Source organism: Mesorhizobium sp. CNPSo 4689, assembly GCF_057784325.1.
Genome location: NZ_JBWLUZ010000037.1, coordinates 1 through 45,635, shown reverse-complemented (window position 1 = coordinate 45,635; position 45,635 = coordinate 1). Strand labels below are relative to the sequence as shown.

Annotated in this window: 51 protein-coding genes and 6 pseudogenes; 37 read left to right on the top strand and 20 right to left on the bottom strand. The window is 64.2% G+C overall.

What is annotated here, in order from left to right; all coding sequences use genetic code 11:
- Nucleotides 1–282: 282 nt before the first annotated feature.
- Together AC04SI_RS28590 and AC04SI_RS28585 are read right to left on the bottom strand one after the other, a co-directional pair.
- Nucleotides 283–606 (bottom strand): annotated as a pseudogene (locus AC04SI_RS28590) (winged helix-turn-helix transcriptional regulator); the annotation flags it as partial.
- Between the two features lie 30 nt (nt 607–636).
- Nucleotides 637–1,107, bottom strand: coding sequence for an Lrp/AsnC family transcriptional regulator (locus AC04SI_RS28585; RefSeq protein WP_404283975.1), 471 nt, complete (start codon nt 1,105–1,107; stop codon nt 637–639).
- Between the two features lie 99 nt (nt 1,108–1,206).
- On the opposite strand from AC04SI_RS28585, the gene AC04SI_RS28580 reads away from it, so the two are divergent.
- Both AC04SI_RS28580 and AC04SI_RS28575 read left to right on the top strand, forming a co-directional pair.
- Entirely contained in the window at nt 1,207–2,403 is a 1,197-nt protein-coding gene (locus AC04SI_RS28580; RefSeq protein ID WP_404283973.1) for a diaminopropionate ammonia-lyase, read from the top strand.
- A 12-nt stretch (nt 2,404–2,415) separates the two neighbouring features.
- Nucleotides 2,416–3,570, top strand: coding sequence for a M20 aminoacylase family protein (locus tag AC04SI_RS28575; protein ID WP_404283971.1), 1,155 nt, complete (start codon nt 2,416–2,418; stop codon nt 3,568–3,570).
- Between the two features lie 231 nt (nt 3,571–3,801).
- On the opposite strand, the gene AC04SI_RS28570 is transcribed toward AC04SI_RS28575, so the two are convergent.
- Nucleotides 3,802–4,470: a GntR family transcriptional regulator gene (locus AC04SI_RS28570; RefSeq protein ID WP_404283969.1), complete on the bottom strand. Its 669-nt coding sequence runs from the start codon at nt 4,468–4,470 to the stop codon at nt 3,802–3,804.
- A 285-nt stretch (nt 4,471–4,755) separates the two neighbouring features.
- Between AC04SI_RS28570 and AC04SI_RS28565 the strand changes: the two genes are divergently transcribed.
- The 8 genes and pseudogenes from AC04SI_RS28565 (at nt 4,756) to AC04SI_RS28530 (ending at nt 13,385) form a co-directional block, all read left to right on the top strand.
- A complete protein-coding gene (locus AC04SI_RS28565; RefSeq protein ID WP_404283967.1) occupies nt 4,756–6,450 on the top strand; it encodes an IlvD/Edd family dehydratase in 1,695 nt (564 codons plus the stop codon).
- Nucleotides 6,447–7,373, top strand: a complete 927-nt coding sequence (locus tag AC04SI_RS28560) for an amidohydrolase family protein (protein WP_404283966.1) — start codon at nt 6,447–6,449, stop codon at nt 7,371–7,373. The genes AC04SI_RS28565 and AC04SI_RS28560 overlap by 4 nt, the downstream gene beginning before the upstream one ends.
- Nucleotides 7,370–8,293 (top strand): dihydrodipicolinate synthase family protein, encoded by a 924-nt coding sequence (locus AC04SI_RS28555; RefSeq protein ID WP_404283964.1) that lies wholly within the window; start codon nt 7,370–7,372, stop codon nt 8,291–8,293. Before AC04SI_RS28560 ends, AC04SI_RS28555 begins: the two co-directional genes overlap by 4 nt.
- A gap of 116 nt (nt 8,294–8,409) precedes the next feature.
- Complete coding sequence (locus AC04SI_RS28550; RefSeq protein ID WP_404283963.1) at nt 8,410–9,375, top strand: substrate-binding domain-containing protein; 966 nt, start codon at nt 8,410–8,412, stop codon at nt 9,373–9,375.
- Between the two features lie 15 nt (nt 9,376–9,390).
- Nucleotides 9,391–9,902 (top strand): annotated as a pseudogene (locus tag AC04SI_RS28545) (ATP-binding cassette domain-containing protein); the annotation flags it as partial.
- A 99-nt stretch (nt 9,903–10,001) separates the two neighbouring features.
- Nucleotides 10,002–11,324, top strand: coding sequence for an ATP-binding cassette domain-containing protein (locus AC04SI_RS28540; RefSeq protein ID WP_488475330.1), 1,323 nt, complete (start codon nt 10,002–10,004; stop codon nt 11,322–11,324).
- Nucleotides 11,325–11,356: 32 nt separating this feature from the next.
- Nucleotides 11,357–12,346: an ABC transporter permease gene (locus AC04SI_RS28535; protein ID WP_404283959.1), complete on the top strand. Its 990-nt coding sequence runs from the start codon at nt 11,357–11,359 to the stop codon at nt 12,344–12,346.
- A gap of 46 nt (nt 12,347–12,392) precedes the next feature.
- A complete protein-coding gene (locus tag AC04SI_RS28530) occupies nt 12,393–13,385 on the top strand; it encodes a Gfo/Idh/MocA family protein (protein WP_404283957.1) in 993 nt (330 codons plus the stop codon).
- A gap of 125 nt (nt 13,386–13,510) precedes the next feature.
- Here AC04SI_RS28530 and AC04SI_RS28525 read toward each other — a convergent pair.
- Together AC04SI_RS28525 and AC04SI_RS28520 are read right to left on the bottom strand one after the other, a co-directional pair.
- Nucleotides 13,511–13,609, bottom strand: a pseudogene (locus AC04SI_RS28525) (ATP-dependent DNA ligase); the annotation flags it as partial.
- Nucleotides 13,610–13,796: 187 nt separating this feature from the next.
- Nucleotides 13,797–14,222 carry a hypothetical protein gene (locus tag AC04SI_RS28520; protein ID WP_404283956.1) on the bottom strand — a complete coding sequence of 142 codons (426 nt, stop codon included), beginning with the start codon at nt 14,220–14,222 and terminating at the stop codon, nt 13,797–13,799.
- Nucleotides 14,223–14,779: 557 nt separating this feature from the next.
- Between AC04SI_RS28520 and AC04SI_RS28515 the strand changes: the two genes are divergently transcribed.
- The 8 genes and pseudogenes from AC04SI_RS28515 to AC04SI_RS28480 form a co-directional block, all read left to right on the top strand.
- Nucleotides 14,780–14,929, top strand: coding sequence for a hypothetical protein (locus AC04SI_RS28515; protein WP_404283954.1), 150 nt, complete (start codon nt 14,780–14,782; stop codon nt 14,927–14,929).
- Between the two features lie 1,017 nt (nt 14,930–15,946).
- On the top strand, nt 15,947–16,195 hold the full coding sequence (locus AC04SI_RS28510) for a hypothetical protein (protein ID WP_404283953.1): 249 nt from the start codon (nt 15,947–15,949) through the stop codon (nt 16,193–16,195).
- A gap of 416 nt (nt 16,196–16,611) precedes the next feature.
- Nucleotides 16,612–16,908, top strand: a complete 297-nt coding sequence (locus AC04SI_RS28505) for a DUF1330 domain-containing protein (RefSeq protein WP_404283951.1) — start codon at nt 16,612–16,614, stop codon at nt 16,906–16,908.
- 184 nt (nt 16,909–17,092) lie between these two features.
- Nucleotides 17,093–19,192, top strand: a complete 2,100-nt coding sequence (locus tag AC04SI_RS28500) for an EAL domain-containing protein (protein ID WP_404283949.1) — start codon at nt 17,093–17,095, stop codon at nt 19,190–19,192.
- Nucleotides 19,193–19,378: 186 nt separating this feature from the next.
- A pseudogene (locus AC04SI_RS28495) lies at nt 19,379–20,247 on the top strand (MBL fold metallo-hydrolase); the annotation flags it as partial.
- A 2-nt stretch (nt 20,248–20,249) separates the two neighbouring features.
- Nucleotides 20,250–20,582, top strand: a complete 333-nt coding sequence (gene bigR, locus AC04SI_RS28490) for a sulfite-sensing transcriptional repressor BigR (RefSeq protein ID WP_192180030.1) — start codon at nt 20,250–20,252, stop codon at nt 20,580–20,582.
- Nucleotides 20,579–20,986, top strand: coding sequence for a YeeE/YedE family protein (locus AC04SI_RS28485; RefSeq protein WP_404283946.1), 408 nt, complete (start codon nt 20,579–20,581; stop codon nt 20,984–20,986). The genes bigR and AC04SI_RS28485 overlap by 4 nt, the downstream gene beginning before the upstream one ends.
- A pseudogene (locus AC04SI_RS28480) lies at nt 20,983–21,401 on the top strand (DUF6691 family protein); the annotation flags it as partial. The gene AC04SI_RS28485 and the pseudogene AC04SI_RS28480, both read left to right, overlap by 4 nt.
- 11 nt (nt 21,402–21,412) lie before the next feature.
- On the opposite strand, the gene AC04SI_RS28475 reads toward AC04SI_RS28480, so the two are convergent.
- The 4 genes and pseudogenes from AC04SI_RS28475 to AC04SI_RS28460 all read right to left on the bottom strand — a co-directional run bounded on the left by AC04SI_RS28475 (nt 21,413) and on the right by AC04SI_RS28460 (nt 22,881).
- Nucleotides 21,413–21,814, bottom strand: coding sequence for a DUF5071 domain-containing protein (locus AC04SI_RS28475; protein WP_404283944.1), 402 nt, complete (start codon nt 21,812–21,814; stop codon nt 21,413–21,415).
- 40 nt (nt 21,815–21,854) lie between these two features.
- Complete coding sequence (locus tag AC04SI_RS28470) at nt 21,855–22,274, bottom strand: helix-turn-helix domain-containing protein (protein WP_488475329.1); 420 nt, start codon at nt 22,272–22,274, stop codon at nt 21,855–21,857.
- A pseudogene (locus AC04SI_RS28465) lies at nt 22,274–22,569 on the bottom strand (type II toxin-antitoxin system HigB family toxin). Before AC04SI_RS28465 ends, AC04SI_RS28470 begins: the two are co-directional and overlap by 1 nt.
- Nucleotides 22,570–22,695: 126 nt before the next feature.
- Entirely contained in the window at nt 22,696–22,881 is a 186-nt protein-coding gene (locus AC04SI_RS28460; RefSeq protein ID WP_404283940.1) for a hypothetical protein, read from the bottom strand.
- Nucleotides 22,882–23,160: 279 nt separating this feature from the next.
- Here AC04SI_RS28460 and AC04SI_RS28455 point away from each other — a divergent pair, with 279 nt between their 5' ends.
- Nucleotides 23,161–23,520 carry an SPW repeat protein gene (locus AC04SI_RS28455; protein ID WP_404283938.1) on the top strand — a complete coding sequence of 120 codons (360 nt, stop codon included), beginning with the start codon at nt 23,161–23,163 and terminating at the stop codon, nt 23,518–23,520.
- A gap of 332 nt (nt 23,521–23,852) precedes the next feature.
- Here AC04SI_RS28455 and AC04SI_RS28450 read toward each other — a convergent pair whose 3' ends face one another.
- Nucleotides 23,853–24,323 carry an Lrp/AsnC family transcriptional regulator gene (locus AC04SI_RS28450; RefSeq protein ID WP_404283936.1) on the bottom strand — a complete coding sequence of 157 codons (471 nt, stop codon included), beginning with the start codon at nt 24,321–24,323 and terminating at the stop codon, nt 23,853–23,855.
- Between the two features lie 149 nt (nt 24,324–24,472).
- On the opposite strand from AC04SI_RS28450, the gene AC04SI_RS28445 reads away from it, so the two are divergent.
- Nucleotides 24,473–25,225, top strand: a complete 753-nt coding sequence (locus AC04SI_RS28445) for a tryptophan 2,3-dioxygenase family protein (protein ID WP_404283934.1) — start codon at nt 24,473–24,475, stop codon at nt 25,223–25,225.
- Nucleotides 25,226–25,518: 293 nt separating this feature from the next.
- The gene (locus AC04SI_RS28440; RefSeq protein WP_404283932.1) at nt 25,519–25,941 is read left to right on the top strand and encodes a DoxX family protein; all 423 of its coding nucleotides are present in this window, start codon (nt 25,519–25,521) and stop codon (nt 25,939–25,941) included.
- A 23-nt stretch (nt 25,942–25,964) separates the two neighbouring features.
- Here the strand turns inward: AC04SI_RS28440 and AC04SI_RS28435 are convergent, their stop codons facing one another.
- Together AC04SI_RS28435 and AC04SI_RS28430 are read right to left on the bottom strand one after the other, a co-directional pair.
- Nucleotides 25,965–26,270: a hypothetical protein gene (locus AC04SI_RS28435; protein ID WP_404283931.1), complete on the bottom strand. Its 306-nt coding sequence runs from the start codon at nt 26,268–26,270 to the stop codon at nt 25,965–25,967.
- A gap of 97 nt (nt 26,271–26,367) precedes the next feature.
- Nucleotides 26,368–26,637, bottom strand: a complete 270-nt coding sequence (locus AC04SI_RS28430; protein ID WP_404283929.1) for a hypothetical protein — start codon at nt 26,635–26,637, stop codon at nt 26,368–26,370.
- Nucleotides 26,638–27,149: 512 nt separating this feature from the next.
- Here AC04SI_RS28430 and AC04SI_RS28425 point away from each other — a divergent pair.
- From AC04SI_RS28425 to AC04SI_RS28405, 5 genes are all read left to right on the top strand, one after another.
- Nucleotides 27,150–27,605, top strand: coding sequence for a hypothetical protein (locus tag AC04SI_RS28425; RefSeq protein ID WP_404283928.1), 456 nt, complete (start codon nt 27,150–27,152; stop codon nt 27,603–27,605).
- Nucleotides 27,598–28,026, top strand: coding sequence for a hypothetical protein (locus tag AC04SI_RS28420; RefSeq protein WP_404283926.1), 429 nt, complete (start codon nt 27,598–27,600; stop codon nt 28,024–28,026). Before AC04SI_RS28425 ends, AC04SI_RS28420 begins: the two co-directional genes overlap by 8 nt.
- Nucleotides 28,027–28,087: 61 nt before the next feature.
- The gene (locus tag AC04SI_RS28415; RefSeq protein WP_488475328.1) at nt 28,088–28,456 is read left to right on the top strand and encodes a terminase large subunit domain-containing protein; all 369 of its coding nucleotides are present in this window, start codon (nt 28,088–28,090) and stop codon (nt 28,454–28,456) included.
- Between the two features lie 285 nt (nt 28,457–28,741).
- Nucleotides 28,742–29,104 (top strand): hypothetical protein, encoded by a 363-nt coding sequence (locus tag AC04SI_RS28410; protein WP_404283923.1) that lies wholly within the window; start codon nt 28,742–28,744, stop codon nt 29,102–29,104.
- 319 nt (nt 29,105–29,423) lie between these two features.
- Nucleotides 29,424–30,179, top strand: coding sequence for a phage terminase large subunit family protein (locus AC04SI_RS28405; RefSeq protein ID WP_404283921.1), 756 nt, complete (start codon nt 29,424–29,426; stop codon nt 30,177–30,179).
- A gap of 85 nt (nt 30,180–30,264) precedes the next feature.
- On the opposite strand, the gene AC04SI_RS28400 is transcribed toward AC04SI_RS28405, so the two are convergent.
- Both AC04SI_RS28400 and AC04SI_RS28395 read right to left on the bottom strand, forming a co-directional pair.
- Complete coding sequence (locus tag AC04SI_RS28400; RefSeq protein WP_404283919.1) at nt 30,265–30,741, bottom strand: hypothetical protein; 477 nt, start codon at nt 30,739–30,741, stop codon at nt 30,265–30,267.
- Between the two features lie 165 nt (nt 30,742–30,906).
- The gene (locus AC04SI_RS28395) at nt 30,907–31,278 is read right to left on the bottom strand and encodes a nuclear transport factor 2 family protein (protein WP_404283917.1); all 372 of its coding nucleotides are present in this window, start codon (nt 31,276–31,278) and stop codon (nt 30,907–30,909) included.
- Between the two features lie 148 nt (nt 31,279–31,426).
- Here AC04SI_RS28395 and AC04SI_RS28390 point away from each other — a divergent pair, with 148 nt between their 5' ends.
- Both AC04SI_RS28390 and AC04SI_RS28385 read left to right on the top strand, forming a co-directional pair.
- Nucleotides 31,427–31,963, top strand: coding sequence for a hypothetical protein (locus tag AC04SI_RS28390; protein WP_404283916.1), 537 nt, complete (start codon nt 31,427–31,429; stop codon nt 31,961–31,963).
- Nucleotides 31,905–32,099 (top strand): hypothetical protein, encoded by a 195-nt coding sequence (locus AC04SI_RS28385; protein WP_404283978.1) that lies wholly within the window; start codon nt 31,905–31,907, stop codon nt 32,097–32,099. The genes AC04SI_RS28390 and AC04SI_RS28385 overlap by 59 nt, the downstream gene beginning before the upstream one ends.
- Before the next feature lie 550 nt (nt 32,100–32,649).
- Here AC04SI_RS28385 and AC04SI_RS28380 read toward each other — a convergent pair.
- On the bottom strand, nt 32,650–33,309 hold the full coding sequence (locus AC04SI_RS28380; protein ID WP_404283914.1) for a methyltransferase domain-containing protein: 660 nt from the start codon (nt 33,307–33,309) through the stop codon (nt 32,650–32,652).
- Nucleotides 33,310–33,373: 64 nt separating this feature from the next.
- On the opposite strand from AC04SI_RS28380, the gene AC04SI_RS28375 reads away from it, so the two are divergent.
- A complete protein-coding gene (locus AC04SI_RS28375; protein ID WP_404283912.1) occupies nt 33,374–35,164 on the top strand; it encodes a portal protein in 1,791 nt (596 codons plus the stop codon).
- Nucleotides 35,161–35,481: a Bbp19 family protein gene (locus AC04SI_RS28370; RefSeq protein ID WP_404283910.1), complete on the top strand. Its 321-nt coding sequence runs from the start codon at nt 35,161–35,163 to the stop codon at nt 35,479–35,481. Before AC04SI_RS28375 ends, AC04SI_RS28370 begins: the two co-directional genes overlap by 4 nt.
- A 25-nt stretch (nt 35,482–35,506) precedes the next feature.
- Here AC04SI_RS28370 and AC04SI_RS28365 read toward each other — a convergent pair whose 3' ends face one another.
- The 4 genes from AC04SI_RS28365 to AC04SI_RS28350 all read right to left on the bottom strand — a co-directional run bounded on the left by AC04SI_RS28365 (nt 35,507) and on the right by AC04SI_RS28350 (nt 37,211).
- Nucleotides 35,507–35,809: an RNA-binding protein gene (locus AC04SI_RS28365; RefSeq protein WP_404283909.1), complete on the bottom strand. Its 303-nt coding sequence runs from the start codon at nt 35,807–35,809 to the stop codon at nt 35,507–35,509.
- A gap of 286 nt (nt 35,810–36,095) precedes the next feature.
- Entirely contained in the window at nt 36,096–36,413 is a 318-nt protein-coding gene (locus tag AC04SI_RS28360) for a YMGG-like glycine zipper-containing protein (protein WP_006200557.1), read from the bottom strand.
- A 203-nt stretch (nt 36,414–36,616) separates the two neighbouring features.
- Nucleotides 36,617–37,018, bottom strand: a complete 402-nt coding sequence (locus AC04SI_RS28355; protein ID WP_404283907.1) for a type II toxin-antitoxin system HicB family antitoxin — start codon at nt 37,016–37,018, stop codon at nt 36,617–36,619.
- A gap of 4 nt (nt 37,019–37,022) precedes the next feature.
- Complete coding sequence (locus AC04SI_RS28350) at nt 37,023–37,211, bottom strand: type II toxin-antitoxin system HicA family toxin (protein ID WP_404283905.1); 189 nt, start codon at nt 37,209–37,211, stop codon at nt 37,023–37,025.
- A gap of 92 nt (nt 37,212–37,303) precedes the next feature.
- On the opposite strand from AC04SI_RS28350, the gene AC04SI_RS28345 reads away from it, so the two are divergent.
- The 7 genes from AC04SI_RS28345 to AC04SI_RS28315 all read left to right on the top strand — a co-directional run bounded on the left by AC04SI_RS28345 (nt 37,304) and on the right by AC04SI_RS28315 (nt 44,246).
- Nucleotides 37,304–37,876: a hypothetical protein gene (locus AC04SI_RS28345; protein WP_488475327.1), complete on the top strand. Its 573-nt coding sequence runs from the start codon at nt 37,304–37,306 to the stop codon at nt 37,874–37,876.
- A gap of 139 nt (nt 37,877–38,015) precedes the next feature.
- Nucleotides 38,016–38,930, top strand: a complete 915-nt coding sequence (locus AC04SI_RS28340; protein WP_488475326.1) for a hypothetical protein — start codon at nt 38,016–38,018, stop codon at nt 38,928–38,930.
- 13 nt (nt 38,931–38,943) lie between these two features.
- Nucleotides 38,944–39,933 carry a Coat protein gene (locus tag AC04SI_RS28335; protein WP_404283900.1) on the top strand — a complete coding sequence of 330 codons (990 nt, stop codon included), beginning with the start codon at nt 38,944–38,946 and terminating at the stop codon, nt 39,931–39,933.
- A gap of 129 nt (nt 39,934–40,062) precedes the next feature.
- On the top strand, nt 40,063–40,362 hold the full coding sequence (locus AC04SI_RS28330) for a hypothetical protein (protein WP_404283898.1): 300 nt from the start codon (nt 40,063–40,065) through the stop codon (nt 40,360–40,362).
- A 436-nt stretch (nt 40,363–40,798) separates the two neighbouring features.
- On the top strand, nt 40,799–40,927 hold the full coding sequence (locus AC04SI_RS28325; protein WP_404283896.1) for a hypothetical protein: 129 nt from the start codon (nt 40,799–40,801) through the stop codon (nt 40,925–40,927).
- Nucleotides 40,928–41,181: 254 nt separating this feature from the next.
- The gene (locus AC04SI_RS28320; RefSeq protein WP_404283895.1) at nt 41,182–41,781 is read left to right on the top strand and encodes a phage connector family protein; all 600 of its coding nucleotides are present in this window, start codon (nt 41,182–41,184) and stop codon (nt 41,779–41,781) included.
- Nucleotides 41,781–44,246, top strand: a complete 2,466-nt coding sequence (locus AC04SI_RS28315) for a phage tail protein (RefSeq protein WP_488475325.1) — start codon at nt 41,781–41,783, stop codon at nt 44,244–44,246. Before AC04SI_RS28320 ends, AC04SI_RS28315 begins: the two co-directional genes overlap by 1 nt.
- Before the next feature lie 966 nt (nt 44,247–45,212).
- Here AC04SI_RS28315 and AC04SI_RS28310 read toward each other — a convergent pair.
- The coding region (locus AC04SI_RS28310) for a GFA family protein (protein WP_488475324.1) at nt 45,213–45,635 on the bottom strand (423 nt) is incomplete at its 5' end.

Below are 45,635 nucleotides of genomic sequence, written 5' to 3'. Positions count from 1 at the left end.
CCAGATCAAGGCCCACGGTGGTAATCTGCATGGCGGATGGCTCCTTAGCTCGGGTTGCCTGACAGCAAACCCACTGTGGCACTGTGATGCCGGGAGCGGGAGCCATCCACCTCATCTGCTTTCAGGAACCGGCAAAAGTTATCTCTACGGACGACATGCGGCGCAAAGCGGCCAACGCGGTGCCGCAGTCGAATGTCTGCTTTCGGGCAACGGTCAGCAACGTCGTTGCGGCCAAGATGGAGGTCGAACCAGTCGTTCGGAATGATTGGGTCTTGACCCACCTTACGCAGCGCGCTTGGGTTCCAACGCGAACGGGCTGAGGCCGAGCCAGGTCTGCATCTTCCTGCCGATGGCCTGGTCGCCGGTCAAGGCGACCTTCGCACCGGCCTTCTCGACCGTCGTCAGCCCCATCCAGATCGCCGTCATCGTGTGCAGGTCGGTCGAGACATAGAGGTCAACCTCGAAGCCCGGATCGTACCAGCACAGGTCGACCTCGCCATGCTTCTCGACGATCAGCCACCACGAGCGTTTGGACGCCGGTAGCTCCTGATACAGAAACTGTATCACGGTCCGTCCCTCGGGCAGGGGCGAGGGGTTCAGATTGCGGGAGATTGGCAGCTCCGACGCGCCGCCACCTCACACCGGCACTTCCAGCCCGACCTTCACCCGGTCCATGGCGACGAAGGTGCGGAAGCGTTTGACGTTGTTGTTCTCGAAGAACAGCCGCCGGGTCAGCGCCTCATAGTCGGCCATCGTCGCGACGGTGATGACGAGGATGAAGTCGGCATCTCCCGTCACATAGTAGCATTGCTGCACCTCGGGCACGGCGATGAAGCTGCGCTTGGCGGCGTCGATCAGCTCGGCCCGTTCGCTCTCCACCTCCACCTCGACGAACAGTGTGATCGGATGGCCGACCTTGGCCGGGTCGACCAGCGCGACATTGGCGCGGATGATGCCGGTTTCCTCCATGCGCTTGATGCGCCTTTGCACGGCCGGCGCCGACAAATTGACCGCTTCGCCGATGACCCGCTGCGGCGTCGTGTTGTCCTTCTGCAGGATGGCGAGGATGGCGCGGTCGAAGCTGTCGAGGCTTTGCGAAGCGGGCATGGCGACATCCAGACGAAACAAACTTGCAATCAGATGGTCGAAACAGAGCGCAATTCTCATCCGCCTTGCAATAGATTTCAGCGCTCAAGGGAATAGACCATGCTGCTGCTCAACCGCCGTCCTGAACATCGCCAGCCGCTGGTGGCGGCCGACGCCTCTGCGCTCGGCCTTGCCGGGGCCACCGAGGCCGAGCGTTTCCTCTGCCTGCGCGAGAACCATGCCGAAACGCCGCTGCATGCGCTGCCGGCGCTGGCCGCCGAACTCGGCGTCGGCTCGCTGCACGTCAAGGATGAAGGTTTGCGGCTCGGGCTCGGCAGCTTCAAGGCGCTGGGCGGCTCCTATGCCGTCATCCGGCTGGTGCTGGAGGAGGCTTCAAAACGGCTCGGCCGGACTGTCGACGTCACTGAGCTGAATGAAGCCGACGTGCGCGCCATTGCCGCCGGCATGACCTTCGTCTGCGCAACCGACGGCAATCACGGCCGCTCGGTGGCGCAGGGTGCCGGCCTGGTCGGTGCCCGCTCGGTGGTCTTCGTCCACTCCGGCGTCAGCGCCGAACGTGTAGCGGCAATCGCGCGCTTCGGCGCCGAGATGGTGCGGGTCGACGGTGGCTATGACCATTCGGTGAGGCAAGCCGCCGAGATCGCCGCCGCGCGCGGCTGGACCGTCGTCTCCGACACATCCTGGCCGGGCTATGAGCGCATTCCCGGCCTGGTCATGCAGGGCTACACGGTGATCGTGCGCGAGGCGCTGCGGCACCTGCCCAAGCCACCCACCCATGTCTTCCTGCAGGCCGGCGTCGGCGGTTTCGCTGCGGCCCTAGCAGGCCATCTCGCCGTCGTGCTCGGCGAGGACAGGCCGACGGTGACGGTGGTCGAGCCCGCGCGGGCGGCCTGCATCTACGCCACCGCCGAGGCCGGTCGTCCGGTGAAAATCCCGCATGATGAGCCGACCGTGATGGCGATGCTCGAATGCTACGAGGCTTCGCCGGTTGCCTGGCGCGTGCTGTCCAGGGTCGGTGATGCCTTCATGACGGTCGAGGAGGACGACGCGGTGGCGGTGATGAACCGGCTGGCGCGGCCCTCTGGGGACGATCCGGCGATCGTCTCCGGCGAGAGCGGCGGGGCAGGGCTCGCCGGGCTTATCCGCGCCGCGGCGTCGCGCGACACGCGGGCAGCCCTCGGCCTCGATGCAGGTTCCCGCGTGCTGGTTATCAACACCGAAGGCGCCACCGATCCCGGCCGCTATGCCGAGCTGGTCGGCATGGCGCCAGAGGATGTCCTGCTGCAGACTGCGTGAAGGCGGATGACCATGGCCGAACTCGATCAGGAAAACCTCCATCGCGACATGACCGCATGGCGGCATGAATTGCACGCCCATCCCGAATTCGGCTTCGAGGAGAAGCGCACCGCGGCCTTCGTCGCGCAAAAGCTGCGCGAGTTCGGGCTGGAGGTCGCCGAGGGGGTCGGCGGCACCGGCGTCGTCGGCACGCTGACCAAGGGCAGCGGCAACCGCGCGATCGCGCTGCGTGCCGACATGGATGCCTTGCGCATCGCCGAACAGGGCACGATGACCTACCGCTCGCAGACCCCTGGTACCATGCATGCCTGCGGCCATGACGGCCACACGTCGATGCTGCTGGGTGCTGCCAAACTGCTGGCCGGCGAAGGCGGCTTCGACGGTACGGTGCGCTTCATCTTCCAGCCGGCCGAGGAGTGGGGCAGGGGCGCGCTCGCCATGCTGGACGATGGCCTCATCGAGCGCTTCCCCTTCGAGGAGATTTTTGGCCTGCACAACATGCCGGGCCTGCCGGTCGGCCATTTCGAGACCCGCGCCGGGCCGATCATGTCGGCGGAGGACAATTTCGAGATCGTGCTGAAAGGCGTCGGCGGCCATGCGGCGCGGCCGCATTCCGGCAGCGAGACACTGGTCGCCGCCTGCGCTTTGGTCACCGCCCTGCAGACCATCGTCTCGCGCCGGCTGAGCCCGGCCGATATCGGCGTCGTCTCGGTGACCGAGCTGATCACCGACGGCACCCGCAACGCGCTGCCCGGGCTGGCCCGCATCCTCGGTGACGCCAGGAGTTTCCGGCCCGAAGTCAGCGCCGCGATCGAGAAGCAGATGCGCAAGATCGCCGAAGGCACCGCGCTGGCGCACAATGTTTCGGCCGCGGTCACCTACACGCGCGAATTCGTGCCGCTGGTCAACGATGCCGCACTGGTCGACGAGGCCTTCGTGGCGGCCAGGAGCGTGCTCGCCGGCGATGCCGTAGGCGTCGCGGCGGAGCCGATGACCGGCTCGGAAGACTTCGCCCGCTTCCTGACCCATGTGCCGGGCTGCTTCGTCTTCCTCGGCAACGGCGATAGCGCGCCGCTGCATAATCCGGCCTACGACTTTAACGACCAGGGACTGCTGCATGGCGCGCGTTTCCACGCGGCGGTGGTTAGGAGGCGGCTGCCGGGGTGAGGTCGTAGCCGGCGAGCCGAGAGGCCGAAATGTCGGCGCTTGAACACCCCCCTCTGTCCTGCCGGACATCTCCCCCTCAAGGGGGGAGATTAGATTTCACTTCGGCTTTCGCCAATCTCAAGCACTGCAGGAAGGCCGGAGCTGCCAATCTCCCCCCTTGAGGGGGAGATGTCCGGCAGGACAGAGGGGGGCGCGAAGGAACGCGACACAGGGTGAGTGGCCCCAAGACTCCTAAATCCCATCGCCCGTCTTCTCGATCTCCTGCAGATAAAAGACCTTGCTCGGCTGCAGATGGTCGACGCAGAGCTGGGCCAGCACCCAATTGTCCTTGCGCTTCATCGCCTCGATCATGAACCAGTGGTGCTGGCGCGAGACTTCGAGCTTGTCGCGATCGGCCAGCGAATTCGCCCGCACCGGCAGGCTGAGCCGCATGTAGTGGTCGATCGACGACACCAGATAGTCATTGCCGCAGGCCGAGAACATGGTCAGGTGGAACCGGTCATTGGCCTCATGGATGCCGCGCAGATAGTGGGCGTCGACATGGGCGCTGTAGACCCGGTGGATCTCCATCAGCTCCGCGATCAAGGCATCGCTGGCCGGCAGCGGGATCATCAGCGCTGCCTGGCGCTGCAACAGTTCGCGCACCTCGTAGATCTGCCGCACCTCGTCCGGCGACAGGCGCCTGACCATCGCGCCCTTGTTGCGCTCGCGGGTGACGACGCCGAGTTTTTCCAGCTGGTAGAGCGCCTGGCGGATTGTGTGGCGCGAGACCGGGAAGCGGGCGAGCAGCACGTCCTCGACCAGCCGCGTGCCGGGCGCCAGCTTTCCGAAGATGATGTCTTCCTCCAGCGCCTTAACGACGTCGGCTTCCTTGCCGCCATAGTCTGCCATGTTGAGCATTGTGTCGTCCTCGCGCCGTCTTGTGGGCCACTCTAGCCGCAGACCGAGCCTTCCCGCAACTTGCAGCAAGGGCTTCACATAATCGATAATATGTGCGCATAGGCAAGGGATATTGCCTGATTTGGCGTATCTGGTAGAAATCGGAAGCAAGGATTATTGACAATAATGGCCGCTTGCCTATGGTGCGACGTCAGCGGTGGCCCTCGCTCCGGCGACGCGGTCCCGATGTCTGCGCAAATTTGAGTCCACAGGTGTCGATTGGTCTATCGCGGCCTCAGAAAGGGAGTGACCAGCTACGGCGACGCGGCCTTTTCGCTGTTTCTGCGCAAGGCCTTCATCAAGGCCGCCGGCTACTCCGACGATGCGCTGGACCGGCCGATCGTCGGCATCGTCAACACCGCCAGCGACTACAATCCCTGCCACGGCAATGCGCCGCAGCTGATCGAGGCGGTCAAGCGCGGCGTCATGCTGTCGGGTGCGCTGCCGATGGTGTTCCCGACCATCTCGATCCACGAATCCTTCGCCCACCCGACCTCGATGGTGCTGCGCAATCTGATGGCGATGGACACCGAGGAGATGATCCGGGCGCAGCCGATGGATGCTGTCGTGGTCGTCGGCGGTTGCGACAAGACCTTGCCGGCGCAGATCATGGGCGCGATCAGCGCCGACCTGCCGACGGTCGTGGTTCCGGTCGGGCCGATGGTGGTCGGCCATCACAAGGGCGAGACGCTCGGCGCCTGCACCGACTGCCGCCGGCTCTGGTCGGGGCATCGCGCCGGCGAGATCGACGCCGCCGAGATCGATCTGGTCAACGGCCGGCTGGCCCCGTCCGTCGGCACCTGCATGGTGATGGGCACCGCCAGCACCATGGCCATCATCGCCGAGACCATCGGCCTCACCGTGTCCTTTGGCGCCTCGATTCCGGCGCCGCTGGCCGAGCGGGTCCGTTCGGCCGAAGCATCGGGCCGGGTCGCCGCCGCGCTTGCCGTCAGCGGCAGGCCGTTTCCCAGCGAACTCGTCACCCCGGCAGCACTGCGCAACGCCATGGTCGTCATGCAGGCTATCGGCGGCTCGACCAACGGCATCATCCATCTCGCCGCGATCGCCGGCCGGGCAGGGTACGCGATCGATCTTGCCGAGTTCGACCGGATCGGCCGCGAGGTTCCAGTGCTGGTCGACCTGAAGCCTTCGGGCGAGCACTACATGGAGCATTTCCACGAGGCGGGCGGCGTGCCGCGCCTGCTCGCCGAACTCACCGGCTTCCTCGATCTCACGGTGCCCGTCATCGGCGGCGGCACGCTTGCCGACAGGGTGATGAAGCGCGAGCACATGCACGACCAGCATGTCATCCGGCCGCTCGGCCGGCCGTTGAAAGCGCAAGGCGCCATGGCCGTGCTGTCGGGCAATCTCTGCCCGCGCGGCGCCGTCATCAAGCATTCGGCGGCGTCGCCCGCGCTGATGCAGCACACCGGCCGCGCCGTGGTTTTCGAATCGGTCGCCGACCTTGCCGAGCGCATCGACGATCCCGATCTCGACGTCGCCGCCGACGATGTGCTGGTGCTGCGCAATGCCGGGCCGAAGGGCGCGCCCGGCATGCCGGAGGCCGGCTACATTCCGATCCCGAAGAAGCTCGCCGCCGAAGGCGTCAAGGACATGGTCCGTCTGTCGGATGCGCGCATGAGCGGCACCGCCTTCGGCACCGTCATCCTGCATGTATCGCCGGAAGCCGCCGCGGGCGGTCCGCTCGCTTTGGTGCGCGACGGCGATCGGATCAAGCTCGATGTCGCCGGGCGGCGCATCGACGTTCTCATCGACGACGCGGAACTGGCCAGGCGCGCCGCCGCGGCACGCCCCGCCGTCGAGCGGCCCGAACGCGGCTATGCCCAGCTCTACCATGACCACGTGCTGCAGGCCGACCAGGGCTGCGACTTCGATTTCCTCGTCGCCAGGCCGGCGCACGGCGAGGGGGCTGACGAATGAACGCGGAACGGCCCGGGATCAGGACGGAACCACGGCTCTGCCTGCCGCCGCTGACGCCGGTGCGGCGCGACGCCAACCGCCTGCCGCCGGGAACCTGCGACACCCACGCCCATGTCTTCGGGCCGGTCGCGCGCTTCCCGCTCGACCCTGGCCGCGGCTACACGCCTTCGCCGGTCACCATCATCGACTACCGCCGGGTCATGGACGCCTATGGCATCGAGCGCGCGGTGCTGGTGCACCCGAGCGTCTACGGCTTCGACAACAGCGTGCTGTTCGAAGCGTTGGAGACCATGCCCGACAGGCTGCGCGGCGTGGCGGTGATTTCGCCCAAGGCGCCCGAAACCTTGTTCGCCTCGGCGCACCGGCTCGGCGTGCGCGGCCTGCGCATCAATCCGCGCAATCCGGCCGGCCTGTCGATGAAGGATTTTCACGCTGTCGCCGAGCGCGTCAAGCCGTTTGGCTGGCACATCCAGCTGCAGGTCGACATCGAGGATTTTTCCGATCTCGGCCACGTCGTCGCCGCTGCGGACGTTCCCGTCATCATCGACCATTTCGGCTTCCCCGAGCTGGCGCGCGGCCCCGATGGCCGTGCCTTTGCCGAGCTGGTCGAACTGGCGGCCGCCGGAAAATGCATCGTCAAGATGTCGGCGCCGTATCGCGTCGCCCCGGATCGCTACGCCGCGCTCAAGCCTTTCGTCGAGCGCCTCGTCGACCGCGCACCGGCCGCGCTGATCTGGGCGCTCGACTGGCCGCACACCGAATGCTTCGAGGCGGTGCCCGACGACGGCGCCATTCTCGACCTCGTCTGGGACTGGCTGCCCTCGGAAGACCTGCGCCGGCAGGTGCTCGTCGACACGCCGCGAAACCTGTTCTGGGCAGACGGCGAGCCCGCTTCAACCAAAGCCTCCGGATCCAAAGCATGAAGACCCTGAAAGGCGTCATTGCCGCCACGCCCACGCCGCTCAATGCCGACCTGTCGATCGACACCGACCGCCTGATCGGCCATTGCCGCTGGCTGCTCGGCGACGGCGGCTGCGACGGCATCAATTTGCTCGGCACCACCGGTGAGGCGACCTCGTTCTCGGTCGAGCAGCGCATCGCCGCGATGCGGGCGGTGGCGCAATCAGGCGTTCCGCTGCAGCGCATGATGGTCGGCACAGGCGCCTCGGCGCTGGCCGACGCGGTGGCGCTGACCAGGGCCGCGCGGGAGCTGGGTTTCGCGGGAGCGCTGCTTCTGCCGCCCTTCTACTACAAGGGCATCGATGCCGAGAGCCTGGCCAATCATGTCGGCGAGGTGATCGCCAATGCCGGCCCGTTCGGCCTGAAGATCTACCTCTACCACATCCCGCAAAACACCGGCGTGCCCTTCGCCGCCGAAGCCATTGCACGGCTGCGCGAGCGCTATCCCGACATCGTCGTTGGCCTCAAGGATTCTTCCGGCGACATCGCCTTTTCGCGCTCCTTGGCCGTGCAGTTTCCGGGCTTCGACGTCTTTCCCAGTTCCGAAGGCAGCCTGACCGAATGGAAGAGCTCGCGCTTTGCCGGCTGCATCTCGGCCACCACCAACGTCACCGGCGCGCTGTCGCAGATCGCCTGGTCGGATCCCGACAGCGAGAAGGGCCGCCAGGCGGCGGCTTCGGCGATGGCCATTCGCGGCGTGCTCGGCGGCTTCCCGCTGATGGCGAGCGTCAAGGCGGCATTGGCCGCAATGACCGGCGATGGCGGCTGGGAGCGGCTGATGCCGCCGCTGCGCCGCCTGTCGCCGGCCGAGCGGGCAGAACTGTTTTCGCGGCTGGGCAAGACCGATTTCGCCGCACAGCACGCGCCGGCCACGACCGGCTGAGACACGGAGTCTACGGAGCAGAAAAGGGAGGTCCGTCGGAGGAGTTCGAAAATCCAGCGCGCCGGCCGGACCTCGGGCGCGCATCGCAGGAAAAACATCAACGGAGGAGAACGGAAATGAAAAGACGTACATTCATCGCACTCGCCGCGGCAGCGGCGGCAGCAACGACCATCAGTGTTTCGCCCGTCTTCGCGCAATCGAAGGAGATCGTCTACCTCGCGCCTGCGCTCGACGTGCCGTTCTGGCGCACCGTGGCCAAGGGCGTCGAGGCCGGCGCCAAGGAAGGCGGCTACTCCTTCCAGGCGCTGGAAGCACAGAACAACGCGCAGAAGCAGCTCACCAATGCGCAGGACGCGATCACCCGCGGCGTCGCCGGCATCGTGATTTCGCCGACCGATTCCTCGACCGCGCCGAGCGTCCTGAAGCTCGCCGCCGCCGCCAAGATCCCGGTCGTCATTTGCGACATCGGCACCACCGAAGGCGAATATGTCTCCTTCATCGCCTCCGACAACACGGCCGGCGCCAAGGGTGTCGGCGAGGCGGTTGCCGCAGCGGCGAAAGCCAAGGGCATGAAGGAAGCGCCCTACGGCATGATCACCATATCGCTCGCCCGCATCAACGGCCAGAAGCGCACCGACGGCTTCCGCTCGGCGATGGAGGCAGGCGGCTACGGCAAGGAGATCGCGCTGCAGCAGATGCAGGCCTACACGGCCGACGAATCCTTCAAGTTCGCGCAGGACATGCTGACCGGCAATCCGAACCTGAAGGCGATGTTCATCGAGGCCGACACGCCGGCCATGGGCGCGCTGCGCGCCATCAAGGCCAGCAACCGCTCCGGCGACATCATCGTCGGCGCCTTTGACGGCATTCCCGAATTCGTCGATCTCCTGAAGAGCGGCGAACTGACGGCGGCCGGCATGCAGCAGCCCTGGCTGATGGGCGAGACCGCCGCCAAGTCGCTGACCGAGCACCTTGCCGGCAAGACGCCGCCGAAGGAGGTCCTGGTGCCGGTGATGATCGCCACCAGCACCAACATCGAAGAGCTGCTTCCCGAAGCCAAGAAGAACGTCTTCGGCGAGTAGCATCGGCAAGTTCCAATGCCGCGCCGGGACGGTCCGGCGCGGCTTTCCAGCGAAGGCAAGATGCAGGCGGCAGCAGCGAAAGAAACCCTGTTCACGGCAAGCGGCGTCGAGAAATCGTTCGGCCGCACCCGTGCGCTCGCCGATGCCTCGATCACGCTGAGGCGCGGTGAAATCCACGCTCTGCTCGGCGCCAACGGCGCCGGTAAGTCGACGCTTTCGCGCGTCATCTGCGGCCAGATCCGCCCGGATGCAGGCGACATCGCCTATAGGGGCAAGCCGTTTTCGATCCGCCGCGCCCGCGACGCCATCGATGCCGGCATTTCGCTGGTGATGCAGGAAACAAGTCTCGCCCCGATTTGTCGGTGGTCGAGAACATTTTTCTCCCCGAGTTGGGCCGGCCCGGCCTGCCCAAGTTCGGCGAGATGCGACGGAAAGCCGAGGACATACTCTCCCGCCTCGGCCAGCGCGCGCAGTTGCCGCTCGACGGCGACGTGCGCGCGCTCTCCGCCGCGCAGCGCCAGCTGGTCGAGATCGCCAAGGCGCTGGCGCTGGAATCCGACCTCATCATCTTCGACGAACCGACGGCGTCGCTCAGCCCCGGCGAGGTCGAGCGGCTGTTCGACATCATGGTCAAGCTGCGCGACGAGGGCAGGGCCCTGGCCTTCGTCTCGCACCGGCTGGAGGAAGTGTTCGCCGTCACCGACAAGGTCACGGTGCTCAGGGAAGGCCGCACCGTCGCCGCCGACGTCGCCACCGCGAAGCTGACCCAGACCGAACTGATCCGCCACATGGTCGGCAGGGAGCTCAGCCAGATCTATAGCGAGCGGGCACCGAGCGCGCATGCCGAAAAGCCCGTCGTGCTCGAAGTCGAGAACCTGAGAAGCGTACCGCTGGTCCGCGACGTCTCCTTCAGCCTGCACCGCGGCGAGATCGTCGGCCTCGGCGGCCTGGTGGGCGCCGGGCGCTCGGAGACGCTGGAGGCAATCTTCGGGCTGAGGAGACGCGACGGCGGCTCGGTGCGCCTCAACGGCAAGCCGTTTGCGCCGCGCAAGCCGGCGCAGTCGATCCGCGCCGGCATCGGCTTCGTGCCGGAGGACCGCCGCCGCCAGAGCATCGTGCCGGACCTGAGCGTGCGGGAAAACCTTCTGCTCGCCCATCTCGGCGCCCATCGCGGCTTCGGGCTCGCCTATCGGCGGCGCGACGAGAAGGTGAGCGAATTGCTCGCCATGCTCGGCCTGCCGGCGGACCGGCTGCTCGACGCCAGCATGCTGAACTTTTCCGGCGGCATGCAGCAGAAGATCATCATAGCCCGCTGGCTGATGCTCGATCCCGAGGTGATCCTGCTCGACGAGCCGACCAAGGGCGTCGACATCGGCACGCGCTCCTCGATCTACGCCATGCTGCGCGCCATCGCCGACCGCGGCGTCGCGGTGCTGATCGTCTCCTCCGACTTCGACGAATTGCTCGGCATCTGCGAGCGCGTCGTCGTCATCAGCGACGGCATGTCGATCGCCGACATGCCGAGTGCTGTGCTGGACGAGGAGAAGCTGACGCTGTTGGCGGCACCCCGCACCTCGATGGAGCGCAACGTGCGCTTCCTGCGCGACCTCGCCGCCACCTATCGCGGCGCCGCCTTCTGGGGGCTGATCGAGGACGAGAAATTGTTTTGCCTGAAGGTCGCCGTCGCCGATCAACGTGCCGCGCCCGGCTTCGGCGACGGCGCTGCAGTGGATTTTGGAGAAACGCGGATTCCGGCGGCACTCGCCGCCGCGAAATCGCAATTCGTCGCCGAGGCCGACGGCGGCCTGAACACCTTGATCGTCGATGTCGCGGGCTCGCGCGGCCATGCCATGGGCGCGGCCGGCCTTGTTCTGCCGCACGACACTGAGCCGCCCGACGCCGGCCAACTGGCTGCCGTCATCAAGGCCCACTACGCCGCCCATGACTGATGCCGCTGATGACTGACAAGGAACGACCCGCAATGGCCGCGAATGAAACGATCGGCACCGCCTATGCGTCGCCACCGCCACGCCAGGCGCTCAAATGGCTGACCGCACGGCTGGAAGTCAGGATGCTGCTGCTCGCCATCCTGATCGCGGTGACGCTGTCGTTCGCCTCGCCCTATTTCCTGACCACCATCAACGTGCTGAACCTGCTCGACCAGTCGGTGGTCGTCGGCATCGTCGCCATCGGCATGACCTTCGTCATCCTCACCGGCGGCATCGATCTTTCCGTCGGTGCGGTGGCGGGGCTCACTGGCATCATCTTCGGCATCGTCGTGCCTGACCTCGGCCTGCCGGTCGGCGCGCTGGTAGGGATCGTCGCCGGCGGCTTGATCGGTCTCGTCTCCGGCGTGCTGATCAGCTATTTCGGCCTCGCCGCCTTCGTCGTCACGCTCGGCATGATGTCGATCGGCCGCAGCCTCTGCTACATCTTTTCCGGCGGCATCTCGATCTCGAACATCCCGGAATCGCTGAGCGACTTCGTCTACACCAAGGTCGCCTTCATCCCGATGAACGTCTTCGTCCTGCTCGTGCTCTACCTGCTGGCCTATCTCTATCTCGGCTACACCAAGGGCGGCCGAACCATCTATGCCATCGGCTCGAATGCCGAGGCCGCGCGCACCGCCGGCCTCAATGTCGTCGGCTACGCCATCCTGCCCTATGTCGTCTCCGGCGCGCTGTCGGCCGTCTCGGCGCTGCTCCTGGCCGGCAAGATCCTGTCGGTCGATCCGCTGGCCGGCAATCTGCTGGAGCTCGATGCGATTGCCGCCGTTGTCATCGGCGGCGCCAGCCTGTTCGGCGGGCGCGGCTCGATCATCGGCACGCTGATCGGCGTCTTCATCATGGTGATGATCCGCAACGGCCTCAATCTGCTGGGCGTCTCGCCGTTCTGGCAGGGCTCGGCGATCGGCGCCATCATCATCGCCGCCGTGCTGGTGGAAAGGCTGGTGAGCCGCCGGGGCGCCTGATGACGTCAGTGCCCTCCAGCGCCGCCTGCATCCGCCAGGAGCCGGCATGACCCTGCGCATTGGCATGATCGGCGCCGGCTGGGTGACGCGCCACCACCTCGATGCATATCGCGCCCTGGCCGGCAGGGCCGTCGTGGTCGCCATCGCCGACCCGTCTGCCGAGGCGCGCAACACCCGCGCGGCCGAGTACGGCATTGCGGGCATCCATGCCGACGCCGCAGCGATGATCGCGGCCGAAAAACTCGATGCCGTCGACATCGCCTCGCCGCGTGAGTTCCATGCCACCCATGTTCGGCTGGCGGCGCGAGCGGGGCTGGCGATCCTTTGCCAGAAGCCGCTGGCGCCGAGCTTTGCCGAAGCGGAAGCGCTGGTGGCCGAGATTGGCGGCCGCGTTCCGTTCATGGTGCATGAGAACTGGCGCTTCCGGCCGCATTACCGGCAGATCAGGCGCTGGCTGGACGAGACCGGCATCGGCCGTCCGGTGCAGGCACAGATGAGCGTGCTGAGCAGTGGCCTGGTGCCGGACGCAGATGGCCAGCTTCCGGCACTGCGGCGCCAGCCGATGCTGGCTGCGCTCGACCAGATGCTGGTCAAGGAAATCCTGATCCACCACATCGACACGCTGCGCTTCCTGTTCGGTGAACTCAGCCTGCGCTCCGCCGCCGTTGGCCGGCTGAGCGATGCGGTGATCGGCGATGACCACGCGCTGCTGTCGATGGTCGCCAGCGATGGAACACCGGTCACCCTGCAAGGCAATCTCCATGCACGCGGCTATCCCGGCGAGGTCTTCGACCGGCTTGAGATCTTCTGCGAACGCGGCCGCATCCTGCTCGAGCGCGACCGGCTGACGCTCGACGGCGAACGATCCGAATCCGTGTCGGTCGATCTGGCAGCGAACTACGCCGCCTCCTATCGCGACACGATCGCCTGCTTTATCGACGGACTGGCGGCGGGCCGCATCCTCGAAAGCAGCCCCGCCGACAATCTCGGCACGCTGCGCCTGGTCGACGAAGCCTATCGCTGGCGGCTCCCGGCCTGAGCCCCCAGCAAGGCGATGACGTGGCGTTACACGCGTCGGTTTCCGTGCCAGGCGCCGTGATGCAACCATGCGCGCCGAGGGCACCTTTGGCCCGCTCGGCGGTGGCAGCGCGACAAAAACCAGCTCTCGTCTCGGAAGTCCCGCAGCGATGCGTGACGCAGGTCTTCCTCGCCCCGCAAACGCTTCACACGGCCTATCAGACCCGGCTTGACCCATTGCGTGACCTCATTCGGAGGTGCGACGACGAGGAAAGCGAGACCACGAAAGCAGCTAGGCACAGTTCCGCGATCACACCATACGTCCAGGCGGTCTATCTGTTGCGGCGGCGGACTTGATTGACCGCCTGGCCGGCGCCTTTACCCCAGAGCCCCCCGCCCAACGGGCGCCGGCCATCTTCCTTGGCAACTTGGCTTATGCAACCTTCAGGTTTATCACCCGCATCACTGCGACCACTGTTCCGTTGTTCGTAGCAGCCTCCTTCGTGCTACCCTTGCCGCAACTCCACACATCGCCTTCCTTGGCCGTGAACTGCATGTCCCCGGCCGTGACCTGCAGTTCGCCTTCAGTGACCGTGCAAACCATGTCGTCCGCCATGACGTCCCCCAGCGGGCTAGTTCCCTTCGGCTGGTAGACGACGTCTTGCATGGCGATGGTCTTGTACCCCTTGATATGGGAGTCCCGTGTTCCCAGTTCGACGAGCCGAACACCGGGGAAAATCTCTTTGCCATCAGTCGGACCGTAGGTCTTGGCCGCTGCCGGAGTCGGTAATGCGACCAATAGCGGGGCCGACAACGAGGTGGCACCAAGGGCGAGAGCACTACGTCGATTCATCTTCATAACATCCTCCCTGAGTTAGTCCGCCCACCCCTGGGCGAACCTGATATTTTACGCGCTCGAGCAGCCAAATAGTCAAAACACAATTGAGCAGGCCCATTCCGCCCCCGACAGCGGGTGGCTGTAGAGGCCACCGCCTCTTGTTCGGCGTCACGGCTTGGCTGGTGAAAGACAGAGTTCGGTCATCGCGGCCCGCCTCTCGACAGGGCTGGCAATGGAACACTTTGATCAGATCCCAGTGTGTGCATCCGTGGTCGTCACCAGGCGACCGGCGAGAGCCGGCAGTCGAGCACTATTTTCTTGCGCGCTCGCCATACGTTTATGGGCGGTTCGACTCTGGCTCATCCGATTGGATGCCTAGGAAGAACCGAACACAGCCGTTTTGCCAAGTTAGCGGTAATGCATGGCCGGACTACAATCTTTCCAGCCGGCGAACCGTTGCTGGTTAGGCCCGGCGGCCGACCCCGAGCCCGCGAGCCCTCCCGGCCGTTGGGCGGCTCGGTCGCCGAGCCTCAAGCCTCGCCAGCGCGCGTTTCGGCGGCCAAAGTGCCGGAGAACGCATGATCGCTATCTGGACCAATGCCGGAACAATCATCGTGTTCGATCCCGAAGTCGGCACTGCATCTGGCCGTTCCGAGCATGAAGCATGGAAAGAGATCGAGCGCCGCAAGGCGATGAAGCAGGAAGGGCGAGCAGTCCTACAGTGCTGAAGCGCAGGTTCAGAGCGCGGACACTACTGGGACGGATGCAGCTTTCATTCAATGGCGCGGGACAGGGCCGGTAAGCTGAGGCCTGATGGCCCGGTCTGCTTCGTTGGGTTGCCACAGAATTTGCAGGCCGGGCCGCGCCCCCCGGCGGTCTCGATAGCCGGAGCCCCGAAAGAAATTGCTCCTTATTCGGCGGTTAGACAAATCACGGTTGATTGCGCCATGGAGAGGGCGGGAAACCCGCGTCTCTCCTTGTACGGGGAGACGCGGGCCAGGTTGCCACCTGTTGCACGTCACCAGCGGTGAAATGCAACCGGACACAACCATTAACCATCGCTAATGTCTAGGCCGGGATTCCGCGATCGAGAAGGAGCAGCGGGGACCGGGTGGGGGCTTGGGGTAGGTCCCCGCTGCCTTGAGCTGCCTTCGCAGGGTGCAGTGGCAGCACAACCAAATAGGTGACTGAGCAATGAAAGAACTAATGACAGGGGAGCCGTTTTGAACGTCCTGTCAGTCCTCTTACACCGGCCAATGCCGGGGCCGGCGTCTCAAGGAGTGCGGCCGGGGGACGGACCTTCAAGACGTTGCGACTTCCGTAACCCCAACCGCACACCCGGCCTGACGTACGTGCCCACCCAATTGACCCCAGCGTCAAGCGACAGATCAATAGTAGCCGATGTAGATCGCCCCCAAATCGGCCGCTCGAGCTAGCGCGGATAGACAATTCGGGTCAGCGAGGTTCGACGAGGAGAAAAAAGAAGGTCGGAATATCCGTGCCGCCGCCAGCGCGCGTCCTTGCCGGCCCTGTAGGCAGCTGACTTCAGTCCCAACTGCACCGCCGAGTGAACTAGGGCACTCAGTCGTAATTGAGTGATTTCTAATATATCTATAAGTTAGTGCGCGCGGGGGGCTTCTTCCTATCCCGCAAATGGCCGGTGCGGTGCGATAGATCTAGCAACGAGCGCCCGACCGCACCGGCCATTTCATTCCTTTGTGCAGAGTGTACCTAGGAGGACAACCATGTCCGGTAAGCCAGCAGTCTTTCCAGCACTCGATCACTTGCCGACCCAAGCTCGAGAGCATGTTCCGCCGGCTCCTTTCGATATCGATACAGCGTTGGCAGCTCTAGCGGCGGCGGCTCCCGATCATCCCGACGGCCCGGACGAGCATTTTGCTCCCCATGCGACCGTTGAGCTACCTGATGCCGGGGGCGCCGGCCTTGAGCATGCGAGCCTGCCAGCTCACATTTCGGATTGGTGGCTCTTCTAAGCAAGCGCCATCTCGCCGCTCAAACGGAGCTGCGGCGAGCGCTTAAACGAATAGTACGGCGGAGGCCTATTCGTGGGCGCGGCTACATTCCTGAGAAATCGACCGCTTGCAGCTAAAATGCAGGATGACCTCGTTAGTTCCAGACAATTTTAACGATTGGGTTGGCAGGCCGAGCTATGCACCGGCACGACGGCGGCGCGATGCGCACTCATTGACCGCGTTGCAAACAATTTTAATAATTTAGCTGTAGCTAATAAAACCCACTATAATGCGCAATCAGCCGGCAACCTTCTACCCCCGTTTGCTGGTTAGGCCTGGCGGCCGATCGAGCCCCCCTCACCCGGCCGCTGGGCCGCCCTGCTTGGCCGGCCTCTGGCGCAGTTCGGAAGACGATTTAGAGAAGGGAGGGCAAGGGGATGGCTGCCTATCTGATTGCAGATGTCGATGTCACCGACGCTGCCACGTTCGATGAATACAAGCGCGAGGTCCCGGCGACCGAAGCGCGCCATGGCGGGCGATATCTCGCGCGCGGCGGCGCAACCCGAGTACTCGAAGGCGATTGGGATCCGCATCGGCTGGTCATCGTCGAATTCCCCGACATGGCCGCGCTCACTGCCTGGTACGATTCTCCGGAGTACGAGCGCCTGAAGGAAATCCGCTTCCGCAGCGCCAGGACACGCATCATAGCGATCGAGGGAATGCCGGCGGCTTAGGGCTTCACCCTGGGTTCCTTGCCCACGCTTGGCGGCGCGCAATCTCCCCTCTTGAGACCTTTTGAGGGGAGATGTCGCCAACTTGGGCAAGACGACCGGCGCAAGGCTCCCGCTAGCGCCCCGGTAACGGATTCTTCTCTGCTTTTGTGCACATTGTCGGCGACAGGGTGGGCAAAAACCGGGCATGGCAGACGACAAGGCACGCAATGATGAGTTCTGGGCGCTGGCGCTCGAGCGCGCCCATCTCGGCGTCTGGGACTGGGATCTCAAGAGTGGCGCCTGCTATTATTCGCCGACCTGGTCGAAGATGCTCGGCTATGACGAGGGCGAGCTTGCCGACGCGGCCGACCTCTGGCTGCAGTTGACGCATCCCGACGATCGCGAGCGCGCGAAGGCCAGCGGCGACCGCCACATTGCCGGCCTGACCCCCTCTATCGAGACCGAATTGCGCCTCAAGCACAAGGACGGCCACTGGGTCTGGGTGCTGGATCGCGGCGGCATTGTCGAGCACGATGCAGACGACCGGCCCGTCAGGTTGATGGGCGTGCAGACCGACATCACCAGGCAGAAGGAGGCGGAAGCCGCGCTCGAGCAGGTCAATGTCCGCTTCCGGCTGGCGCTCGCCGCCAGCGGCACCGGCATCTGGCACCATGATATCGGCACCCACAAGAGCTATTGGGATGCCCGCACCAGGGAGATCTTCGGCCTCGTCGCCGACACCGATGAGGTGACGGCCGACCTCTGGCACACCTATTTGCACCCGGACGACAAGGACGCCACCGAGCGCGCCCACCAGGTGCCTCTCGGCTCGGACACGGTCATTGCTTCGCAATACCGCATCGTCAAGCGTGACGGCGAGATCCGCCATGTGGAATCCTTGGTGCGCTTCATCGCCACCGGTGCGGCGGGCCAGATCCTCGGCACCGTGCGCGACATCACCGAGGACAAGAAGCGCGCGCAGGAACTGGCCTATGCCGCCAACCACGATGCGCTGACCGGGCTCTTGAACCGCGCCGCCTTCGACAGGCTGCTGGCCGGCCATATCGCCACGGCGCGCCGGCTGCCGCTGGCGGTGTTCTATGTCGATCTCGACTACTTCAAGGCGCTCAACGATTACGCCGGCCATGCCGCCGGCGATCTCGCGCTGAAGGGCGTCGCCGGCGGCATCGTCGGCTGCCTGCCGCCATCCGCGCATGCCGCGCGCCTGGGCGGCGACGAGTTCGCGCTGCTGGTGCCGAATTGCGACCAATTGCAGGCCGAGCGGCTGGCCGCCGCCATTCTTGCGGCCGTGCGCGACGCCGACCTTGGAGTGGCGGCGACGTCGCGCAGGCTCGCGGCAAGCGTCGGCATTGCCTTCGTCGCCGACCACAACACCACCGTGGCCGATGCGCTGGCCTGCGCCGACGATGCCTGCTACGCAGCCAAGGCCGCCGGCCGCAACCGTTTCGCGGTGTTTTCGCCGGAGACGGCGTCAGGCTCAGGCGGGCTCAACGCGGCGCGGCTCGCCGCCGACCTGGTCGACGCGATGGAGGACGGCAGGCTGAAGCTGTTCGGCCAGCAGATCCATCTGCTCGGCAAGCCCTGGCAGGAGAGCCGCCATGTCGAGGTGCTGGCGCGGCTGATCGGACGCAACGGCCGGATGATCCCGCCCGGCGAATTCATCCCGGTGGCCGAGCGCTTCGGCCTCGCTTCCAGGCTCGACCGCTGGATCATCAGGACGGCGCTCTCGCAGCACGGTCCGGCAATGCGGTCGGGCGCGATTTCGCTCGGCTTCAACCTGTCGGCGCAGACGCTGAGCGACCCGCTACTGTGGGACTTCGTCGACGCCGCCATCGCCGAGTCCGGCGCACCGCATTCGGGCATCGGCTTCGAGATCACCGAGACCGCCGCCGTCACCAATTTCGACGCCGCCGAACAGTTCGTGCGCAAGGCGCGCGAGCGCCGCTGCCGCGTCAGCCTCGACGATTTCGGCGCCGGCATGAGCTCGTTCGAATATCTCCGGCGCTTTCCCGTCGACGCCATCAAGATCGACGGCTCCTTCATAGAGAACATCGCCCAGAACAATTTTGACCGCGAGATCGTCTCGGCGATATCAGGCATCGCCAGAAGCCTCGGCTGCTCCGTGGTCGCCGAGAAGATCGAGCAGCAAGCCGCGCTCGAAATCCTCGAAGGCATGGGCGTCGCCTACGGCCAGGGCTTTCTGCTGCACCGGCCCGAGCCGCTGGAAACGATTGTTTCTCGAGCGACGGCTCAGGTGGTTCTGCCGGAGCGGCGGCAGGCGTAACCTCCTTTTGTCGGCTTTCTCGAACGTTCCATGGTGCTGACACCGGATGCGCGGTGACGTGCGACGCCTGTTGACTCTCAGTCATTATACAATATATGCAATTGTATATTGAGAAGAGAAAGGGCGGCCATGCAGCCAGTCAGGATCGCCAACAATCTCCCGGTCGTGGGACAGCCACCGCCTGCGCGGCCTACTGTCTGGGGTCTGTTCGATCCGCGCAGCTCGAGCATCCAGTATGTCGTCTCCGACCCGGCGACGAGGCGCTGCGCCATCGTCGATCCGGTTCTCGATTTCGACGAAAAATCCGGCGCGACAGACACCGGCAATGCCGATGCCATCCTTGCCTATGTCGCGGACAATGGCCTGACGGTCGAATGGATCCTCGACACTCACCCCCACGCCGATCATTTCTCGGCCGCCTCCTACCTGAAGGGCAGGACGGGCGCGCCGACCGCGATTGGCGCCCGCGTTGTCGATGTCCAGCGTCTCTGGAAAGGCATCTACAACTGGCCCACGCTGCCGGCCGACGGCTCGCAATGGGACCGGCTGTTTGCCGATGGCGATCGCTTCAAGGTCGGCTCGATCGACGCGCATGTGCTGTTCTCGCCGGGCCATACGCTGGCCTCCATAACCTATGTGATCGGTGACGCGGCCTTCGTGCACGACACGCTGTTCATGCCGGACAGCGGCACGGCGCGGGCGGATTTTCCCGGCGGCAGCGCGAAGGTTCTGTGGGGATCGATCCAACGGATTCTTTCGCTGCCGGACGGGACGCGCCTGTTCACCGCCATGACTACCAGCCGGGCGGCCGCGAGCCGCGTTGGGAAAGCACGGTGGCCGAGCAGAAGCGCTCGAACCCGCATATCGCCGGGATCGACGAGGCGGCCTTCGTTGCGCTTCGCCAGACGCGCGACAAGACACTGCCGATGCCCAAGCTCATCCTGCACGCGCTGCAGGTGAACTTGCGCGGCGGGCGCCTGCCGGAACCGGAAGACAATGGCCGGCGCTACTTGAAATTCCCGCTCGATGCGCTTGCCGGCGCGGCATGGGGCTGATCATGACGATGCCAGCCAAAGCCGCGATGACTCGCGCCGACATGGAAGGCAGGGCAGGGGAGGTCGCCGGCCTGCTGCGGACCCTGTCGCACCCCGCCCGGCTGATGATCGTCTGCACGCTGGTCGAAGGCGAGTACGCCGTCGGCCAGCTCGAAGAGGAACTCGGCATCCACCAGCCGACGCTGTCGCAGCAACTCACCGTGCTGCGCGACGCCGGCATCGTCGAGACGCGGCGCGAGGCCAAGCAGATCTTCTATCGCCTGACGGAAGCCAAGGCCGCGCGCCTCGTCGAGGCTCTTTACACGATCTTCTGCGCCGAAGCGGTGACGCCATGATGCATTATTGGCCTGCGCTTTTCGGCGGCATGCTGATCGGCCTCTCGGCCAGCCTGCTGCTGCTCCTCAATGGCCGCGTCGCCGGCATCAGCGGTATCGTCGGCCGGCTGCTGCTGGCGCGCGCCGCGACGAACGCGGCCTTTGTCATCGGCCTGCTCCTCGGTCCGCTGCTGTTCCTCGCCGGCTTCGGCCACTGGCCGTCGGTGACCATCATCGCCTCGCTGCCGATGATCGCCGCCGCCGGCCTGCTGGTCGGGTTCGGCTCGCGCATGGGCTCCGGCTGCACCAGCGGCCATGGGGTCGCCGGTCTCGCCCGCCTTTCGCCGCGCTCCTTCGTTGCCGTGCTGAGCTTTCTGTCGGCCGGGATCGCGACCGTTACCTTGATGAGGATCGCCGGACTGTGAATCTCCAGACTTTGCGTTTTCTTGCCGCCCTGGTCTCCGGCGGGGTCTTCGGTTTCGGCCTGTCGCTTTCCGGCATGCTCGATCCCGCCCGCGTCCGCGGCTTCCTCGATGTCGCGGGCGACTGGGACCCGAGCCTCGCCTTCGTGCTCGCCGGGGCCGCGCCGTGGCGATTCTGGGCACGTTGCTGTCCAGGCGCATGAAGCGGCCGGTTTTCGACCGGGCATTCCATCTGCCGCCGGATACCGGCATCGATCGGCGGCTGGTCCTCGGCTCGGCCCTGTTCGGCATCGGCTGGGGCATGGCCGGTTTCTGCCCCGGCCCTGCGCTGGCCAGCCTGACGCTCGGGCTCGCGCCTGCTTTCCTGTTTGTCGCCTCTATGGTCGTCGGGATGACTGTCTACGACCGCCTCGTCGCCGACCGCAAGGATCAGGCGGGCTCGCGGAAATTTCCATTGAGGATATCGCGTGCAGCGTTACGAACGCCCTCTTTGGAGGAGCCATTGGCCGCGAGATGCTCAAGCTCATCCGTCAGGCAGTCGGCGAGGGCAGGAGAGTAGGCAACGACGCTGACGAGTATCCAGTATATCCAGATGTCGTCGTTACCACGCAGGATCTCGCGCAGATACGGCGCGAGCGGTGGACCGATGCCGGCCAGAAGCGGCTGCAACGCTTGCGCTACGGGCCAATTGATGTCCTGAAGCCATTCGAGAAGCTGCGGCAGGATCGGCTCGATTGCTGGATAGCCGAGCGCCTTCAGGGCGGAGGCCTTGTCGGTATCGAGCTTGTCGACTGGCACCAGATCCGCCAAGTTTTGTTCAGACGAGTTCACCGGGCAATCCTACCGTCGGCATCGGAGCAAACAGGTCGACCTAACGCCCTCTTGCAGCCGCGCCGGCCTTTTTCGCCTCTCCATCACCTGCAAGATGGTAAGGCTGGATAAGTACCTCCGCGGGGATGCGCCAGTGCTTGTGAATCCGGTGCGCCATGTCCATCGTCAGCAAGCGCTTCCTGTTCAGGATTTCCGAGGCCCGGGACGCCGATCCGATGATCTCGGCGAGGGCCAGTTGCTTGAGCCCCGCCATTTCCATGTGGGCGCGAATGGCCGTAACCGGGTCGAGTGTCTCGATCGGGTAGTGCCTGGCCTCATAGGCCTCGACCAGATCGGCCAGCACGTCGAAGCGATCGCCATCGGGAGAGCCGACCTCGGGCTCGTTCTCGAAGTATTTGGTGATCTCCGCGATGGCCCAATCATAGTCGTCTTCGGTTTTAAGAGGGCGAATGTTTTCCATCACACTGTCTCCGCATCGATCCTGTCGTACTCGGCGTGGGTGCCGACGAATTTGATCAGCACCCGCTTGTAGGTATAGCTGACATGCACGATGACCCGATATTTGTTGCCGGCGATATCGAAGATCGCGCGGTTGTCGCTTACGAAATCCACATTCGCACCGAATTGGGCCTTGATGTCCGCAGGGTCCTCCACTCGACCTTGTCGACCACCTGATACCAGGCAGTCAGCGCCCCTCTCGACTGGGGATGTCTGGTCCAGAAGGCGACAAGGGTCTTTCTGCTGACGATCTGCACGCTTGCCTATAGCAAATTCCCAATATGGGAACAAAGGGGTAAGTTCCCAAAACGGGAAACTGTTGCGGCTTTGGCGGGTGCTATGGGCTTCTGCGGCCCGTCCAGCGCGGGCACCTCGCGCGGAAACTATTTCTTCCGCTGGCCGCCGGACGACGTCGCCATGCTCAGCGGGCTCTGGGCCTCGCGCATCATCTTCAGCGCCTCGTCCCGGGTCAGGCCGCATTTGCGGGCAAAGTAGGTCGCCTCATAGGCTTCCGCCGGCGAAGGGGCGGATAGGCTGGAGACTGCCGTTCTGGGTTTCTTCTTGGCCATCGTACTGCCAATGCTGAATCACTTTAGTCAGCTAATATAGCGTCTTTGTTTGCCAATGCAAAATTCGGAGATTGCGAGGCGCCGGTGGTGGGCGGGGCCATCCGGCGGGCCCGTAGGCGCCCGGCGCCCGGCGCCCTCTGGCACCGCCGGAGCTCCGCTGGATATTGGCGCCGGGGCCGCGCCCTTGAAGGCCCATTGAAGCGTAATTATATCAATGACTAAGCGTGCGGTGCACGCGAAACGTAGTGCCGTTTGTCAAGCTTCTCTATGGAGGTTGTCATGGCAATGAAACTGATGGAAGGAAGAAAGGGCCAGGATTGGATCAATCTGGTCCTTGCGATCTGCCTGTTCATCTCACCCTGGATCATTGGCTTTACCGCTGAAACCACGCCTGCGTGGAATGCCTGGATTGCCGGCTTCGTGCTCGGCGGCCTGGCCCTCGCGACGCTTTCGGCGTTTGCCGAATGGGAAGAGTGGGCGAACCTCGTTATCGGGCTTTGGCTGATCGTTTCGCCTTGGCTGCTTGGCTTCGCGGCCAGCACTAACGTGATGGCGACCCATGTCGTCCTCGGCGTGCTGGTGGCTGCCGCGTCGGCCTGGGCGGTCTGGGACTTCCGCCACCCGCACGCGCATGCGTGACCGGTGACGGCAGGCTAGGCGGGGGCCCGGCGCGGAAGCGGCGGGCTCCTTTGGATTATTGGGCACAGGGCTGGACCGGAGCGGCTTCACGAATTGCTGCAACCGGAAACCGTTTCGTGCATTCTTGGGAATGGCCTCGATGCTCCACTCCGACAACCCGGCAAAATGCTGCTCCTACTGCGGCGGGCGAGACCATGACTACGAGGACTGCCCGAAGCGCAAGGCCGACGCCGAGAAGGAAGCGCCCAAACCGCGGGAGCCGCAGCCGGCCGATGGCAGATCTTCGCGGAACTGAGCACGCAATCCCATGCCGTCGCTGGCCCGCCAGCCACCTACCTCCTCAGCGCATGCCCGACCGCATCGGCGAACGAAATGTCGCCCTTGATCTCGCGCATCGCCATCGAGGTGATCGTGCGGCGCACGCCGGGCAGGCGGCTGAGCTCTTCGCGCAGCATCCTGTCCAGCGCCATCATGTCGACGGTCACGATCTGCAGCAGATAGTCGGCCTCGCCTGTCGTGGCGTGGCAGCGGCGGATCAGCGGATGTCTTTTCACCGCCGCCTCGAAGGCGTCCGACACTTCGAAGTCGATCGACACCTGGATGAAGGCCTCGATGCCGAAGCCGATGCGCGCCGGGTCGATCTGCGTGGTGTAGCCGCGGATGATGCCGGCGTCCTCCAGCGCCTTGACCCGCTTCCAGCACGGCGTCTTGCTTAAGCCCACCTCGTCGGCAAGCACGGCAAAGGAGATTCGCGCATCCCGCTCCAACGCCGCGACGATCCTTCGGTCGAGGGCATCCAGCATCAATCGTTCTCCTAATTTCCAGAACAGACGATCATCGTACTCCATTTCCTCTTATTTGGATAACAGAAAGGAACAATGTTCGAGCCGAAAGCTTCTATCATGGCGACCTGAACCGACCCCGAGCCGGAGGCCGGGCAGGGGAGAACACCATGCACAAGCCCGATTATCACGCCCGCATCGAAGCGCCGGAGATGCGCGACTACGGCGTCTACCTGCAATGCGACAAGCTTCTGCAATGCCAGAAGCCGCTGGCCGAAATGGTCAATGCCGACGAGCTGCAGTTCCAGATCGTGCACCAGGTCGAGGAGCTGTGGATGAAGCTCATCGCCTACACGCTGGTCGATGTCCTCGACTATCTGGAGAAACAGGAAACCCACCGCATCGTCACGCTGATGGGCAGGGTGCACCGTCTCATGCGCATGATGACGGCGCAGCTCGACCTGCTCGAAACCATGTCGCCCAAGGAGTACCAGCAGATCCGCCTGCAGCTCGGCAATGGCAGCGGCCAGGAATCGCCGGGCTTCAAGCTGCTTTTGCGCCTGCCGCCGGACCTCTGGCGGGCCTTCAAGGCTTCATACCTCGACGGCCGCGGGCTGGCGGTCGAGGATGTCTACGATGCCCATTACGACCATGGTGACTCCTACGTCGTCGCCGAGGCGCTGATCGAGTTCGACGAGCTGTTCCAGAAATTCCGCGCCAACCACCTCTACCTCATCCACCGCTCGATCGGGCTCGGCTCGAAATCGCTGAAGGGCCGGCCGGTGGAAATGCTGGAAGGCGGCGCCCGCCACCGCTTCTTCCCTGAGCTCTGGGACATACGCTGCGACATGACCGACCGCTGGGGCGCGGAGTATGGCAGGGTGAGGGACTCAATCAGCCACCCGGAGGCGAAGGCGGGGTAGGGAGTTTTTTTCCTTCTCCCCTTGTGGGAGAAGGTGGATCGGCGCGCAGCGCCGAGACGGATGAGGGGTGTTGGACGGAGTATGGCGGTGCCAAGCTGGAGCACCCCTCATCCGACCTCGCTTCGCGAGGCCACCTTCTCCCACAAGGGGAGAAGGGAAGGCGTAGCGCCAGGCGGCCACCATTCCCGCAAAAGCTTGCCACTCCTCCTGCCGAAACTATTTCACCCGTGATGTCGGAACCGCCGCCCATCGCCCGTCCTTGGGACGGGAACCGCACCAACCCGGAGGACATCATGGAAACCGTTCAAACGCCGTGGCAGACCGCTGCCATTCTCGTCGCCCGCCTGATCTTCGCCGCCATGTTCGCGATGGGGGTGGCCTTCAAGTTCATGGACATGGGCATGACCGCCGGCTACATCGCCGCCGCCGGCTTCCCGTTCCCGCTGTTTCTGGCCTGGTGCGCCGCGATCCTCGAAACGCTGCTGGTGATCGCCTTCCTGACCGGCGCGTTCCTGACCCCGGCAGCGCTGATCGGCGCGGTTTACGTGGTCTTCCTCGGCTTTGCCTTCCACGGCCCGTCGCATTGGGTCGGCAACCAGGCCGAGTTCGGCGCCTTCATGTCCCACTTCCCGTTCGCCGCCGGCCTGCTCTTCGCCGCCGCGCATGGACCGGGCAACGTGCTGGCGCTGCGGCAGGGCTGGCCGGGCAGGGCGTGAGGAGCCCGCATCGGAAAGGGGCCTCACATCTGGTCGTTATAAGGTTCCTTCATCTGGCCGACCATGCGCGCCAGTTTCGAGAAGGACGGCATGTCCGCCTCCGGCTGGCACCGGTTGGCCAGCTCCAGCAGCCGGATCGGGAAGTTGACGGCATCGCGGCTCGACGCCGACATGCCCCCGGAACGTTCCTCTCCGGTTTCACTGGCTTCGGCGCGGCGCAAGGCGATGTCGATCTCCTCGACCGACAGCACGCCTTTGCGGACCAGCACCTGGTTGATCGAAGCGACGGCCATCAGCAGGCCCTCAAGTTGCAGATTGGCGACGTTCATGGCGGTTCCTCTCATTGGTCAGGCTTCAACGCGCGAAGGCCTGATACGATCCGGAGCGGCGCGGATCGGCTGTCTGCCGGCCAATGCGTCTTGCGCCTTACGGCTCCATCCAGCGTTGGCCATATTCGGCCCATAGCGCCCTTATCTCACGGCCGCCCAGCGGCGGCGTCGAGCGGTCGCCATAAGCGATGGCGGCGGCGCTGAGGTCGTACTGGCCGTCGGCCTGGACGATGAAGCGGATCGCCTGGCCGAGCGGCTTCGAGTGGAAGATCGGATCCGCCTGGCCCGTGCCAAGGCTGCGGACGCCCGAAATGGTTGCTGGCTGATGCCGCATCCTGAAGACGGATGCCATGGCAGGTTTGTCCATGCCGCTCTCCCCGAGTCCCCGGCGGAATGATTCCATAAGCGCCGGCTAATGGCCAGACGAGGAGAAAAGCTTGTTGTGAATACCGGGCCGGTGAAGGTTGCGGCGCCGCGGCGAACGCAATGGAGGCGGATAGGAAAAAATACCTTGCCGGGTGACGGCAGCTATGCTACTATCTTGTCCATGGTGCTGATTTGCGCCAACGACCCGCCGCCGAGGCGGGTTTTTGTTTTCTGGTTTCCTTCGAACGAAAGTGCATCTGGCCAGTAATCAACGCTGGCGGGACAGCGCCCCCCTCTGTCCTGCCGGACATCTCCCCCTCAAGGGGGGAGATCGGATGTCGCCTTGGTTTCGCAAATCACCGGCGCTCATCCTCCGGCAAGTGAGATGCGGGCGGCGAAGCTGCCAATCTCCCCCCTTGAGGGGGAGATGTCCGGCAGGACAGAGGGGGGCGCGAAGGAACGCCATCCATCGCCGCTAAGCCGACGACACATTCCACCACCCGCGAGACGCCCATGCCACGCTACGCAACCATCATCACCGACGATGACGGCCAGGAAATCGTCAGCGCCATCGGCGAATTCGAGGCCGCGCCGCAGGCACGCGTCGGCCGTTTCGAGGCCGTTCCCGCCGGCGTGCTGATCGGCATGGTTCGCGGCGGTCCGGTCGATGCTATCGGCGGGTTTGGTTTTCCACCGGGGTCGCAGGGCGCGGGCGACAGGGCCGTCGGCGTCGCCGCGATCCAGAAGGCCAAGGCCGGCCTGGCAAGAGCCGATGCCGTTCAGCCCAAGGCCGCACCGGCGACGACATCGGCCACCGCAAAACCCGAGACGGCCAGGCCCGCGCGCAAACCCGCAAAGGCCAAGGGGCGCCGCAAGCCCGGCAAGGCCAAGGCGGCGCGGGCGAGGCAGGCGAACGCGGTGGAGCAGCCGGCGGGCAGGGCAGGGCTCGACGGGGCGACGCATGGCTGACGCCACGCCGCGTCGGCAGCGCAAGCCGAAAGCAACCGCCGTCTCGTCCCGCCCGAAGCGCCCCAAAAAGACGCTGGGCGATGATTTCGTCGCGGCCGTGCGCGCCGATTTCAAGAGCCATGGCGCCGGCGTCATCGCTGCGGTGCGGGCCGACAAGCCCGACCAGTATCTGAAGATCGTGCTGTCGGTGCTGCCCAAGGATTTGCATGTCAACATCAACGAACTGGACGCACTGAGCGATGACGAGATCCGGAGCCGAATCCGCGGCCTCGAAGCCGTCCTCAAGCCTTTCCTCGAGACCCCGGGCCTCGAAAAACCGGGCCCCGAAAGGCCAGGCCTCGAAAAGCCGGGCAGCACTGATCGCGGCGCGCAGGGACTATCTGGCGCTGCTGAAGGAGCTGGACCGCCGGCGCCGCACTAACCAGCTGGCCGCCTACCGGCCCTATCCAAGGCAGGCCGAGTTCCATGCCGCGGGCGCGGAGATGCAGGCGGCCTGGGGCACCGGCATGATCCCGGCCGACGCCATCGTCCACACCACCATGGGACGCGGCGCGCCGGGTGCGCTCGACAGCGTCGTGGTGCGCTGGGGCGGCGGCGGCGATGTCCAGGCCGGCGAGAGCGTGCTGTCGTTCAAGAGCTACGAGAAGGGCCGCGAAAAGTGGCAGGGCGAAACGCTCGACGGCGTCTGGTTCGACGAGGAGCCGCCGCTCGATGTCTACTCCGAGGGGCTCACCCGTACCAACGCGACAGGCGGGATAACGATCGTGACGTTCACGCCGCTCTTGGGCATGTCGGATGTAGTGCTTTTGTTTTTGTCGGCCGAGGAGGTGGAGGGGATGGGCAAGCGGTGACGGACTTGGCGCGGTCTTCCCTTCTCCCCTTGTGGGAGAAGGTGGATCGGCGTGCAGCGCCGAGACGGATGAGGGGTGTTGGAGGGATCGCCGACGGTGCCAAGCTGGAGCACCCCTCATCCGACCTCGCTTCGCGAGGCCACCTTCTCCCGCAAGGGGAGAAGGGAAGAACCGCCGCGCTCGAACGGAAGCGCCCGGAAACCGCGCTGAAACCATGATCTGCAATGCCGCTTGGATTGCAACCGTGGGGCGAGTAGTTTCCGGCGCGACCGTCGGAGGCCAGACATGCACGGACATGACTTGCGGAAGCTGCTCCTGCTTTGCGGGCTCATCGGTCTCGCCGCCTGCACCGAAAAAGACTGGCGCGCTGCGGCGATCGCCAAGGCCGAAGACGAGGTCCGTGACCAGGTGAACGATCCGGTGGCCCAGTTCAGCCATGTCCAGGTCACCGGCAACAGTTCGACCGGGCAGACCTGCGGCTACGTCATGGCCAAGAGCGGCATCTTCACGAAAGGCGGGCACTTCATCATCTATATCGATGGATCCGCACCGCGTATCGAGAGCGGCATGGGTCGGCGTTCCTGGTCGAAGCAGGAGTTCGACATTCAGTGGCAGAATGACTGCCTCAAGGAAGGCTACAAATCCTGAGCGGACATAGCAGAACTTGGGTTCCTCGCCCCGCGCGAAGCGGGGAGCAACAACGTCACGTCTGCCGCGCTGCCCCTCATCCGCATGCCGGCACCTTCTCCCCGTATAGTGACGGGGAGAAGGGGCTTGCCGCAACCTTGGCGCCCCGTCCACAACGCTGGTGACTGGCGAAACCGTCGATGAGAGCGCCCCTCTCCCCGTCACTATACGGGGAGAGGATGCCGGCAGGCAGGTGAGGGGTGGCGCCAACGCAGGCGGAAATCATGTGCAAAAACAATGCGCTACAGCCGCATCCTGAATCGATCCGTGCGGAGAAACAATGACCCGTCACGTCACCTTCATGACCATCGACGATGCCGAGCACTATTCGCCCGAGCAGCGTGCCGCGATCGTCGCTGCCTATCCCGCGCATGAGCGCGAGGCGCGCGCCAAGGGCATTCCGGTGCTGGGTTCCGGCCGTATCTTTCCGGTGGCCGAGCAGCTGATCGCCTGCGAGCCGTTCCGCCTGCCACGCTATTGGCCGCGGCTCGGCGCACTGGATTTCGGCTGGGACCATCCGTCGGCCGCCGTCGAACTCGCCTGGGATACGGAGGCCGATGTCGTCTATGTCACCAAGGCGGCCCGCGCCGCGCAGCAGACGCCGGCCATGCAGGCGCTGACCTTGAAACCGTGGGGCGAATGGCTGCCCTTCGCCTGGCCGCGCGACGGCCGCCGCGAGACGCTGGAGGGCGCCGGCGTGGCGCTGGCCAAACAATATGCCGCGCACGGGCTGAACATGCTGTCGCGCCACGCCCAGTTCGCCGACGGCTCGGTCTCGGTTGAGGCCGGGCTGATGGAGATGCTCGACCGCATGCAATCCGGCCGCTTCAAGGTGTTTTCGACGCTGCTGCCCTGGTTCGAGGAATTCCGCCTCTACCACCGCAAGGACGGCCAGGTGGTGAAGCTGCGCGACGATCTGATGGCCGCGACGCGTTATGGCGTGATGATGCTGCGGGAGGCTGTGGTCGATCCTGCGGAGTACAGGGCGGCGAGGCGGGCGGCGGGGCAGAGCGATCCCCTGGGGGCGTTTCGGTAGTCTCGCCTTGGTAGTGGGTCAGTTTGAAATCTGACGCTGCGCTTTTTGCCGGGCGCCGTTCTTCGCTCAGATCTGAGCATATTTGTCAGTTCTTCGGCATTTGGGGTGGCACAAGTTGAACGTATGGCGTCGTCGGTTCCTCATTAGGGTGACTGCGGCTCGGGGCCGGCTTCCCGGATTTGCCGAGCGACCTAATGTATTGATAGAGCGATTGCATATCGCTCTCCTCCATCGCTCGAAGATTGTACCAAGGCATCGGTGGAAGCGTTCTAATGCGCTTCAGCATCCCTACGAATCCGCGCTCGCTCATTACCGCAGCATCTCTCCGAAGATTGGTCGCATAGGTCGTGCCCCAGGGACCGCGCCAACCGACCGAGTTGCCCATTAAAGCCTTTTCAGGATCAATCTTGCCTTCTGTTTCGCTGTAGCCTTCGGTATGGCAATCGTGACACCCGCCGATGATTGATACCTGCAACCCTCGTTCGACCGATACTTCGCTTTGAGCGAAGGCTGCAGGCATCGTGAGGCCGGCTAATAGGAAAAACAGGCTTGTGACGCGCATCCTTCCCTCCCATGCGTTCCGCTTAAGCATATATGAGCCAACGTCCGAAGGCGAAGGCCCGCGTCAAGGCCCTCAAATTTCAAACTGATGAACTACCCTTGTACGGGCCGCGCACATCGCCGCCAATCTTGCTGCGATGTCGCGAATTGACCCCATCGCCAACTCTTACTCCACTATCTTCCAGTAAGAATCCTTGCGGATCACCTTGCCGTCGCGAAACGTGTAGAAGTCGCAACCCCGGACCTCCTTCTTCACGCCCTCGCGGGTGGTGCCGGTGAGGGTCCATTTCGACATGCCGGTGTCGGCAGCCTCGTCCACAAAATGCTCGCCATTGCCGTAGTGGACATCGGGCAAGCCTTCGAAGCGTGTTGCCAGCGCCGCTCGTACATTTGGTTTACCCTCGAAACGAGAGCCCCAGGGCTTGCTGCCCCTCGGCATCTCGAGGACGCAGTCGTCGGCGAAGTGCGCCATGATGCGATCGAGATCGTGGGCGTTGAAGGCTTCGCATAGCTCGGTCAGTGTCGATCGAATGTCCATTCGCCCATCCTCCGTTCAGTCGCATGTTTCTGTTCGTGCGCGTTCGACGTCCGAAGTTAGCTCACCGGCGATTGCGCCGGTCAAGGCCGCGGGACCCCGAGGCTCCGCTCCCGAAGCGAGGCGCATCCCTATGGCTCTGGCCCTTTGCATGACCCTCCGCATCATCCCTGCCACGCTGCGCGACCTCTCCTACATCGCCGCCAATTTGCGCCCCGAGGATCGCGCCGAGATCGACTGCCAGTTGGACCACTGGTCGCCGGCGCTGCTGGCGCTGACGGCGCTGCAGGGGTTTGCCTATGTCGCCGAACTCGACGGCAATCCGGAAGCTGGCTTCGGCGCCGCCGAACAGCGCAGCGGGTTGTGGATCGCCTGGAGCTGGGGCACGCGCCGCATGAAGCGCTGCGTGCCTGGCATCACGCGGTTTTTTCACGACGTGCTCGGACCACAGGTTGCGGCGCGCGGCGCCTGGCGGGTCGAGGCGAGGGCGCTGGCTGAAAACGAATTGGCGCTGCGCTGGCTCGGCCGGCTCGGCGCCACGCAACGCTGCCTCCTGCCGGGCTACGGCAGGAACGGCGAGGACTTTTTTCTCTACGACTGGACAAGAACCTCTCAACGCGGGGAAAGCCATGTGCCTCTTTCAAAAGCCACCGGAACTGAAGCCGCTGCCGCCGACACCGACGGCTGAGGACAAGGATGTGCAGGCGCGCGAAGCCGCCTTGCGGGCTGAGCTCGAACAGCGCCAGGGCAGCTTGAGCACGGTGAAAACCGACCTTGCGCCCGGCGATCTCACGGGACGGCGCCGCGTGCTGCTGGGAGTGTGACGCGATGACCGCGATGAAGCGCAGTTTCAGAAAGCGCGTGCTGGCGTGGTGGTACTGGCGGCGGCATGCGCGGTTGGTGAAGCGGCGGGGGTGAGGGCTCTTCCTTCTCCCCTTGTGGGAGAAGGTGGATCGGCGCGCAGCGCCGAGACGGATGAGGGGTGTTGGAAGGAATGAGGCGTTGAAAGATCGAGGAATTTTAAGCGCTTGGTTCTCCAACGCAGCGATCCTTCCAGCACCCCTCATCCGACCGAGCTTCGCTCGGCCACCTTCTCCCACAAGGGGAGAAGGGAAAGCGCACCCCTACATCTGCCCGTCCAGCCACTCGCGCAGGGCCTTGTCTTCCTCGCTTTCGGCAACAGGCGGGGTGCGCCGCCTCCAGACGTACCAGAGGGCGGCGAGCACGCCGGCGGCCCACAGGCCGGCGAACAGGTTTCCGATGAAGTCGATCTGACGATCCTCCCAAGCCGGGCAATATTAGCACGGCCTGATTGAAGAGGACAGATTGACGTCGTTTCCCCGGCTGCGGCTGCCTGCCGCGCCCGAGGCCGGATCAGCTTGGTTTGCGGGCGAAGGCCCAGACCATCAGCGGGTATTCCTCGTCATTGCTGAGGTCGCGCCACAGGCCGTAGGCGCGCACCGGCCCGCCGATATGGGCTCTTGCGCAGGCCTTGTTGCCCCAGCCATGGACCTTGATGTTCGCTTCGGGGAAACCACCCTCGACCATAAGCTGCTTGAGGCCGGCCGGCGTCCAGCGATTGTAGTCGTGCGGCCTGGCATGCACGCGGAACAGGAACGGTGTGGCCACCATCGCCCAGCCGCCCGGCCGGGTCATGGCGTGGATGTTTTCGGCCGCCGCCAGCGGCCGCTGCACATGTTCCAGCACCTGGTCGGCGATGACGATGGAATACTGCTCCTCGGTGCGGTCCTTGCAGATGTCGAAGTCGGGGAAATCGACCGACGTGTAGTTGGGGCAAATCGCCTTCCAGTAGCGGTTCCAGCCCGGCGAGATCTCGATCACATCGGAGGATTTGCGGCCGCCCGCCCGCAGGAACTCGGTGAATGCCTCGATCTGGCGGATGCGCAGCCAGTTGCGCGAATCATAGCCGATCAGCCGCTTCACGGCGCGTTTGCTTTGGTTTTTCAGGGTACCGGCAAGGCTTGTCGTCACATCGACCTCCTCCAATGCCCCGCCGCGCTGCCTCCTTAACATCGCAAAGCGCAAGAAATTTGACTGCTCGCAAGCAAGTGAACGACAGCGAAGAAAGATTGCCAACATGAGCGATTCCCGTGCCCGCGATATCCTGTCGCGCCAGGCCGAACTCGAGAGCGAACGCGCCGAATACGAGCACGTCTGGGAGGCCGTCTCCGAATTCTGCGATCCCGATGCGCCCGATGTCTGGAGCGGCCGTCGCCAGTCAGGCTGGGGCTCGCAGGCCGAGCGGCACGAGCGGCGCGGCGCCCGTGTCTATGCCAACACCATCAACTCGGCCGCCAACCGGCTGGCCGCCGGGCTCGAAAGCCTGATCATCCCGCAGTCGGAAAAATGGCACGGACTGACCACCGCCGAGATGAACGACGAGGAGACCGACGAGGAGAAGGAATGGGCGGAAGCCTTGCGCGATTTCCTGTTCTCATTGCGCTATTCCGCCAATTCGAACTTCGTGCCGGCAACGCAGGCCTGCCTGCGCAACGTCGTGCGCTACGGCCCGGCCTATCTCTATGCCGAGGAAGGCTTTGGCGGCACGCTGATCCGCTATGCCTCCATCCCCGTGGTCGAGGGTTATCTCGCGCGCAACCGCTGGGGCCAGGTCGACACGTTTCACCGCCGCTATGAGCGCACCGCGAGACAGGCAGCACAGCTGCTCGGCTACGAAAAACTGCCGGCGCGCATCAAGATGCTGGTCGACGACCCCGCCAAATGCGACGAGAAGATCTCGCTGATCCAGTGCATAAAGCCGCGCGACGAGCGCCGCATGTACCGCAGCGGCGGCGCCTACCAGTATCTCGATCAGGCCTTCGCTTCCTGGCACGTCATCGAGGACGAGGAGGAGATCGTCAGGGAAAGCGGGTTTCGCACCTTCCCGGTATCGTGCTTCAACTGGCGCCGCTACGAGGGCGACGCCTACGGCATCTCGCCGGCCATCGAGGCGTTGACCACCGTGCGCGAGGAGAACGCCGTGCGCCGCTCGGGGCTTCGTGCGCTGCAGCAGATCACCGATCCGGCGACCGCCTCGAAAGCCCGGCTCGACTACGTGCCGGTGCTCAATCCCGGCGAGAACCATCCCGGCCTGATCGACGACAATGGCCGGCCGCTGATCGCGCCGATCTCAACCGGCCAGAACCCGACCTATGCCTTCAACTATGCGGCAAGCCGGGCCGAGGAAATCCGCGACATGATGTTCGTCAACCTGTTCCAGACATTGGTGCAGAACCCGCAGATGAGCGCGACCGAGGCGCTGATCCGCCAGGAGGAAAAGGGCGCGCTGCTCGGCCCCTCCGGCTCGATCATCCAGGCCGGTTTTGCCACCAATCTCGATCGCGAGCTCGGCATTCTGGAGGACAAGGGCCTCTACGACGAGGACAGCCGCTTCCTGCCGCCGGCGAGCCTCGCCGGCAAGGCGGTGCGGCCGACCTTCACCGGCCCGCTCGATGTGCTGAGGCGCTCGGCGGAAGCCCGCGATACCATCCAGGTGGTGACGACGGCCATGCAGATGGCACAGTTCGATCCCGGCATCATGGACAATATCGACGCCGACGAGGCGCTGAAGATCGTGCAGAGCGCCGGCCGCAGCCCGCAGCGCATTTTTCGCCGCAGGCAAGAAGTGGCCGGTCTGCGTGGCGCGAGAGCCAAGGCACAACAGGCGCAGGCCGGCATGGCGGCGATCGCCACCGCCGGCAAGGTCGCCAAGGACGCCGTGCCCGCCGCGGTCCAGGCGCGCGACAGCGGCCTGCTCGACAGCCTGCAAGGGCTGATGGGCGGGCAAGGGGCGCCGGTCGACGCAACGCGCGGTCAGGCGATGGCGGCGGCTGGCGCTGGTGGTCCTAACGCGGCAGGCGGCGCATGACCCGGAAACGCTTTGCCCATTCCACGCAGGCCGGCGGCCCGGCCAGGGCACGAGACGCGCTGGCCAAGGCCTATCTCAGGGTCTTCTCCGGCGAGGACGGCGAGATGGTGCTGGCCGATCTCGCGGCAGTGACCGGCTACTACCGGCGCCCGTCCTACGGCGAGTGGATGGCACGGACCAAAACACCGAACGGCTTCGAGCTGCACAGCGCCTTGAGCAACGCACGGGCAGAGGTGGTGCAGCACATCATGGGGTTCTTGACGCTGGACGAGGCGCAGCTTGTGGCGCTGGAGAAGGCGGCGAGGGCGGAGGGGTAGGTGAGGAGGCGATGTTGCCCTATGGCTAAAATTTGCTCAAATCCACAGTGATGCGCATCGGGCTGGTTTTGACACCCGGCGGCCAACATCTCTGGACCGATTTCAAAAGTTGCCGGGCGGCTTCCGCCGCCGCTTCCGAATGAGGTTCGTAGGATACAACGGCAATCGACTTGACCTTGCCGGCCTTGTCCAGTGTCACCTCGAAAACGGCTTTGAGGTGATTGTCGACAGCGGTCACTGGCAAGACCAGGCAACCGCTGATCTGGTCGACACTGACTGCCTCTTTGGCGTGCGCGGAAACCGAACAAAGAACCAGCAGCGAGGTCATCAAAAATCGCATCGTCGCCCCCTTGGAGCAGAGACGATAGCGTCGATCGCGGATCAGGGTAAGGGCGCCGGCGGTCGCTCCACCTTCTCCCCCTGTGGGAGAAGGTGGATCGGCGCGCAGCGCCGAAACGGATGAGGGGTGCTGGAAGAAACGAGGCGTTGGCGATCATTTCGCCTTGCGTCCTGTTTGGATAAAGGGTGCCAGCCAAGCTGGAGCACCCCTCATCCGACCTCGCTTCGCGAGGCCACCTTCTCCCACAAGGGGAGAAGGGAAGAGCAAAGCCGCCTCAATAGTCGCCGTTGTAATACCGGTCGTCGCAAGGCGCGGTGTAGATGCGGCCGTAGCGGTCCTGGTAGCGGCAGAGCTGTTCGCCGCGCCGCTGCGGCGTGGTGGCGCTGCCGACGACCGCGCCCAAAAGGGCGCCGCCGGCCGCACCGATCACCGTGCTCTTGGTGTTGCCGCCAATCGCCTGGCCGACGAGAGCGCCGCCGGCACCGCCCAGCAGCGCGCCCGTGGTGGCTCTCTGCTGCCCCTCGGTCTGCGTCTCGCAGCCTGCCAGCGCCGCGGTCATGAGCACGGCCAAAATGGCTTTCTTGATGATCATCTGAAGGTCTCCTTTGAAGACGTGGAATTGGCGTTTTGGATCAATGCCTTGCCAAGTGCTGTCGCATTGCGGCGGAACGGCGGCACCGTTGCTCACGAAATGAGACATGGTTTCTCGGCTCTTGAAGATCATGGTCGCCAAACCGGAAACACCCTGAGCGAACAGCACGATAACGCCTTGGCTTGAATCAGGTTGCGAGCCCGCTACGCTGCTTCGGTCCGCATCGCCTTTTTTGCGGCCGCGGTCAGAAATCCGGAGCGGCTGTAGCCGTGGCGTTCCGCGTACTGATCGATCTGGTGAAGGACGTCCTCCGGAATGGTGACGTTGACGCGCACCACCTTCGTCGCATCGGTCTTCAAGGCGACCAGTATGGCGACGCCCGTCAGATTGTCCTTGTTGGACATCACCTCTTCCAGGGAGGAGGGCTCGGGAATGGCTTCGCCGTCCTCGACAAGGCCCTCGACGTGGAAGGCCAGTGCCTCCTCCGCCATGCCGCGTGCGTCGTCCAGGCTGGTGCCGGCCGTGACCACGCCCGGAAAGTCCGGGAAGGATACGCCGAAGTCGCTGTCCGCTTCCTTGTGGATCAGTCCGATATAGTGACGCATTTTTCTACCTCAGCTTCAGACCGGATTGCTTTTCTATACTCTTCAATGTGCCGATCGGGATGTCGCGCTTGGGATGCGGGACCGTCACTCGGCCGGGTTTCGACCTGTGCTTGAACTGAGCGTGACTGCCCTTCCGAGCCACCTCGAACCAGCCATCAGCCAACAGTCTGTCGATGACATCGGCGCTCTTCATGTTGTGTATCGATACACACAATACAAGAGCGCGTCCATAGGCATGCCGACAGTCTTCCCGCCCTGAATTCCACCCAAAAATGGAGAAATGCCATGACCCGAGGTCTTCCCCGCACACTTGTCCGTGCCGCCGCCCGCGAGGCCGGCCTTGCCCCGCCCAGGCTCGGCCTCAAGGCCGTGACCACAGGGCAGGGCGGCGCTTACCGCACCGTCTTTACCTTCGCCGCGATGCAGGTGCCGGTCACCGATGCGCTGGCCTATGCTGCCCAAAAGATCTTCGACTTCGCCGACGGCAAGGTGCGCATCAAGGGCGGCACGGCGCGGCTGCAGTTCGCCGTGCTGACTGCCCGCGCCTCGACCATCAACGACAATGCGGCGCTCACCTGGGGCATAGGTTCGGCGGCGGCGTCGAGCGCGACGCTCGCCGGCACCATGGTCAATGTGCTGGCATCCACCGGCCGCACGCTGGATGGGGCAGGTGCTGCTTTGTCCACGGCTTCGACCGCCGACATCGCGGCTGCAGCGACGCTCGACGGCACGGCTACGCCAGTCGACCTCTATCTCAACCTTGCCTTCGCCACCGGCACCGACATCGACGCCGACGGCACGATCGCGGTGACCGGCACGATCACGCTGCTGTGGGAGAACTGGGGGGATAACGCGTAAGCGCCGGAACTGCCGATCTCCCCCCAAGTGGGGGAGATGCCCGGCAGGGCAGAGGGGGGCGCTGTCCCGCCGGCCTTTCCGTCGGTTTTGCTTGAGCTCTCCGGGAAGCTGGAGGGCATGAAATAAGCTGAACGGGTCCGTGACCATGCGGCCGGCGGGCAACCCAGTACGGCCACCGGCAGGCGGGGACAACGGGTCCGCCCCGCCTACGGCCAAAAGTTGGTTTGACGGTCTTTCCGAAGGCAACCGCAAGCTCGCTGAAACCAAGGGCTGGACCAAGCCTGAAAGCCTCGATCGGGTTTTCACATCCTATGCGGAGCTGGAGCGGCAGCAGGGCGAAAGCCTGCGCATTCCGGCCGCGGACGCCTCAAGGGAAGACTGGGACAGGTTCCATGCCCGGCTGCCCGAAGCGATGCGTCCGCTCACCTCGTCCGAGAAGGTCGAATACAGGCGCCCGGAGGGGTTGCCCGAAAACTTCGCCTATTCGGACGAGCTCGCCAGTGCCTCCAAGGTCTGGGCGGTCGAAGCCGGTGCTTCGCCCAAGATCGCGCAGGCCTATCACGACAAGTTCGTCGGCTACATGGCCGAGCAGGCCGTGCGCCAGGAGATCGCGCTTGCCCGCTCGGTCGAGGCCACCCATGACGAACTGGTCAGGGACTGGGGGCCGACCGACAGCGACGGCTTTCGCCAAAAACTCGAGGTCGCCAACCGAGCGATGAAGAAGCTCGGCCTGGTCGACGCCTACAAGGCAAAGCGCATCCTTCTGCCTGACGGGGCGTTGACCGATCCGCAGATCGCCAGGGCCTTCCAGGCCATCGGCGAAGCGATGTTTACCGAAGACACGATCGACGGCGGCGCGGCCTTGCGGGGAGGCAATCCCTTCAGGCGCAACGCCGCCGGCGACCGCAACATTTCGGCGATATTCAGCCCTCGTCAAAAGCGACCCAGCCCGCGCCCGGCGGCTGGCACGCGAGGCCGGCGAAAACCCGGACCTGTGGATGCCGAGCAATCCTCTCTGACTCTGAGAGGTCAACCGCCAATCAACCAAACCTGAAGGAAGAGAAAAAATGGCAGACGCCTATACCCGTATCGCGGACGCGATCGTTCCGTCCGTCTATGCGCAATACTCGTTCGAGGAGCATGTCCAGTCGCTCGAGATCTACCAGGCCGGGATCCTGTTTTCCGACCCGGCCATCGCTTCGAAACTGTCGATGGGCGGCCGCTCCGTCGACATGCCCGGCTGGAAGGACCTCGGCAACGATCCGTCCGAGCCGGTCAATGACGATCCGGCCGATTCCATCGAGATGAAGAAGATCGGCTCGCGCCGCGAGGTCGCCGCCCGCAATGTCCGCGCCCAGGCGTGGGGCGTTCCGGACCTGACCTCGATCCTGGCCGGCGACGATCCGCAAAAGCTGATCGTCAAGCGCCAGACCGAATACTGGCAGCGCGCCAACAAGCTGACCTTGCTCGGCATCCTGAAGGGCGTCGTCGCCGACAACATCGCCAACGACGCCGGCGACCTGGTGCGCGTCACCGGCGCTTCCATCGTCGATACCGACATCATCGAGGCCGCCTATCTGATGGGCGACCGCGCCGACAAGTTCAAGACGATCTGGATGCATTCCAAGCAGATGAAGGCGCTGAAGCTCGCCGACCTCATCGACTATGTGCCGTCGTCCGAACAGGGCGGGCCGCTCATCCCCTACTATATGGGGCTGCGCTGCGTGGTCGACGACGACATCCCGGTCGCGGCCGGCGTCTACACCGCCTTCATGTTCAAGGACAAGGCGATCCTGTGGAACGAGCTTCCCGTCAACACCGAAGGCGGGCCGCTGGAATTCGACCGCAAGCCGCGCCAGGGCCATGGCGGCGGCGTCACCGAAATGGTCGGCCGCCGGCACTTTGTTCCGCACGTGCCGGGCACCCGCTTCCTCGACGCCTCCTCGGCCGGCGAATTCGCCACCGATGCCGAACTGGCGCTGGCGGCGAACTGGGACCGCACCGCGTCGAGCGTCAAGAATATGACGTTCATCGCGCTGAAGACCAGCGAGGCCTGAGCGCGCGGAGGAGAGGGGCGGGGGCTCAGCGCCCGCCCCATGACCAAAAGCGTCGAATTGTATTTGGTTGGGTAACTGTTCCTTGCTATCGAGGCGGATAGAGAACTGGAAGTTTCGGGTAGCACGACAATGAATACTTTCAGCAGCTGGTTGTTCCTGGTCATCATGACCGTCGGTTCACTTTCGTTGCCCTTCAACTGGTATGGAGGCAATCTGCTGGACGCGGACATAAAAGCTGGACGCGTCAAGCGTTACTCGCTCTATGCCAACTCCAATTTCGCGAAATACGACGCCTTGAAGCGCCGTGCAGATCAAGGTGACCGTCTTGCTTGGTGGTCGCTCCTTTTGGCTGGCCTCGGGCTCGTACTGGGTATCCTGATGGTCTTGGCGATGTTCTCCAGTCCCATCTGGCGGAAGTGGGTATTCTGACAGGCCGGAGGCTGCTACCCACAGCTGAACACTGAAGCCGTGTTCGAAGGCTGACGCGATCGCTCCGGACAGCTCTATCGTTTTGCACAAGAAAAAGGCGGACCCGGGGGACAGTGGGTCCGCCTTTGCTTGCCGACGGGCTTCGGGGGGGAAGTTGGGTGCCGGCAAACATTCCGATAGCTGGATCAGCACGCGTTGGAGGCTTACTGGGCTTCGGAAACGGAAGTGTGAGCGCGTTTCGCGTTCCGCACAATTAGCCCGATAGGCCTTAGCTCGATAGGCTTAGGACCATCCTGCGGCCTATGTTGCGGGCTTCACAGTCAACGGCACCAATCGGTTACACAAAGGAGCGAGCATATACCTGTGGTGGCAGGGGGTAATCGTGGAGATGACTTACAAATCAGTTCAGGAACTGCTCAGAGAAGCAGGAATTGTCATGAGCAAGAAAGGTGAAATCCACCGCATAAACTTCTTTGGTGGGCTGGAAGACACCGCGCTCTACACGACAAGCTTGGAGGACGCCCTGGACAGGGGGCTGAGGATGGCGAGGCCGCGACGTTCGTGAGTCGAGCTGTGCTGATCCGATAGATCGAAAGGGTACCGATTCCGACCTAGGAATCCATCGCCATCATTGGCGTAATCCTCTCGGGCACGTCTTCGCGCCCCTTGTCCTGCCGGCAGCTTGCCGCCGGCTCCGCTTGCCCACACGCCCCAAAAGTTCCCAGCCGCTTCGCAGCGGCTTTTTTCATGCCCGGAGACACCATGACCCTTGCTCGACGCATTGCCCCCATTCTGGTCACTTGGACGGGGCGCTGACCCATGGCCATCACCCCGCTCGACATCGCCAACATGGCGCTCGCCGTGCTCGACGAGGCGCCGATCGATTCACTCGACCAGGACGTCAAGGCGGCGCGCCTGCTCAACCTGCATTTCGACCTGACGCGCGAAGCCGAACTGACCAAACACGCCTGGGTGTTCGCCATCCTGTCGGCAAGCGTTCCCGGGTCGGATACCGGGAGCGGCGGCTGTACCTTGAATGTCGCCTATGAACTGCCGGCCGATTGCCTGCGCCCGCTGCCGCCGACCCACAATGGCGAACCGGACGGCGTGCCGGTTTCCTGGCGCCAGGAGGCTGGGATCATCTATTCCGATCGGCCCGGCCCGCTCGCCATCCGCTACATCGCCAACCTCACCGACCCGAACGATTGGGACGCGCTGTTCACCGAAGTGCTGGTGGCGGCCCTTGCCGTCAAGATCGCGCATCCGCTGACCCACAAGGCCGGCATGATCGACATCGCCCGCTCGGCCTATGACCGCGCGCTCGACGCAGCCTTTTCGGCCAACGCCATCCAGCGCGGCGGCCGCGCCTACACCGCGTCCTGGGCGATCCAGCGCGGCGACAGCAGGTACGCACGCTGATGGCGACACTCTATCCAGTCCAGGACGTCTTCACCCGCGGCGAGATCTCGCCGCGTCTGCACGCGCGCGCCTCGCTCGATCTCTATCGCGCTGCACTGTCGAAGTGCGAAAACTTCGTCACGCTGCCGCATGGCGGCATCCGCAAGCGCGGCGGCAGCTATTTCGTCGGCGAGGTGAAGAATTCGGCCGTGAGGACGCGTGCCGTCCCCTTCATCTTCAGCGCCGACCAGGCCTACTGCCTGGAGTTCGGCAACCTCTATATCCGCGTCTATGCCTATGGCGCCCGCGTCGGCACGGTGGAAGTGGCCTCGCCCTACCTCGAGGCCGACCTGTTCGACCTCGCCTATGTGCAGTCGGCCGACCAGATGTGGATCAGCCACAAGGATTATCCGCTCAAGGTTCTCACCCGCACCGCGCACACGACCTGGACGCTGGAGGACTACGAGTTTGATGACGGACCTTATGACGAAATCAACGATACCGGGACGACATTGACACCGGCATCCTACGGCTCGTTCGTGCCGAAGATGACCGGCTTGGCGGCTCCAGGCGGTACGGTGTCCAGCTCCACCGGGGCGGCTGATGCGTGGGTACTGTTCGACAAAAGCAGCAAAACGGTCAGCAACGTGACAGGCGGCACCGGGGCATGGGTTCAGTACAGGCTCGCTGGCAGCGCTAGGAAGGTTTGCAATGCCTACTGGCTGCAGGCGACAGGCGCCGCGGGCGCAGCCACGGACATGCCCACGCAATGGGAGGTTCAGGGCTCGAATGATGGCGTGAACTGGGTAACCATCGATGCGCGGCAGGGCGAAACCGGCTGGAGCGCCTCCGAGCGCCGCTACTTCGAATTCTTCAACAAGGCCGCGTTCGAATATCTGCGATGGGACTTTGAGGGCGGCGGCGGCGCCGACAGTGCAAACACGTCATTGGCGGAATTTGCTCCCAACGAAGACGGTGCTCTGATGACGCCGTTCAACCTGACAGCCTCCTCCATCCTCGGCATCAACGGCGATGCCGGGTTCCAGACAAGCGATGTCGGACGGGCCATCCGGCTCTATGCATCCGACGGGCGCTGGCGCTGGGCCAAGATCGCGGCGCGCATCAGCACCACGGTCGTCACGATCCGCCTCTATGGCCACGCGCTTCCCGACCTGAACCAGATCTCACGCTGGCGGCTAGGCACTTTCGTCGCCGGCAAATATGTCGAGAGCGGCTCGCTCTACGAGGAGCGGCTGGCCTTCAGCCGAAGGTTCTCGGTCTATGCCTCGGCCACCGGTGACTTCAACAATTTCGCCACGGGCGAGGAAGACGACGACGCGCTCGAATTCATTCAGGCCGGCGGCGGCCAGGCCAACGACATCGTCTGGATCGCCGAGTCCGATGGCGCGCTGCTGATCGGGACGCTTGGCGGGCTGCGGGCTCTTTCCGGCTCCGGCATCGACGAGGCATTGACCCCGTCATCCTTCAAGAACCGGCGCTCGCGCACCTTCGGCTGCGCCGGCATCCGCCCGGTCGATGCCGGCCAGTCCTTCCTCTATGTCACGCGCTCGCGCTGCTCGATCGCCGAGCTGACGCAGACCTCGGCCGGCAGGTTCTCGTCCGAAGACATCGGCCAGATCTCGGAGCATATCGCCAAGCAAGGGGTGGTCGAACTCGCCTTCCAGACCGACCCCGACCCGATGCTGTGGTTTCCGCTCGAGAATGGCGAGCTTGGCGGCTACACGCACCAGCCAAGCCAGGAGGTGCGCGGCATGCACCGCCATCGCTTCGGCGGTGCCTTCGCCGGCTCCACCTGGGCGGTCGTCGAAAGCGCCGTGGCGACGCCCGGCCAGAACGGCGTCGACGACATCTGGCTGGTCGTCAAGCGCACCATCGCCGGTGTCACCAAACGCTATATCGAGATCATGACGCCGCCCTTCGAGTATGGTGCGCTGGAAGACGCCTTCCAGGTCGATTGCGGGCTGACCTATGCGGGCACCGCCGTCAATGTCGTCTCGGGCCTTGGCCATCTCAACGGCCAGTCGGTCGACGTGCTGGCGTCGGGCAAGGTCTACCGCAACCTCACCGTGGCCGCCGGCCAGGTGACGCTGCCCGGCGGCGCCACCGCGACGAAATGGCAGGTCGGACTTCCCTGTCAGGCGCAAGCCGACACGCTGGAACTCGACGTCGGCGGCCAGGACGGCTCGATCGTCGGCCGCCGCAAGAAGGTGGCCAAAGTGATCCTGTCGCTGCTCGAGACCGACACCACGGGGCTCCAAGTGCAGTCCCTGATCCGCGGCCGCTGGGAGGCGGTGAGGATGCCCTCGATCGTCGCGCCGGACGGCAAGGCCAATCTCTTCACCGGCAATGTCGAGGTGCCGATCGACGACAGCTGGGAAGGGCAGGGCAGGGTCAGGATCCGCCACGTCAACCCGACGCCCTGCACGATCAGGGCATTCACACCGGTGTTCGACGCGGAGCCGTAAGGATCAAAACTCAATCAGCAGGCGGTCGCCAATGCCCGGAATGGGTGGAAAGCGGTCGCTTAGTTCGGCGAAGAGGGGGAGTGGGCCACTCTTAGCGTTTCGGTGGGCCTTGGTAGAGATACCAGAGCGGCAACGCTACGAGTGCGCATGAAACTGCGATCAGCAGAAACCAATAGAGGTACGGGTCTTGGGTCCGATCCAAGACTTGCAGGCCGCCGCCATGCTTTGGGATGGTGGCTTTCCCCGCCCATAGCCAGAAGGCAACGAATGCGCCACCAACCAGCATCTCTGCGATCAAAATGCCCCTGACGATTGGTGAGTGCCGAGTGCTTCCGGCCATTTAGGTGCCCCCTTGTAAGCGGCTAGTGCGTACCCTGCGGGATCATTCTTTCGGCGAAGGTTTTCAATCGTGGCTCGCAATCCATCACCAAAGCTTAGCATGCGCTGATTGCATCAGAGTTAAGTGGGCGGATAAGTTCGGATGGCGGCAATGGGTGGAAAGGCGACCTCCCACTATGGGCACATTCTCGAAACGATTCACTCAGCATCGGTGAGTTATGAATCGCACTGTCGAGAGAGGCGTGATCAATGAGTAGCTCTCAAATGGAAAAATATGTCTGGGCCTCTGTCCTATATTACACCGTGCACGTGGTTGCATCTGTGTTTATTGTAGCTGCTTTTATGAGCAACCTTGGTGGTCTGTGGGGCTTGGCTGCAATATTCGCCTATATTGCGCTGATTAGATCTCTCAATAGATGGCGTCTCAGAAGACATCCACGAAGTGCCTATCAGGTAGAATTGGCCAAACGGAGACTGGACAACTAGTCAACGTCCGCAACGGGTCGAACTCGGTCGTTCAGAGTGATTGAGTTTTGACCCTAGTGGTCAGAATCTGACGTTTGGTACCGGATTCGGAAGTCCCTCAAGGTGGGGAGTGGCCGTTGCCATTTAGCCCGCTGGGGCGTGTCAGCCTTCGATCTGCCGACCGCTCAACGCGTTCAACTCTTCAGCCCTTTGTGGCGGGAATTCCGCGAAACGAGTCCAATCATCAGCGGTGTCGAACCACGGTATATGGTCCTTGAACCAAACATGCACGGTCCAGATATCCGCGACAGGAAGGGCTTCAGGCGCATCAAAACTGCCTACTAGCAAACTGGTTTCGTGCACTCGATGGAAGCCGATTGAGCTTCCGCAGACCGCACAAAAGCTACGCTCTACGTCCCTTGACGAACGATAACGGGTTGGCTCGGCGGCAAGCCATGTCACCGTACCGGCGGGGAAGCCGACCCACGTGCCGATCGGCGATCCGGTATGTTTGCGACACCTATTGCAGTGGCAATGACAGAGCCACAAAGGCTCGGCATTGGTTTTGTAGCGCACGTTGCCACA

Bases quoted from the DNA above. Each gene is read 5' to 3' on its own strand.
- AC04SI_RS28450 (WP_404283936.1), bottom strand. From the start codon at position 24,323: ATGCTGGATGCCCTCGACCGAAGGATCGTCGCGGCGTTGGAGCGGGAT.
- AC04SI_RS28530 (WP_404283957.1), top strand. From the start codon at position 12,393: ATGACCCTGCGCATTGGCATGATCGGCGCCGGCTGGGTGACGCGCCAC.
- AC04SI_RS28365 (WP_404283909.1), bottom strand. From the start codon at position 35,809: ATGACCTCGCTGCTGGTTCTTTGTTCGGTTTCCGCGCACGCCAAAGAG.
- AC04SI_RS28515 (WP_404283954.1), top strand. From the start codon at position 14,780: ATGATCGCTATCTGGACCAATGCCGGAACAATCATCGTGTTCGATCCC.
- AC04SI_RS28585 (WP_404283975.1), bottom strand. From the start codon at position 1,107: ATGCCCGCTTCGCAAAGCCTCGACAGCTTCGACCGCGCCATCCTCGCC.
- AC04SI_RS28355 (WP_404283907.1), bottom strand. From the start codon at position 37,018: ATGCGTCACTATATCGGACTGATCCACAAGGAAGCGGACAGCGACTTC.
- AC04SI_RS28405 (WP_404283921.1), top strand. From the start codon at position 29,424: ATGACCCGTCACGTCACCTTCATGACCATCGACGATGCCGAGCACTAT.
- AC04SI_RS28535 (WP_404283959.1), top strand. From the start codon at position 11,357: ATGGCCGCGAATGAAACGATCGGCACCGCCTATGCGTCGCCACCGCCA.
- AC04SI_RS28460 (WP_404283940.1), bottom strand. From the start codon at position 22,881: ATGGCCAAGAAGAAACCCAGAACGGCAGTCTCCAGCCTATCCGCCCCT.
- AC04SI_RS28500 (WP_404283949.1), top strand. From the start codon at position 17,093: ATGGCAGACGACAAGGCACGCAATGATGAGTTCTGGGCGCTGGCGCTC.
- AC04SI_RS28430 (WP_404283929.1), bottom strand. From the start codon at position 26,637: ATGGACAAACCTGCCATGGCATCCGTCTTCAGGATGCGGCATCAGCCA.
- AC04SI_RS28335 (WP_404283900.1), top strand. From the start codon at position 38,944: ATGGCAGACGCCTATACCCGTATCGCGGACGCGATCGTTCCGTCCGTC.
- AC04SI_RS28560 (WP_404283966.1), top strand. From the start codon at position 6,447: ATGAACGCGGAACGGCCCGGGATCAGGACGGAACCACGGCTCTGCCTG.
- AC04SI_RS28375 (WP_404283912.1), top strand. From the start codon at position 33,374: ATGAGCGATTCCCGTGCCCGCGATATCCTGTCGCGCCAGGCCGAACTC.
- AC04SI_RS28420 (WP_404283926.1), top strand. From the start codon at position 27,598: ATGGCTGACGCCACGCCGCGTCGGCAGCGCAAGCCGAAAGCAACCGCC.
- AC04SI_RS28320 (WP_404283895.1), top strand. From the start codon at position 41,182: ATGGCCATCACCCCGCTCGACATCGCCAACATGGCGCTCGCCGTGCTC.
- AC04SI_RS28410 (WP_404283923.1), top strand. From the start codon at position 28,742: ATGCACGGACATGACTTGCGGAAGCTGCTCCTGCTTTGCGGGCTCATC.
- AC04SI_RS28550 (WP_404283963.1), top strand. From the start codon at position 8,410: ATGAAAAGACGTACATTCATCGCACTCGCCGCGGCAGCGGCGGCAGCA.
- AC04SI_RS28540 (WP_488475330.1), top strand. From the start codon at position 10,002: ATGGTCAAGCTGCGCGACGAGGGCAGGGCCCTGGCCTTCGTCTCGCAC.
- AC04SI_RS28350 (WP_404283905.1), bottom strand. From the start codon at position 37,211: ATGAAGAGCGCCGATGTCATCGACAGACTGTTGGCTGATGGCTGGTTC.
- bigR (WP_192180030.1), top strand. From the start codon at position 20,250: ATGACGATGCCAGCCAAAGCCGCGATGACTCGCGCCGACATGGAAGGC.
- AC04SI_RS28445 (WP_404283934.1), top strand. From the start codon at position 24,473: ATGCACAAGCCCGATTATCACGCCCGCATCGAAGCGCCGGAGATGCGC.
- AC04SI_RS28435 (WP_404283931.1), bottom strand. From the start codon at position 26,270: ATGAACGTCGCCAATCTGCAACTTGAGGGCCTGCTGATGGCCGTCGCT.
- AC04SI_RS28380 (WP_404283914.1), bottom strand. From the start codon at position 33,309: ATGTTAAGGAGGCAGCGCGGCGGGGCATTGGAGGAGGTCGATGTGACG.
- AC04SI_RS28325 (WP_404283896.1), top strand. From the start codon at position 40,799: ATGAGCAAGAAAGGTGAAATCCACCGCATAAACTTCTTTGGTGGGCTG.
- AC04SI_RS28470 (WP_488475329.1), bottom strand. From the start codon at position 22,274: ATGGAAAACATTCGCCCTCTTAAAACCGAAGACGACTATGATTGGGCC.
- AC04SI_RS28345 (WP_488475327.1), top strand. From the start codon at position 37,304: ATGACCCGAGGTCTTCCCCGCACACTTGTCCGTGCCGCCGCCCGCGAG.
- AC04SI_RS28330 (WP_404283898.1), top strand. From the start codon at position 40,063: ATGAATACTTTCAGCAGCTGGTTGTTCCTGGTCATCATGACCGTCGGT.
- AC04SI_RS28455 (WP_404283938.1), top strand. From the start codon at position 23,161: ATGGCAATGAAACTGATGGAAGGAAGAAAGGGCCAGGATTGGATCAAT.
- AC04SI_RS28440 (WP_404283932.1), top strand. From the start codon at position 25,519: ATGGAAACCGTTCAAACGCCGTGGCAGACCGCTGCCATTCTCGTCGCC.
- AC04SI_RS28580 (WP_404283973.1), top strand. From the start codon at position 1,207: ATGCTGCTGCTCAACCGCCGTCCTGAACATCGCCAGCCGCTGGTGGCG.
- AC04SI_RS28425 (WP_404283928.1), top strand. From the start codon at position 27,150: ATGCCACGCTACGCAACCATCATCACCGACGATGACGGCCAGGAAATC.
- AC04SI_RS28415 (WP_488475328.1), top strand. From the start codon at position 28,088: ATGCAGGCGGCCTGGGGCACCGGCATGATCCCGGCCGACGCCATCGTC.
- AC04SI_RS28570 (WP_404283969.1), bottom strand. From the start codon at position 4,470: ATGCTCAACATGGCAGACTATGGCGGCAAGGAAGCCGACGTCGTTAAG.
- AC04SI_RS28390 (WP_404283916.1), top strand. From the start codon at position 31,427: ATGACCCTCCGCATCATCCCTGCCACGCTGCGCGACCTCTCCTACATC.
- AC04SI_RS28315 (WP_488475325.1), top strand. From the start codon at position 41,781: ATGGCGACACTCTATCCAGTCCAGGACGTCTTCACCCGCGGCGAGATC.
- AC04SI_RS28385 (WP_404283978.1), top strand. From the start codon at position 31,905: ATGTGCCTCTTTCAAAAGCCACCGGAACTGAAGCCGCTGCCGCCGACA.
- AC04SI_RS28360 (WP_006200557.1), bottom strand. From the start codon at position 36,413: ATGATCATCAAGAAAGCCATTTTGGCCGTGCTCATGACCGCGGCGCTG.
- AC04SI_RS28555 (WP_404283964.1), top strand. From the start codon at position 7,370: ATGAAGACCCTGAAAGGCGTCATTGCCGCCACGCCCACGCCGCTCAAT.
- AC04SI_RS28575 (WP_404283971.1), top strand. From the start codon at position 2,416: ATGGCCGAACTCGATCAGGAAAACCTCCATCGCGACATGACCGCATGG.
- AC04SI_RS28395 (WP_404283917.1), bottom strand. From the start codon at position 31,278: ATGGACATTCGATCGACACTGACCGAGCTATGCGAAGCCTTCAACGCC.
- AC04SI_RS28485 (WP_404283946.1), top strand. From the start codon at position 20,579: ATGATGCATTATTGGCCTGCGCTTTTCGGCGGCATGCTGATCGGCCTC.
- AC04SI_RS28520 (WP_404283956.1), bottom strand. From the start codon at position 14,222: ATGAAGATGAATCGACGTAGTGCTCTCGCCCTTGGTGCCACCTCGTTG.
- AC04SI_RS28505 (WP_404283951.1), top strand. From the start codon at position 16,612: ATGGCTGCCTATCTGATTGCAGATGTCGATGTCACCGACGCTGCCACG.
- AC04SI_RS28370 (WP_404283910.1), top strand. From the start codon at position 35,161: ATGACCCGGAAACGCTTTGCCCATTCCACGCAGGCCGGCGGCCCGGCC.
- AC04SI_RS28510 (WP_404283953.1), top strand. From the start codon at position 15,947: ATGTCCGGTAAGCCAGCAGTCTTTCCAGCACTCGATCACTTGCCGACC.
- AC04SI_RS28400 (WP_404283919.1), bottom strand. From the start codon at position 30,741: ATGCGCGTCACAAGCCTGTTTTTCCTATTAGCCGGCCTCACGATGCCT.